The organism is Anoxybacillus sp. ST70 (assembly GCF_019553625.1).
Classification (GTDB): Bacteria; Bacillota; Bacilli; order Bacillales; family Anoxybacillaceae; genus Anoxybacillus; species Anoxybacillus gonensis.
This window is the reverse complement of record NZ_JAHZOF010000001.1, coordinates 287,014-343,777: the sequence shown is the minus strand read 5'-3', so window position 1 is coordinate 343,777 and position 56,764 is coordinate 287,014. Positions and strand designations below refer to the sequence as shown.

The window sequence follows — 56,764 nt, the reverse complement described above, 5'->3', positions numbered from 1 at the left end:
CAGAAGACCGACAAATGATTGAAGGAAAACATGTCGGCGACGGAAAATATGTCGCGCGCTATACGTTTGCAACGAAAGGAACGTATGCGGTTGTGGCGCATGTGACGGCGAAAAATATGCATAATATGCCAAAAATCGATGTAGTGGTAGAATAAACGGCGGAAAATATTCGCCGTTTTTTTTTCATATATATAGAAAAAATGGACGAGTGGGGGAGAGCGTATGTGGATGCGGGCAGTTCAAATTGCGTTTGTGTATGTCGGAACGGTTGTTGGGGCTGGATTTGCGACCGGAAAAGAAATTGTGCAATTTTTTACGCAATACGGTGCAATTGGGTTTGTAACCATTGCGGCAAGCGGGGGGCTATTTATTTTTTTCGGAACGCGTTTAATGATGATGGCCGCTCGGCTTCATGCCCGTTCATATGAACAGTTGAATGCGTATTTGTTTGGGAAATTCGGTTTTCTCGTCAATCTCTTTATGTTTGTTGTGTTATTTAGCGTGACATCGGTCATGTTGTCAGGGGCGGGGGCGGTGTTTGAAGAACAGCTTCATATGCCGGCATATGTTGGGCTTGTGCTCACGATCATTCTCGCCTTTGTGACGATGTTATTTGGTTTAAACGGTATTTTAAGCGTCAATATGATTGTCGTGCCGATGATGGTTATATTTAGCTTATGTATTGCGATGATGAACGGAAGCGACGTCGTATGGACGAAGCCGCCGCTTGCTGCTTTTTTTTCTCCGTTTGCGTATGTGGCGTTTAATTTAGCGATGGCGCAAGTCGTTCTCGTTCCGCTTGCAACGGAAGTAAAAGATGAACAGACGATTCGTTTCGGTGGTTGGCTCGGTGGCATGTTGCTTATGTTTATTTTATTTAGCAGTCATGTTGCTCTTTCGTTGTTGCCGCAATTGTCATCTTACAGCATTCCGATGGCGGAAGTGGTGAAACGTTCGCTTGCTTCGTTTTACTGGCTATACGTCGTGATCATTTATGGAGAAATTTTCACCTCGTTTATTGCAGGGGTGTTCGGTTTGCATCGGAAATTGGCGCTTTTTTTTCAGCAGCCGACATTGATCCTTATTGTGCTTTTGCTAGCGATGTATGCGTTTAGTTTAATTGGGTATCATGCGCTCCTTACTTTTTTATATCCTTTGTTTGGATATATGAGCATCATTTTTATTTTCTTGCTTTTCTATCGAAAAATGCCTAGCTAGAAAAAAAGAAGTGTAGTACATTGAATGTAAAGGGGAGGTGAAGTGATGCGGCAAACGGTCATGGTAATGTTCGTTTTACTTCTTTTCTTTACGCTCGAAACGTTCCATCTCATTCAATGGTACGATGCAAGGGTATGGGCGCTTATTGTTTTTTCTTTTGGACTTATCGTTCATATATATGTGTTTAAGCGCGGTGTACGTGAGCATGACGCATTTCTTTTATTGCCAGCAGCTATTGCGTTATGGATGGGAGTTTTTTCATTCCTTTTGCTTCATGACGGAACGATGTACGTATTGGCGTTTACGATCGGTTTATTTGAGTGGTGGCTGTTTAGCAAGGAACAGTGGCTGGAAACACCGCTTCTCGTTTGTTTCGGATGTAGCGTTGTCGCGAGCTTAGAGGCAGGAGAGATGCTTTTGTTTCTTTTTATTTTAACGATCGGTATCGGGGCATATGCATATCGTACAAAAAGCGAGCGAGCCAATGCACTTTAGGCTCGCTTTTTCACTTTACGCCAAACCGATGTAAAATTTGTTTTAGTTGATACACTTCCTCCGCTAGCACTGCCGCTTCTTTTGCGAGTTGATGGACGCTCATCGCTTGTTGTTCCAGCCCGCTTGCCGTTTCGTGAACGACTTTTGTAAAGTCGTTGGCGATCGTATAAATATCGGTAATCGCTTCGTGTAGTTCGTTTCCTTCTTTTGTCGTTTGTTGCATAAGCGTTCGGTTTCGTTGGCTTAACGCGTTTAGCTCATGTGACATCGTTTGAAAATAAGCAATACTGTCGGTCAGTTTTGTTAAGGAGGCGGTCGTTTCATCGATCGTATTTGCTTGTTTCGTGACCGCATTTGCGACGCTTGATAGTTGATTATACGTATTCGCAAGCGATGATAAAATTTCATGTGCGAAAGCGTTCGTATGTTCCGCAAGTTTTCGCACTTCTGAGGCAACGACGGCAAATCCTTTTCCAGCTTCTCCTGCTCGTGCCGCTTCAATGGAAGCATTTAACGCCAACATGTTCGTTTGTTCCGCAATCGCCGTAATGGCGGACACTTTTTGGATGAGCGCATCGGCTTCTTTCGCGACCGTTTGAATTTGTTTCGCGGTGTCGTTCATTTGTTGTTTTGTGTCGTTCATTTGTTGTTCGACAGCTTGCATATACGTATATCCTGTTTGGGCGGATTGAAATGTCGTTTGCGCCCGTTCGACGACTTGTTCAATATCTGTTTGGACGGTATGCATATAATGAAGCATCGTTTGAATGCGCTGTTTCGCTTCATCGACGAATGTCGTTTGTTTTTGAGCCCCTTCACGAAACGTTTCCATCGTTGCGGACACTTCATCAAACGCCTCCGCTATTCGCTTCGCTTCTTCTTTTTGTTCGTGGCTCACTTGTTCGACGGAGGAGGTTGCCTTTGCGATTTGTTGTAAAATCATGCGCAAACCGAGAATGACTTTGTTTATTTCATAGCCAATTTGATGAAAAGCGTTGCGCTTTCCGACCGTTTTCACTTCGGTATGAAGCTGTCCGGATGAGACGGCACGAGTGACGTGATACCACGCGTGCAGGCGGTTCATGATCGTGCGGTAAAATGAAAAAGAAACGAGAAAGCTGATGAAGCCGGTGACGCTTGTGAGCAACAACGTTTGTTTGACCGATAGCTGCATCATAAACGCAACAATAAAAAGAGCGATAACGGGCAAGAAGACGATCGTGCTAAACCACATTTCTATATACGGCTGATGGATCAGACGTCCCATGCGCAAATTAAAGCGCTTTCCATTTTGTTCGAACAGTGGACATGCGGCATCGACGAGCACTTCACCTGTATTTCGTTTATACAGTTGCAACAGTGGAGCAGTTGTCGTTGCCGCTTTTTTTCCTACTTCGTCGTCAAACACCATCCCTTCGCGCAAACGGTTCGTATGCACAACACCTTTTCCGTCTTCATCGACGATGACGAAATATTCATCGCGTTCAAGATGGCGGTCTAATACGTCGCGCAACGAATCGAGCTGTTGAGCGAGCGGTTGGTCTAATCGCATCGTTCGTTGTACTTCTTTCGCTACTCGTTGTACTTTTTGCAGTGCTTTTTTCGCTTGTTTCGATTGTAACAATGTTCTCTCCCCCTTTTCCCCTTATTTCAAATATACACAATTTTCAAACAACGAAAAAGTCATAAAAAAGAAAAATGAACAAATGATAAAAAGGGAGGTGAGACGAATGACCCAATCGAAAAGACAGAAAGAGCGACAATGGACCGTTCGGAAACAAGCGCAAAACGAACCGCACGGGAAAGTGAAGTCGTTTGAACAACTAGCAAAAGAAGAAAAATAAATGGAAAAGGCTGTCCCAAAGAAGTTTGTGACAGCCTTTTGCCTCGTTATCTTGCTTTTAACGCACGAATTTCGTTTTCATGTACAAGTGACCGAACAGCGAGCGACTGAATAGCAAGCTCGTGTCGCGCTTGGGTCGCGATGACATCATCTAGCTTTTGGGACATTTCAGCGAGGTTTTGCTTGATCGTTGATATTTCATTTACTGCTTCTAATGTTTCTAACACGGCTTGTTTAATGAGAGGAATGTCTGCGACGTCATCTTTTGTGGCCATTGTTTGTTCAATGTGTTCAATACGCTTGTCCATGGCAGCGATATCCTCTTTTGTGGCCATGCGCTGTTCAATGCTTGCGATATCATCTTTTGTCGCCATGCGTTGCTCAATGCTTGCGATATCATCTTTTGTGGCCATGCGCTGTTCAATGCTTGCGATATCGTCTTTTGTGGCCATGCGCTGCTCGATGCTTACGATATCATCTTTTGTCGCCATCGTTTGCTCGATGTGTTCGATACGCTTGTCCATGGCAGCGATATCATCTTTTGTGGCCATGTGTTCGCGCAACAATGCGAGCTCATCGAAAATACGTTTGAGCATATCGTCCATGTTTACTCACCTCCCCCGACAAAATTATATCATCGCATAAAAAAGAAAGCGATAAAAAAAGATGCCTCAAATTATGAGGCACCCGAATATTTAATAGTTTAAATCAATGCGAATTCCTTTGACGCTATATAAAATATTTTCAGCGATATTTGTCACATGGTCGCCAGCGCGCTCTAAGTTGCGCGTGATGAACGACAATTGTGTAATTTGATTTGTAAACTCTGGTTTTTCGCTCATTAAGTCAATTAATTCTTGAATAATTTTTCCTTGCAACTCATCTACTCGATCGTCTTCAAGTGCGATCCGTTTCGCTTCTTCAACGTCATCGTTATGGAACGCATGAAGCGCATGGTCTAACATTTCATTGACGATTGCCGCCATTTCAGGAATGTGGACGATCGGTTTCACATGCGATTCTGTACCGATAAATTTGACCGATTTTGCGATATTGACCGCAATGTCACCAATGCGCTCGACATCAGACGAAATTTTAAGCGCAACGATTAACCGACGTAAATCAGATGCGACCGGTTGTTGTTTTAAAATCGTCATAATCGCAAGCTCGTTAATTTCGCGCTCAAGTTCGTTAATTTTTTTATCGTTTTCGATAATGTCATCTGCTTTCGCGATATTTTGCGTTTGTAACGCTTCAATCGATTCATGTAGCGCTTGTTGGGAAGCAGATACCATCGTCATTAATTTTTCGCGCAGTTGTTGAAGCGCCGCATCAAAAGTTGAACGTTTTGTCATGTTGAATCACCTAACTTTTTTTGTTGTTATTATATCCTGAAAACAGTTCACAAATAAAGCATAATTTTTTTATAGAATGAATATATGTTTTATGGTATATTGTTAGGCGTACAATTGAAGAAGAATTCTACGCGGCTTGCGTAGGAGAGGTTCTAGAACACCCTCTATAAAAAAACTAGGGATCGCTATGTCCTTAGGGGGTATAGCGTTTTTGTTTTAGAACGCTCTTTCTTCTCATTATGTAAGAAAGGGGAGCGAAAGATGAAAAGAGAAAAAGCAGTCGTCGTTTTTAGCGGCGGCCAAGACAGTACAACATGTTTATTTTGGGCGAAAAAACATTTTGCGGAAGTCGAAGCGGTGACGTTTGATTACAACCAACGCCATCGGCTTGAAATTGACGTCGCTGCATCGATTGCGAAAGAGCTTGACGTGCCACATACGGTGCTTGATATGTCGCTATTACATCAGCTCGCACCAAATGCGCTAACAAGAAGCGATATAGCGATCGAACAAAAAGAAGGACAATTGCCGTCCACGTTTGTCGATGGGCGCAATTTATTGTTTTTATCGTTTGCGGCGGTGCTTGCGAAACAAAAAGGGGCGCGTCATCTCGTGACGGGCGTATGTGAAACAGACTTTAGCGGCTATCCGGATTGCCGTGACGTATTTATTAAATCGTTAAATGTGACGCTTAATTTAGCGATGGATTACGACTTTGTCATTCATACGCCGCTCATGTGGTTAAATAAAGCGGAAACGTGGAAGCTTGCTGATGAGTTGGATGCGCTTGAGTTCGTGCGCACGAAAACGCTCACGTGCTACAACGGCATCATCGCTGACGGTTGTGGCGAATGTCCAGCGTGCGTGTTGCGTAAACGTGGTCTTGATCAATATATGAGTGAAAAGAAAGGGGCGCATGTGCAATGATCCAACAAATTTATCCGCAAGTCATTCACCCGTTTCGCTATGAATTAAATAAAGATATGCAAATTGCGGCGGCGCACTTTATTCCGCATGAAGCAGCCGGCCAATGTGCGAATATGCACGGACATACGTATTTTATCAACATTACTGTTGCAGGTGACGAGCTTGATGATTCGGGTTTTTTAATTAACTTTCAACAGTTAAAAAAACTTGTGCACAACCGTTTTGATCATACAGTTATGAACGATCATAAAGACGTATTTAGCGATACAGCGGCTGAACATTTTCCAACGACAGAAGTGGTAGCGCGAAAAATTGCAGAAATCGTTCAGGAACATTTAGACACGTTGCCGAATAAACCGACATGCGTTCAAGTGTTTGTGCGGGAGTCCCCGACAAGCTATGTCGTATATCGTCCGAAAGCAGGGAAACAATAATGGAGCGCATTCCGGTCATTGAAATTTTCGGCCCGACGATTCAAGGCGAAGGCATGGTCATCGGGCAAAAAACGATGTTTGTCCGCACAGCAGGATGCGACTATCGTTGCCGTTGGTGCGATTCGTCGTTTACGTGGGACGGTTCAGCGAAAGATGAAATAAAACAAATGACGCCCGAACATATTTGGCAACAACTGAAACAACTTGGCGGGGATCGGTTTAACCACGTGACCATTTCAGGCGGCAATCCTGCGTTGCTCAAAAGTTTGCATGCGCTCATTTCTTTACTGAAACAACATCGAATGCGCATCGGCTTAGAGACGCAAGGAAGCGTATGGCAAGACTGGTTTTACGATATCGATGATTTAACGATTTCACCAAAGCCGCCGAGTTCAAACATGGAAACAAATTTTGCGATGCTTGATACAATCATGGACCGATTAGCGATGCATCGCGGGCAAGTGAGTTTAAAAGTCGTCGTATTTAACGATGAAGATTTTGCTTATGCTAAACATGTGCATCAACGCTACCCGACCGTTCCGTTTTACGTTCAAGTCGGCAACGATGATATACATGAAGCAGACGACATAACGCTTCGCTTAAAATTATTACAAAAACTTGAATGGCTCGTCGAACAAGTTGTGCAATCAAACGAAATGAATGACGTTCGCGTCTTGCCCCAACTACACACGTTATTATGGGGCAATCGTCGCGGCGTATAACTAAAGGAGGAGAAAGCGATGAGAAAAGATGAAGAACTACAAGGAGTTACGCTTCTTGGAAACCAAGGAACGAAATATGTATTTGAATACAGCCCAGACATTCTTGAAGTGTTTGATAACAAACATCCTGACCGCGACTACTTTGTAAAATTTAACTGTCCGGAGTTTACGAGCTTGTGTCAATGAGGGCACACTTCAGTGGTGACACTGTCGGCTAAACCTTGTGAATTCAGGGGAAGAGAAAACAGGGGAAGATGCAAGAAGAGAATCGTCTTATCCATTTATTAGAACCCTATTTCTCCAACCCTGAGCCAAGCCTTAAAGAAGAAAGTGCGATGTATACAGCCTTTTTCTTTAAGGAAGGTGCAGAGACTATCGAAATCACTTTATCACGAAGCGAGTAAAAGTAGTGATAAAGGAAGAGAGTAGAGTACATCACGATGAAAATATCGTGGTGGAAGCGCAAGGGTTCTTATTCGATATCGCAGTCGAATAAGAATAAGATATAGTCCACCTGCTCTACAAAAAGCAGTTGCCAAAAACCGGACAACCAGATTTTGCCACAATTTACATTAGTTACATTCCTGATAAAAAATGTGTTGAAAGTAAGTCGCTGAAGTTATATTTATTTAGTTTCCGCAATCATGGTGATTTTCATGAAGATTGCGTCAATATTATTATGAACGATTTAATTCGCGTCATGGAGCCGCGCTACATTGAAGTGTGGGGGAAATTTACACCGCGCGGCGGCATTTCGATTGACCCGTATTGCAACTGGGGTCGCCCGGGAACGAAATACGAACAAATGGCGGAATATCGCTTATTAAACCACGATTTATATCCGGAAAAAGTAGATAATCGCTAAGAAGGCTGGCTCATGAAGTCAGCCTTAAAAAATTCATAAAAGAGAACTAGTTTTTTTTCGTAAACGGGTATATAATGACAAATTGTTACGAACCTTTTTTGTTTGGGGGGTCTTCATTTGAGACAGAGAACGGCTCTTGTGATCGGAGCAAGCGGATTAGTCGGAGGCGAGCTTCTCCAGCGGTTGCTTCGTTCGGAGCATTATGAACAAGTGACGGTGTTTGTTCGAAAACAAATGGCGTGCAAGCATGAAAAATTAAAACAAGTTATCGTTGATTTTGACAAAATAGAACAATATGAAGAATATTTTCATGTCGACGATGTATTTAGTTGTTTAGGGACGACGATGAAAAAAGCAAAAACAAGACAACAATTTATTAAAGTCGATTACGAATATACGTTGCGGGCGGCAAAACTGGCGGAAAAATGTCACGTCAAAACGTTTTTATTCGTTTCTGCGATCGGGGCAGATCCGCATTCGATGTTTTTTTACAATCGCGTCAAAGGAGAGACGGAAGAAGCGTTGCAGCGGCTTACGATTCGCTCGTTGCACATTTTTCGCCCATCGTTATTAACAGGTGAGCGACAAGAATTTCGTCTCGGTGAAAAAACAGCGGAATGGCTTTGTCACGGTTTTTCATTTGCGTTCGTCGGCAAATGGGAAAAATATAAACCGATCGCCGCAAAACAAGTGGCAGAAGCGATGTATTATGCCGCACTTTCAGAAAAACAAGGGGTATACATTTACGAATGTAGCGAAATGAAAGGGCAATGTGAACAACAAAGAGGGCTGTCTCATCAACAATAAGCAGCCCTCTTTTCGTTACTCTACAATTTTGTAGTTTTTATGGTTGACCACTGTTCGTTCTTGCAAGTCGAGTTCTTTGTAGTTGTCCATATACGTTAAATCGACAATAACTGAATTTTCGTTTACTTTTTCGACAATTCCCCGCAACCCATTTTTAAATTCAATGATGTCGCCAATTTGCGCTTTTTTCATTGAAAATCCCCTTTACTTTTGAATTTTTAAACCTTTTTTCTATTTTGCATGATTTTTCCTCGTTCGTAAAGGGCATTTTCAACTATTTTTAACGCTGTGGCCCATACGGCATGTACGGCCACATTGGTCCTGGCATCATCTGTGGCATTTGTGGCATTGGCATCGTTTGTGGCATCATTTGCGGCATTCCTGGCCACATCGGTCCCATCGGCATCCCACAGCCACAATCCCCTGGCATCATTTGCGGCATTTGTTGTGGCATTTGTGGCATCATCTGTGGCATTGGCATCGGCTGCATTTGTTGTGGCATCATCTGTGGCATTTGTGGCATCGGCTGCATTTGTTGCGGCATCATTTGTTGATCTAGTCGGAAATCTTCATACATATTCCAGTCATTCATCGTTCATCTTCCTTTCTTTCATTTAGAATCCACCAACATTGTATGTGCATTTTCGATAGACGTGTGTCAATATAACAAAATTAGGCATTCACACATCGTATTGACATGTAGCGTTCAGCACGTTAAAACAAAGAGGGAGGGATGAACGTGACTGAACAAGAAGCAAAGCAACTTCTTCAACAATTGCGCACGCGCGCCATTCCACATGTACTTGTGAAAAAGGAACATTTTTTAACGTTTCGTCATGTGCTCGTCCAACAAGAAGATTTTAAACATTTTCGCGGCGTTGCCCAGCGCGGTGGGGATGTCGTGTACTACTATATGGATGAGCCGCGCAGTTAACGTAACGTTTTAGCTTTTTGACGGCGGACATGCGCCATTGTTTTACGGCATTCACGCTTACGCCTTCTTCATGAGCGATTTGTTTTAATGTTTTTCCTTCGATCACATGACGAACAAGCCATATGCGCTCACGTGGCGTTAAATATTGCATCGCTTCTTCCCACATGATGTCGGCAAAAAAATCGACATTTTCTTTTAACACATATTCATCTGGCAACGGAACGTGTACGTTTCTCGTTTCTTTGCGCAGCTGTGACACGATGCGCCAGCGAATCATTTTAAATGCGAACGTACAAAAGGAACCTTTCGTTTCGTCGTATCGTTCATATGCTTCCCAAAGCGCAATGAAGCCAATTTGCATATATTCATCGACATGACGGCGAATGTGCAACTTGCGAATGATATAAGAAATGAGTGGGCGATATTCGGCAACGATTTTTTCAAATGACATATATATCCCTTCCTTGAAGGCGCGCCTTCAGTTATTCCGCGGTACATTTAGCCTAACAAAAACGCTTGCGCCAAGCGAAAGGGAAAACGGATAAAAATCGTCCGTTTATGTTCTGCATACACACCATTTGCCTAGAGGAAATACAAAAAATCAGACGAAAAACGAAGTGAAAATGAGCGGATTTGCTAAAAAATGTTTTGAACAATGGAAAAATTTTGTGATATGATAATAAAAAATGGAAAGGCATGAGTAAGAGATGAAAATTAGAAAAGCGACGATTGATGAACAATCATTACAACAAAATGTATACATTTATGAAAATAAAAAAGAACAATATATCGTTGTCGCGATTCCGTATTTGGAATGGTCCATTTATGTTAGCTATGATGATTTCGCTCATATCGAATCACGTTTACAACAATCGCTTGCGAAAGTGTTAGAAGAAGAACATGTTTCGTCGCTTGCGATGAAGCTTGCACAATGGATGAGAGAAATGTAAGAAAGGTTTCGTTGCCAGATGAAATACGCCATTGTCATTTATGTGATTATCAGCACCATTTGGATCGTATTGACTGATTTTTACGTAGAAAAGTTTCCGCTTCCACAACACATCATGCCATATGTTCAAACGTTTAAAGGCTTTATTTTTGTCATGTTGTCTGCTGTATTTATGTATATCGCTTTGAAAAAACATCGTGCCTTAAAACAGATGAGCGAAAGCGAACAAGAGCTGTTGACGCTCATTCATGCGATGCCTGATTTCGTCTCGTTTAAAGATGGACAAGGGCGTTGGCTTAGAGTAAACGAATTTGGTTTAAAGCTTTATGGGCTTGAGCATGTCGATTATAAAGGAAAAACAGATGCGGAACTGGCGGAATATACTCCTCATTTTCGCGAGGCGTTACTTTATTGCATCGATTCGGATGAAGAAGCGTGGCGGGCAAAAACGGTGACGCGTGCGGAAGAATCGTTTCCGATGCCAAACGGTGAAATGAAAACGTTTGACGTCATTAAAGTGCCGCTATTTTACGAAAACGGAAAACGAAAAGGGCTTGTCGTCATCGGCCGCGACATTACGCAACAAAAAGTTGCTGAGCAGCTGTTGTTGAAAAAAGAAAAACTATCGGTCATCGGCGAGTTAGCGGCAGGCATCGCCCACGAAATTCGCAATCCGCTCACGTCCATTAAAGGCTTTTTACAAATGATGAAAGAAACGAAAGAAGTAGATGAACGTTTCGTGCAAATTATGTTAGATGAAATTGAGCGCGTCAATCAAATCGTGAGCCAACTTCTCGTGCTAGCGAAACCGCAAATGAAATCGTATAAGCCGCTCGCTTTACACGACGTTGTTGACTACGTTGTCGGATTGTTTACGTACGAAGCGATTTTGCAAAATGTACAAATGAAATACGAACCGCACACATCGGCAACCGTACACGGCGACAAAAACGAGCTCATCCAAGTGTTTGTCAACGTCGTAAAAAACGCCTTAGAAGCGATGCCAAAAGGGGGAACGCTTACAATTTCTACGAAAGAAGAAGATGACCGCGTCCATATTATCATCGAAGATACAGGAAAAGGCATTGAACAAGAGCGTTTAAAACGAATTGGCGAACCGTTTTATACGTTAAAAGAAAAAGGAATGGGACTTGGTTTAACGACGAGCATGAAAATGATTCATGAACATAAAGGCACGATGCAAATCGAAAGCAAAGTCGGCAAAGGAACGCGGGTTCACATCATATTGCCAACATATAAAAATGACCCGTCTTAAAACGGGTCATTTTTATCACTCTACCCATGTCGTGACTTCATCTACTGGTAAACGGAGAGACGGATGGGCTGGCGCGCTCGCTTTACCGATTGTAATAAGCATCACCGGAATGTATCGGTCTGAAATGTGAAATTCTTTCATGAATGCTTGTGGATCAAAGCCGCCGATGGCGCACGTATCAAACCCTTCTGCTTTTGCGGCAAGCATGAGTTGCATCGCTGCTAACGAAGCGTTCGTGAACGCAGCATCGCGCGCATATTGTGCGTTTGTATATGCTTGTTCAATTTGTTTGGCGAGCGTCTCTTTCACTTCTTTTGTCATTTTTCCTTGTGCGACAAGCGGATCATATACGGCATCTGTTTTTTTATTCGCTTGTAAATCGCCAAGCACCGCAACGACCGCGGATGCATCAACAATTTGTTGTTGATTGTAAGCGATCGGAAGAAGCTTTTGTTGCGCTTCTTTTCCATAGATGACGACGAAATGCCAATGTTGCAAGTTCCAAGCGGAAGGCGCTTTTGTCGCTAATTGTAAAATTTTTGTCAGTTGTTCTTTCGAAATCGAAGCATTCGGATCGTATTTCCGAATCGATTGACGTTGTTCCATAATTGAAATCATATATATCCTCCTTGAACATACAAAAATAACATTACTCACTTTTTGTTAGTTACGATAAATATATTAATTTAGTTACAATAAGTTTGTCAAATTTCATGCATAGGGTGATCATCCATGGAACATTCACATGTTTGTCCAAAAATTGAAGCCGCGTTTGAATTAATCGGTAAAAGATGGAACGGATTAATTATTCACGTCTTATTTCGCGGTCCGCTTCGCTTTAAAGATTTAGCAGAAAGTATTCCAGAAATTAGTCAAAAAATGTTAACAGAACGATTAAAAGAGTTAGAAGAAGAACAAATCGTCGTCCGCCATGTATATCCGGAAAAGCCTGTGCGCATTGAATACGAATTAACGGAGAAAGGAAAAGATTTACGCATCGTGATGGAAGCGGTGCAAGCATGGGCAGAAAAATGGTGTAGTCCCTAACCTTTTGCCATTGTCGTTGCGATAGTTATAGGTGAAAGGAGGGGAGGAGGCGTGATTCAACGTTCACAACTTCGTTTAACGTTTGAAGTGGGCGTGACAGAAACGGGTAAACCGGTATATAAAAACAAAACGTATACGATTAAACCGAACGCAACGGAAAGCTCGCTCGTCTCTGTTGCCCAAGCGCTCGCATCTTTGCAAAGCGCTCCGCTCGTTCACGTATATCGCAACGATGTGCACGTATTAGGCGAATAGGAGGGATGAGAAATGAAAACGCTTGAATTGCAGTTTATGAATGAAGAAGGAAAGACGGTTCGTTTCACGATTGATGCACCGCGTGAAGATGTGACAGAAGCGCAAATTAGTCAAGTGATGGATGTCATCATTGCTGCAAACGTCTTTCCATCTAGCGGAGGCGATCTCATCGCCAAAAAAGGAGCGCGCCTCATCGATACGACGATGACACAATGGGCGTTTGCTTAACGAGTGAAGGTGTCCTGACACACAGGACACCTTGTCGCATATAAGCGAAAAAAGAAAGGATGAGAAAGATGGAAGCCTATTTGTCGCTTCTTTCCGATGTCGGTTTTCCTATTGCGGTGACGTTTTATTTACTGCATCGGATTGAAGGAAAATTAGATGCGGTCATCGATTCGATTCGTACGCTAGGTGAACAATGGAAAGCACCCAACTAAATGGGTGTTTTCTTTTTTTCTTCCGTTTGTTAACATACATATGTAAACATGTTGTTTATGTGAGTTAAGGGGGGTTTTATTTTGTTTAAACGAAAACGAGATGAGCGTGATTTACAACTTGAGGCGATTTTACAAATGAAAGAAGAACCGCTTCGTTTGAACGATAAAACGGTCGAACGACAGCTGGCGCTCATCGGGATGACGACGAAAGATATTGCGATTTTACAGCACGTCAAACCTTATATCGAAGCACATATTGCTCGCATCGTTGACGCTTTTTATCGTGCGCTTCAAACAGAAAGTCATTTGCTTTCAATCATTCAACAACATAGCACAATTGAGCGCCTAAAACAAACGTTAACGATCCATGTCAAAGAAATGTTTAACGGACAAATTGATGAAGCATTTATTGAAAAAAGGCGCCGCATTGCCCAAGCACACGTCCGCATCGGTTTAGAACCGAAATGGTACATCGCTTCGTTTCAACATTTGCTTGAAGAAATATTAGCGGTCATGTTAGAACAATTACGTCAGCCATCGTATGTCATTGTCGTTATGAAATCGGTTTCTAAAATGTTAAACGTCGAACAACAACTCGTTTTAGAACAATATGAACAGGAAAATGAAGCGCTTCGTTTACAAATGGAGACGCTCAAACAACAAATGAAAGAACAAGTGAAAGTATCAATTCAACAGTTAAGTCACGTCTCTGATGAAGTAAGCGCTTCCGTTTCTTCGTTAAACGCGCAAACTGCTGGCATTTTGCAAGCAGCGCAAGAAGCTTCTCATGTGGCTGTGGCGAGCGCTGAAAAATCAGAAAAAGGAAAACAACAACTGCAAGCGCAAGTAGAAAACATGCGACAAATGAACGAAAAAATGAAACAAATTGAAACGAATATGGACAAGCTCCAACAAGCGATGAAAGAAATTGAACATATCGCTTCCCTTGTGACGTCCATTGCGGATCAAACGAATATGCTTTCGTTGAACGCATCGATTGAAGCGGCGCGCGCAGGGGAGCACGGAAAAGGGTTTGCTGTTGTTGCTGATGAAGTGCGCAAACTCGCGACACAAACGAAACAATCGGTCGCTGACGTGTCGCGCGTATTAAGCGACATTCATGATCATATTGTTGCGATGTCGCAATCGCTTGAACAAGCATCGCTTTCTGTGACCGAGAGTACAAATGGAATGGAAACGATTTATTCGTTTTTTGATGAATTTGCAGCAGCGCTTGAACGTATTTGCCAATATAGCGTCCGCATTGACGGCGAAATGAAAGCGTGTGTACAAGCAGTAAGCGAAATTCACGAGGCGATGGAACACGTGTCCGCATCTGCGGATGAATTAGAAGGGTTAGCGAGTGAATTGTGATCCGTCCTCTTTTCTCTCTACTTTTCGAATATATTGTCTTGGTTGAAACGGCTCATGATGCCTTTCGTTTACGGTTGCGTAAATGGAAGGCTCTATTTTTTTTCCTTCGGTCTCATAGTCGGCGAAAAACATGGCAAACATAAAAAAAGCAACCATCGCTTTTCTCCTTTCATCGTTTTTACTATGTATTTTGAAAAAAAGTGAAACTTTTTATACATATGTTTCGTATAAAAAAGAGGATTGTTATGTTAGAAGGGGGTTGACTGCTTTGCCGACATTACATATCGCGATGTTCGCGCCGTTTTTGTTGGCGCTATTCGTTCCATTTTTGTACAAATTTGTCCGCTCGCTGCACGTCGGGTGGTTCGTCTTGCCGCTTCCGCTTGCGTTATTTGTTTATTTCCTATCTTATATGGAAGACGTGCGCAACGGTGAAGCGATTCGTGCGACAATGCCTTGGATTCCGTCACTACACATTTCATTTGACGTATATGTCGATGGATTAAGTTTATTGTTTGCATTATTGATTACAGGAATCGGTACGCTCGTTGTGCTATATTCCATTTATTATTTGCAAAAAGGAAAAGAACAGCTCGGCCATTTTTACGTATATTTACTTCTATTTATGGGCGCTATGCTCGGTGTCGTTTTATCAGACCATCTCATTGCGCTATACGTCTTTTGGGAATTGACATCTATTTCATCGTTTTTGTTAATCGCTTATTGGTATACGCGTGACCGGTCGCGCTACGGGGCACAAAAATCGATGCTTATTACGATGTTTGGCGGGCTACTTATGCTCGGTGGATTTGTTGCGCTTGCGATCGCAGGTGGAACGTATCACATTCGTGAACTCGTCAATACACCATTAACGGAACATCCGCTGTTTATCCCCGCTCTTTTCCTTATTTTGTTTGGTGCTTTTACGAAATCAGCGCAATTTCCGTTCTATATTTGGTTACCTGATGCGATGGAAGCACCAACGCCTGTTAGTGCGTATTTGCACTCTGCCACGATGGTGAAAGCAGGAATTTATTTAATTGCACGCTTGACACCGATTTTTGCGGTTTCGTCTTTTTGGGTTTGGACCGTGGCGCTCGTTGGGCTTGTGACGTTATGTTGGGCATCGTTTTTAGCGTCAAAACAGACGGATTTAAAAGCGATTTTAGCGTTTTCAACCGTCAGCCAGCTCGGTTTAATTACGTCGCTGCTAGGAGTCGGGGGACTAGCGTTTCATTACGATTGGATGGAAGAAAACATATTTATGGTTGCGGTGCTAGCTGCGATTTTTCATTTATTTAACCATGCGACATTTAAAGGAAGTTTATTTATGGTCGTCGGCATCGTGGATCATGAAACAGGAACGCGCGACATTCGTCGCCTTGGCGGTTTAATGACGGTGATGCCGATGACGTTTACGATCGCGCTGATCGGCTCGCTTTCGATGGCGGGACTGCCACCCTTTAACGGCTTTTTAAGTAAAGAAATGTTTTTTACTGCGATGTTGCGTGCAACAGAAGTGGCAGGTTGGGCCGCTATTTTACCGATCGTTGCATGGATCGCAAGCATATTTACGTTTTTATATAGCGCGCTTTTCGTTAGCCGTACATTTTTTGGCACGTACAAGCCGCATTTGTTGAAAAAAGAAGCGCATGAAGCGCCAATTGGGATGCTCGTTGCACCAATTGTGCTAGCATTGCTCGTCATTTTCATTGGAATCGTGCCAAACGTATTGTCCGACTCGATATTAGCACCAGCCGTATATGCGGTATTATACGGACTGTTTACGCCAAATGAAGCTGTTGATGTTCATATTTCCCATTGGCACGGGTTTACGCCAGAATTGTTTATGACGATTGGCGTCTTATTGTTCGGTTTGTTGTTGTATCGCACGTTTTCAAAATGGAAAAAGGTGTATACTCGCCTTTCGGAACGGATGTCGCTAAACGTTTTGTACGATCAGTCGTTCGTTTGGATGGAAAGAGGAGCTCGTGCGGTGATGTCGCGCATGATGACTGGTTCGATGCGCACGTACTTGATGTACATGTTTGCCTCGCTTGTTGGTTTGCTTTTGTTTACGATCGGTGTAAGCGAGCAATGGAACATCGATTTAAGTCGTCTAGCGCACGTTCGCGTATATGAAGTTGTGCTCGCTGTAGCCATGATTGCGGCGACGATTACGACGGTGATGGCCAAATCGCGCTTAACAGCTATCGTCTCGTTAGGGGCTGTCGGTTATGCGGTGGCGTTATTTTTCGTGCTATTTCGCGCTCCGGATTTAGCGCTCACGCAACTTGTCATTGAAACGATTTCCGTTGCGCTCTTTTTGCTTTGTTTTTATCATTTGCCGAAATTTAGCCAAAAGCAAGAAAGCGTCGGTTTTAACGTAGGAAATGCGCTCATTTCCATTGCAGTTGGCGTCACGATGAGCGTCATTGCCTTTTTTGCGTATGCAGGAAAACATTTTGATTCCATTTCGCAATATTACGTAGACAATACGTATGAAAAAGCGGCTGGAAAAAATATGGTCAACGTCATTTTAGTCGATTTCCGCGGCTTTGATACGTTGTTTGAAATATGTGTGTTAGCGATTGCCGCCTTAGGCATTTATGCGATGGTAAAATTGCGGCTGGCGAAGGAGGAGGAGCGATGAAGCGAAACGATGTCATTTTACGAACGACAACAGCGGTCGTCACGCCGATCATCGTGCTGTTTTCTGTTCAACTGTTTTTTGCAGGTCATTATTATCCGGGCGGCGGTTTTATCGGCGGATTAATGACAGCTGGTGCGCTCGTTTTATTGCTTTTAGCGTTTGATATTGAAACGGTTCGCAACATGGTTCCGATCAATTATAAATGGCTTGTGGCGATCGGATTGTTGTTTGCGGTCGGAACAGGAATAAGCAGCCTATTTCTCGACCGACCGTTTTTAACGCATGCGTATCAATACGTTCATTTGCCGTTGCTTGACCATACGTCGCTTCATACCGCAGTGTTATTTGACTTAGGCGTTTATTTTGTCGTCGTTGGCGTGACGATGATTATTATTGAAACGATAGGGGAGAGCGACTAATGGAACTGCTTATGATTGTCGTCATCGGTTGTTTATTTACCGCTGCGACATATTTAATACTGAGCAAAAGTTTGCTTCGCATCATTATCGGTACAGGCTTGCTTAGCCATGGCGCTCATTTGTTGTTGTTGACAATGGGCGGGTTAAAAGTAGGCGCCCCGCCGCTTTTAGGAGAAAAAGCAACGCGATACGTCGACCCGCTGCCGCAAGCGCTCATTTTAACAGCAATTGTCATCAGTTTTGGGGTAACAGCATTTTTCTTAGTGTTGGCGTATCGTTCATACCAAGAAATTGGAACAGATCATATGGAAGGGATGAAGGGAGATGAGTAACCTTCTACTTTTGCCGATTGTCATTCCGCTTGTGACGGCAATCATTCTTATTTTTTTCCCGAAGCACGTGTTTTGGCAACGCGTCGTTTCAGCGGTAGCGACAAGTAGTTTAGTCGTTGCAAGTAGCGTGTTGCTTTATCGCGTCCATACAGACGGCATTCAAACGTTAAACATCGGAAATTGGCCAGCACCATTTGGCATTACGCTCGTATCTGATTCGTTATCTGCGCTTCTTGTACTTACCGCAAGCATCATCGCCCTTGCTTGTTTAGTGTACTCGTTTTACGCCATTGGCAAAGAGCGAGAAACATTTTATTACTATTCGTTTTTTCAATTTTTGCTCGTCGGTGTGAACGGATCATTTACGACAGGCGATTTGTTTAACTTGTTCGTCTTTTTTGAAGTGATGCTTATGTCTTCATACGTTTTGCTTGTGCTTGGCGGCACGAAAATGCAATTGCGTGAAACGATTAAATATACGCTTGTCAACGTCATTTCGTCCGCATTATTCGTCGTTGCGGTGGCGTATTTATACGCGGTGACAGGGACGTTAAATATGGCGCATTTAGCTGAGCGCATTCATGACCTTGGTCCTTCTCCTATTTTAACGGTTATTGCCGTATTGTTTCTCGTTGTATTTGGATTAAAAGGAGCGATTTTTCCGTTTTACTTTTGGCTTCCGGGTGCATATTATGCGCCGCCGACACCTGTGCTAGCGCTATTTGGAGGCTTGTTGACAAAAGTAGGGGTATATGCGATCTTGCGCACGTTTACGCTTTTATTTACGCATGATGCTGCCTACACGCATACGTTGCTCGCTTGGCTTGCGCTCGGTACGATTGCGATTGGCGCAATCGGAGCGGTGGCGTATGACGACATGCGTTACATCGTCATTTACAACATTATTGCCGCTGTTGGCGTCATGATTTTTGGCGTTTCCATGATGACGTCAGAAAGTGTAGAAGGAACGATTTTTTACTTGTTGCAAGATATGGTGATGAAAACGACGCTCTTTTTGTTCGTTGGCATCGTCTTTTCGATTACCCGTTCGAACGATATTCGTACGTTTTCTGGATTAATGGCGTCATACCCGCTTCTCGGTTGGGGGTTTTTTATCGCCGCGTTATCGCTTGCAGGCATTCCGCCATTTAGCGGATTTATCGGTAAGTTGCTTATTGTAAAAGCAAGCTTCGATGCGCATCTCTTATTTGAAGCGATCGTCATTTTATTGTCGAGTTTGCTTGTGTTATATTCTGTCATGAAAATATTTATGAACGGCTTTTGGGGAGAGAAAAAAGGGTTTGAACAAAAGCGGCTTGATGGACGAATCGTTCCTGTGCTCGTGTTGCTTGTTTTATCCGTTGCATACGGGGTTGGCGTAGAATTTGTTCGCCCGTTTGTTGTCGATGCCGTTCGTGTATTGACAGAACCGGATTTGTACATTCAAGCGGTGTTAAAGGAGTAGAAAGCGATGGCATTTCAAATTTTATTAAACGTTTGTTTAGCGTTCGTATGGATGTTTTTAACGGTTTCATTTGACGGGGCATCGTTTATCGTTGGCTATATAATCGGGTTGCTTATCCTTTTCATCTTGCGTCGCTTTTTTCACTCTCGTTTTTATCTCGTTCCGGTGTTCGTCATTGTGAAATTGTTGTTTATTTTTTTCAAAGAGCTCATTTTATCGAACATCGCTGTTGCGAAAGTCGTTATGAAACGTCCGTTAACGATTCAGCCCGCCATTTTCGCTTTGCCGACGGAATTAAAAAAAGAGTGGGAAATTACCATTTTAGCGATGCTCATTACGCTCACGCCGGGTACGCTCGTTTTAGACGTGTCAGATGATGGAAGTACGTTGTATATTCATGCGTTAAATAGCCCAGATGTGCATGAAGCCATTGAAAGCATTAAACAATCGTTTGAAAAAACGATTATGGAGGTGAGCAAATGATTGCCAATATCGCCCTCGTCATCTTGTCATTCGCTATGATCGGTTTTTTATATCGCGTCGTAAAAGGGCCAAGTGTCGCTGATCGCATCATTGCGCTCGATGCGATGGGCATTACACTTGCGGGGATGGTTGCGATCGTTTCGATGTTGTTAAATACGAGTGCGTTTTTAGATGTCATTTTGCTCATTGGCATTTTAGCGTTCGTTGGGACGGTCGCGTTTGCGAAGTTTTTAGAGAAAGGGGTTGTCATCGAACGTGGGGATGATTGCTAATGTGATTGTGGCAACGCTCATTTTACTTGGCGCGGTGTTGACCCTTTTATCTGCGATCGGCGCGATTCGTTTGCCGGATGTATATACGCGCAGCCATGCGATTAGTAAAAGTACGACGCTCGGCATCATGTGCATTTTACTCGGCGCGTTTTTACATTTTTTAATTGAGAACAACCACTTTAACTCTCGTTTATTGCTCGGCATCATTTTTATTTTTATGACATCTCCTGTGGCGGCGCATCTCATTAGCCGCGCAGCGTATTATGCAAACGTCGAGCGGTGGGAAGGAACAGTTCGCGATGATTTAAAAGAAAAAGCTGGCGGAAAATGACCGTCAGCTTTTTTATGCAAAATATGAGCGAATGATCAGGTGGAGTTCGGCATCATGTTTTGTCGGAATTTGATGTCGTGCCCCGTCAACATAGACGATGCGGACGTCGGGCGCATGTTGTTGAAATAGACGACCATACGCATGAACGTAATAATCGCAAGCGCCGTATATCAGTAAAAGAGGACAACGAAGCTCGTGCAATCGGTCGGTGGAACGGTAATGAAGACCTGTGACGTACATTTCATACAAACGCTTTCGGTCGCTTAACCGAACGTAGTTTGCAATCATTTGTTGTTCTTCTTTCGTTATGCCGTGGGAACGACCGAGCACGTTTGCTAAAAAAGATAGCCCATGCCATTTGACTGCATAAATGCCCATCAAAAATTCACCGTACAATAGCGGGGTACATACTTCCGAAAAACCGCCAATTAATATAAGCGCTTTCACTTGATGTGGATATTGTAAGGCAAAATGTTGTGCAATCGAGCCTCCGTTTGAATAACCACAAACGATCGCTTCTTTGATTTGTAAATGATGAAACAGCTCATGCAAATCGCTCGCTAACATATCCATCGTTATCGGTTTATTTCCTTTTCCACTTTTTCCATTTCCTCTTAAATCGTATGTGACGACTTGAAATGAAGAAGAAAGTTCGCGCTGCTGGCGATGAAACGTCACACTTCCCATGCCGGGTGGATGAACGAATACGATCGGTGTCCCGCTTCCTACCGTTTCATAGTACAAAGGAACGGAATGTTCGACAAATGTATAAGCCATTTCGCATCTTCCTTTCGTTTTCATACGAATAGTATGCGAAAAAAGAGCGATATTTTATGCAGATTTCAATTTAATGGAAGAAAAGTTTAAAAGTATACAGTTAATAGATTGTTAGTTTCATGTTATCATATGAGCAAGGAAGCGCTTCAAAAAAGGAAAAAGGAGTTTGGGACGATGAAAAAAACGATTGTAGCTGGAGCGGTATTATCGACGTTATTTTTAGGGGAAAAAGCGGTAGATGCCGCACAATATACGGTGAAATCAGGCGATTCGTTATGGAAAATTGCCCAAACGTTCCGCACGTCAGTGACTGAATTAAAAACGTTAAATCAACTAACGACCGATACGATTTTTATTGGACAAGTATTACAAGTGCCTGATACACAAACAACTGTGCAACCAACTGCGCCAACAAACACAACAACAAACACAACAACTACAACAACATATACCATTCAAAGTGGCGATACGTTATCTACCATTGTTAAAAAATGGAATACAACGGTGACACGTCTTCTTGAACTGAATCCGACCATTACAGACGTGAATCGTATTTATGTTGGACAAGTATTAAAAGTGCCGGCGCCAAGCACAACAAATACAACGACAAATCAATTGACGTCACCAACGCCAGCGCCAAGCACAACAAATGCAACGACAAATAGCGCAACAAAACGATATATCGTTCAACCGGGTGATACGTTATCTGGAATTGCGAAAACATTCAATACGACAGTCAACCATTTACTTGCGTTAAATCCAAGTATAACGAGCGTCGATTTCATTCGCGTCGGACAAACGATTTACGTGCCGCTTTCATGGGAAGAACGGGCGAATGCGATCATTGAAACAGGGAAAAAATATATCGGTGCAGCCTATTTGTTCGGTGCACCGACGACGCGCACAGATGTATTTGACTGCTCGTCGTTTACGTATCGCGTATATAGCGAAAACGGCATCACATTGCCGCGCACATCGCGCGAACAAGCGATGGTCGGTACGGAAGTGCCACTAGCAAGCGTTCGAAAAGGTGATTTGATCTTTTTTGATACGACAGGAGACGGCGTCATCAACCACGTATCCATTGTCGTCGATAGCGAAACGTTGCTGCATGCGGCGACAAGCACAGGCGTTGCGTTTGCGAACATGAAACCGTATTGGGCGCCGCGAGCAGTAAAAGCCGTTCGTCTTTTTTAATTGAATTGAAAGGAAGATGCCTCTTACGTTTGAGGCATCTTCTCGTTTATGCGAAACACCGTTTCAATCGCTTCATGTACAGAGGAAACGACGTAACGGGCTTCTTTTTTCACTTGTTCATGCGCGTGCGACATGACGAAACTATGCGGGGTGAGGCGAAACATCGGAATATCATTAAACGAGTCGCCAAAGCAAGCGACTTCTTCCGGTTGAATGTGTAAATGGTTCATTAACAGTTGAAGTGCTTCACCTTTACTAATTCGTTTCGGCATAATGTCTAAACAACGCGGTTCAGAAATGAACGTATCGACATACGGTCCCCACGTTTCATTGACGAAGCGCTCAAAACGGTTGACGACATGCTCTTCCCCAATGACTGTGATTTTTGACGGATGGATGTCACGTCCAATCGCGTGAAGCATCTCTCGCTTTTCAACAATATCGAAAAATAACCGCGCTCTCATTTGTTCGATTTGTTCCGTTTTCGTTTCGACAAAGCTCGTTTGTTCGTTACATACGAGCACAATCGCTTCAAGAGTGCGCGCCCGTTCATAAATGGAACGCGCAAGAGCTGAATCGAATGCGCGCTGATGAAGAAGACGATGATCGCTTGTGTACACAAATGCGCCGTTTTGGCTAATGCGATGCGCGTCATGACCGATTTCTTTTAACACTTCTAAAATTTCATTATCCATTCGCCCAGAAGCGACGGCAAATTGGATGCCGCTTGTTATGGCGCGAACGACCGCCTCACGATCTTCTTTTTTGACGCGTCGGTCGTAACCGAGCAACGTACCGTCTAAATCGGTGACGATGAGTTGAATCATGATGGCAACTCCTTTCCATTTCGTGATGAACAAAAGTTTAATCGAACAAACGCATTTGTGCAATTGAAATGCCTCATTGTAAAAAAACGTTCACAGCTGTCTTGGCAAAAATGATCGCATTTCCATTGACGTTGCTTCGTTCGTTTCGTAACATTGAAAGTAATGTAAACGTTTTTAAAGGGGCGAACTAGACGTGGAACAATCGTTTCGCATTGAAAAAATATTAAACAATAACGTGCTCATTGCCTCGCATCCAACATACGATGAAGTCGTGTTAATCGGGAAAGGCATTGGCTTTGGTAAAAAGAAAGGAGACGTCATTGAACAAAAAGCCGTTGAAAAATGGTTTATTTTAAAAAATGAGCGTGAACAAGAACAATATAAAAAGTTGTTGCCGCATGTCGATGAAGAATTTATCGGCTTAATGAACGACATCATTTATCATATCCGAAAACGAACGAACAGTCCGTTAAACGAACATATTCACGTCGCATTAACGGACCATATTTTGTTCGCAATCAAGCGATTAGAACAAGGAATGGATATTAAAAATCCGTTTTTAGTGGAAACGAAAAGTTTATATCCGCTTGAATATGACGTCGCGACCGAAGTCGTGAATATGTTAAATGACCGATTGCACATCCAACTCCCTGAAGGAGAAATTGGTTTTATCGCGTTACACATTCATAGTGCGTTAACAAATCATCAACTGTCGGAAGTGAATCAACATTCGCAATTGATTTCTCGGCTCGTTTCTGTCGTGGAAGAACAGCTCGACATTCGCATTGATCGCGAAAGCATTCATTATTTACGGTTTGTTCGTCATTTGCGCTATGCGATTGAGCGAGTGAAAAAAGGAGAAAAAATTGAAGAGCCAAAAAAATTATCAAACATATTGAAAGAGACGTACCCACTATGTTATAATCTGTCGTGGAAGCTCATAAAAATTATGCAGCAAACGTTGCAGCTTCCGGTAGATGAAGCAGAAGCAGTATATTTAACGTTGCACTTGCAACGGTTAACTGGAAAAAGTGAATAAATGGGCACTTATCTTTACGTGTTACTGATTCGATCAGGCATGAGTAAAGAAGGCAAAAAAAGTGGTGTAACGAAACGTTCGTTACATAATACCCTTTTTCTGTCGTTCTTTGCTCATGCCTTTTTGTTTTCTCATATTTGCAAATGCTTACATTCGTTAGACGTCTAACGTTTCACTTCATCTACTTTTTATACATGAAAACGCCGTTTGTTGCAAACGTTAACATGATGAAGGAGGGTTTTATATGAAAAAAGCGTTTGGTACGTTACAAAAAGTCGGTAAAGCGCTTATGCTTCCCGTTGCGATTTTACCGGCAGCAGGTATTTTGCTTGCGTTTGGTAACGCATTGCAAAACCCAGCATTAATTGAAAAAATTCCGGCGTTAGAAACAGGCTGGGTTGAAATGGTTGCAAAAGTGATGGAGCAATCTGGTGGAATTGTATTTGCGAACTTGCCACTTTTATTCGCAGTTGGGGTTGCCGTCGGATTAGCTGGCGGTGAAGGAGTTGCTGGTTTAGCAGCGATTATCGGTTACTTAGTTATGAATGTAACAATGAGCGTCATTTTAGGTGTAACGTCCGATCAAATCGGCACAGACCCATCGTTTGCAAACGTATTAGGTATTCCGACGTTGCAAACAGGGGTATTCGGCGGGATTATCGTCGGTATTTTAGCCGCGTACATGTACAACAAATACTTTAACATTGAGTTGCCATCTTATTTAGGTTTCTTTGCAGGGAAGCGTTTCGTTCCGATTGTGACAGCTGCATCTGCGTTAATTCTCGGTATTGTGATGACGTGGTTATGGCCGCCTGTTCAACACGGCTTAAACGCATTTTCGCACAATATGATTGATGCGAACCGTACGTTAGCTGCATTTATCTTCGGTGTCATCGAGCGTGCATTAATTCCGTTCGGTTTACACCACATTTTCTACTCACCGTTCTGGTTTGAGTTCGGTCAATACGTGAACAAAGCAGGCGAAATCGTACGCGGTGACCAACGCATTTTCTTCGAACAAATTAAAGACGGTGCCGAGCTAACGGCGGGTACGTTTATGACAGGAAAATTCCCGTTCATGATGTTCGGTTTACCAGCAGCAGCGCTTGCGATTTATCATGAAGCGCGTCCAGAAAACAAAAAAGTCGTTGCAGGGATTATGGCATCTGCCGCGTTAACATCGTTTTTAACAGGGATTACAGAACCAATTGAATTCTCATTCTTGTTCGTTGCACCAGCATTGTTTGCGATTCATACCATTTTCGCTGGTTTATCATTCATGCTTATGCACATCTTAAACGTAAAAATCGGTATGACGTTCTCTGGTGGTGTCATTGACTACTTACTATTCGGTGTGTTGCCGGGCCGTACAGCATGGTGGCTCGTCATTCCGGTCGGTCTTGTGTTTGCGGTCATTTACTACTTCGGATTCCGTTTTGCGATTCGTAAATGGGATTTAGCAACACCAGGTCGTGAAAAAGAAACGACAGAAACAACTGCTTCAGCAGATGCAGGCGAACTTCCGCACGAAATTTTAGCGGCGCTTGGCGGAAAAGAAAATATCGCACATTTAGATGCGTGCATTACGCGTTTACGTGTATCTGTCAACGACATTCAACATGTCGATAAAGATCGTTTAAAAGCGCTCGGTGCAGCCGGCGTATTAGAAGTCGGCAACAACATTCAAGCGATTTTCGGACCGAAATCAGACATTTTAAAAACACAAATTAAGGATATTATGGAAGGCCGCGTGCCGACAAAAGCAGTAGAAAAAGCAAAACCAGCGGTGCAAGCAACAGGAGAAACAGAACAAGTCGCATCACCGTTAACAGGAAAAGTCGTTCCACTTTCTGAAGTACCAGATCAAGTGTTTTCAACAAAAATGATGGGTGACGGTTTTGCGGTTGAGCCGACAGATGGAACAGTCGTATCGCCAGTAGATGGAACGATTGTGAACGTGTTCCCGACAAAACATGCGATCGGCATTCAATCAAAAACAGGTCGTGAAGTGCTCATCCACTTCGGTATTGATACAGTGAAATTAAACGGTCAAGGATTTGAAGCGCTCGTATCAGAAGGAGCAGAAGTGAAAAAAGGACAACCAATTTTAAAAGTTGACCTTGCATATGTGAAACAACACGCCCCTTCTGTTGTTACGCCAATTATTTTCACGAACTTACAAGCAGGAGAAACGGTGCACATCGCGAAACAAGGAACAGTAACAAAAGGCGAAGACGTTGTCGTCGTTCAAAAATAATTTACTTGCAAAATGCGTCATTTTTCGGTAAAAAAACATAGAGGGTTTTTGCCCTCTATGTTTTCAAAATATAAAGTGAGGAGATGAGCAATATGCAAAAAACGTTTCAAGTAACAGCAGAATCTGGTATTCATGCCCGTCCAGCAACGATGTTAGTTCAAACAGCAAGCAAATTCGATAGCGACATTCAATTAGAGTACAACGGCAAAAAAGTAAACTTAAAATCCATTATGGGTGTCATGTCATTAGGTATTCCACAAGGTGCGCAAATTACGATTTCAGCTGAAGGTAGCGATGCAGCAGAAGCGATGAATGCATTAACAGAAACGTTAGCAAAAGAAGGATTAGCTCAATAAATGAAACGATTGCAAGGGATTGCTGCATCGAATGGCATTGCCATTGCGAAAGCGTACCGTTTAGAACATCCCGATTTAACGGTTGAAAAACAAACGATTGAAAACCCAGCTGAACAAGTGAGCCGCTTGCAACAAGCGCTCGCCAAAGCAAAAGAAGAACTAAAAGTGATTCAAGCGCACGCATTAAAAGAGCTTGGCGAAGATAAAGCGGCTATTTTCTCCGCCCACTTACTCGTACTAAGCGACCCAGAACTCGTCCAAGCTGTTGAACAAAAAATTGAACAAGAACGCGTCAATGCAGAATTTGCTCTTCATGACGTCGCATCGATGTTTATTGCGATGTTTGAAGCGATGGATAACGAATATATGAAAGAGCGTGCCGCAGACATTCGCGATGAAAGAGCGTGCCGCAGACATTCGCGATGTAACGAAACGCGTGCTTGCTCATTTGTTAGGAGTCACGATTTCAAATCCAAGCATGATTACAGAAGAAGTCGTCATTATCGCTGAAGACTTAACACCGTCCGATACGGCACAATTAAACCGAAAATATGTGAAAGGTTTTACAACTGACATCGGCGGTCGTACATCTCACTCGGCGATTATGGCACGCTCAATGGAAATTCCAGCCGTCGTCGGCACGAAAGAAGCGACAGCGACGATTCAAAACGGCGACATCGTCATTATTGACGGACTTGACGGTGAAGTGATCGTCAATCCGACAGAAGAAATCATTGCCCAATACGAACAAAAACGTGCCGCATTTGCTGCGCAAAAAGCAGAATGGGCGAAGCTCGTTCACGAGCAAACGATGACGAAAGACGGTCACCATGTCGAGCTTGCGGCGAACATCGGCACGCCAAACGACGTCGAAGGTGTGCTTGCGAACGGAGCAGAAGGCATCGGACTATATCGTACAGAATTTTTATACATGGGACGTAACGAGTTGCCGACAGAAGAAGAACAGTTTGAAGCATATAAAACAGTATTGGAAAAAATGGAAGGGAAACCCGTTGTCGTTCGTACGCTCGATATTGGCGGCGACAAAGAATTACCATACTTAGACCTTCCAAAAGAAATGAACCCGTTTTTAGGTTTCCGTGCTATCCGTCTTTGCTTAGATATGCAACAAATGTTCCGTACGCAACTTCGCGCGTTGTTGCGCGCAAGCGTATACGGCAACTTAAAAGTGATGTTCCCGATGATTGCGACGTTAGACGAATTCCGTCAAGCGAAAGCAATTCTTTTAGAAGAAAAAGAAAAGCTCGTTGCGGAAGGGGTTCCGGTGTCTGATGAGATTGAAGTCGGCATGATGGTCGAAATCCCAGCTGCTGCTGTATTGGCAGATCAATTCGCAAAAGAAGTCGATTTCTTCAGCATCGGTACAAACGACTTAATTCAATATACGATGGCGTCCGACCGAATGAACGAGCGCGTCTCATATTTATACCAACCATACAACCCAGCGATTTTGCGCCTCATTTATAACGTCATTGAAGCGGCGCATAAAGAAGGAAAATGGGTTGGCATGTGTGGGGAAATGGCAGGAGAGCAACTTGCTGTGCCAATTTTACTAGCGTTTGGTTTAGATGAATTTAGCATGAGTGCGACATCCATTTTACGCGTTCGCTCACAATTAAAGAAACTGTCTAAACAAGAAGCTGAACAAGTGAAAAATCATATTTTATCGCTTGCGACAGCAGAAGAAGTCGTTCGTTTCGTGAAAGAAACGTTTCACTTATAAGAACCGATTGCTTCGGTTCTTTTTTTATGAAAAAATCAGTACAAAACGGTTATAGACAGCGTGGCGTGAACCTTTTATAATAAAACTACAACTTTATTAATTTTCCGACAACATTCGACATAGCTAGGGGGGGACTACTTTGTTTCGTTCATTAACGATGAAACTAACTGGTTTAATGGTCTTATTATTAGTCATTGCACTCGTTGCCTCGCAAACGGTCAACTACGTGCAAATGGCGTCTGTCATGAAAGATGATGCAAAAGTGCGGGCCGAGTCTCTTGTGACAGAGCTTGTTGACGATATCGAACATAGCTTTGATAGCCAAGAAGATGCACTAAAGCAATTTAGTGAAACGAAATCGTTTCAAGCGTTTACAAAAACGGAAGACGCTACGTTATGGAATGATATTAATCAGCAATTTTCGACATTTTTAAACATTCATCAAAAAGTGCAGCTCGCCTATATCGGTACGGCAAACGGCAACATGTACACGACACCATCTGTCGAGCTGCCGCCAGATTTTGATCCGACGACGCGTCCATGGTATAAAGCGGCTGTCGCTTCACCAGACAAAGTCATTTGGACAGAGTCGTACGTCGATGCGGTGACAAACGATTATATCGTCACGATCGCTAAAGCGATTGTCGAAAACGGGCAAGTCATTGGAGTTATCGGCTTAGACGTATCGTTAAATACGCTCGCAGAAACAGTTGAGCAGTTTAAAGTTGGCTACAACGGATATCCGGTATTGTTCGATCAAAATAAATTTGCGATCGTTCATCCACAGTACAAAGGAAAAGATATGTCTGACCATCCGGTCGTCAAAACGATGTTTGCGAAAGAAAATGGTACTTACGAATATGAACAAGACGGCGAAAAACGATTGTTATATTTCCATACGATTCCGAAGTTAAATTGGAAAGTCGGTGCGGTATATAAAGAAAAAGATTTATTAGCGACGTTAACGACTATTGGGAAAACGTCATGGACAGTTGTTGTCATCGCAACGATTCTCGCCTCGCTTCTTATTTATGCCGTATCGCGTTCGATCGTGAGACCAATTATTCAGCTTAATGAGCGCGTGCAACAAGTGGCGACAGGCGATTTAACGGTGCATGTCGAGCCGAAAGGGAACGATGAAATTGCTCAGCTGACAAGCCACTTTAACGACATGGTGGCGCATATGCGCTCATTAATTGGCGAAGTCGATCGTTCCGTTGCAGAACTTGGTAGTGCGGCAGACCATTTAAGCGCCGTCTCCGAAGAAACGATGGCAACGAGCGAACAAGTGACAACGGCGGTCACCGATATCGCAAAAGGAGTATCAGAACAAGCGAGCAATTTAGATGCGATGAACGACCGCATGAACGACTTATCTGAAAAAATGGGTGCGGTGACGCAATCGGCTGAACGTGTGAAACAACTTTCGGATGAAACGAAAGAAGCAAGCTATATGGGCATTGAAAAACTAACCGTACTTCAAACGAAATCGACGGAGTCGCAAAATGAATTGCGTTCAGTAGAAACGGTCATTACGGATTTAGGTGCGAAAATGAAACAAATTGGCGCGATTATTCAAACGATTACCGACATTTCCGCACAAACGAATTTGTTAGCATTAAATGCTTCGATCGAAGCAGCAAGAGCAGGGGAACACGGAAAAGGGTTTGCGGTCGTTGCGGAAGAAGTGCGTAAACTCGCAGAACAATCCGCGCAAGCGACAGAACAAATTCGCCAAACGATTACGTCCATTCAACAACAAGCTACAATGGCGACCGAAGCGGTTGATCATACGAAACAAATGAACGATCAACAACAACAAGCTGTAACGGAAACAGCCGAATCGTTTATGCATATCGCAACGATGATGGAACAATTAACGTCAGCAATTGAGCATATTTTTACGCAAATTCATGACGTCAACGAAAATAAAGAACAAATTGTCGCTGCGCTTCAAAACTTAGCGGCCATTTCAGAACAATCGGCTGCATCGGCTGAAGAAGTATCCGCTTCCTCAGAAGAACAATTAAAAGCGTTAAGCACGGTGACAGAAGCGGCAGAACGGTTAAACGATATGAGCCGCTCATTGCAACAACTCATTCACCGTTTCCGCGTATAAAGCTAGGTATGATGCCTAGCTTTTTTACATGTTAATAATAATTTCTCCCTTTTTATATGCAGCTTTGGCATGTATGAATATGAACAAGAGATGACTAGAGAACAAATGGTGAAGCGAGCGGATGAAACAAAGCACGAAGGAAGGAATCGCGTCGTCGTTAGCGAATAGTATAGCAGGAGAGGAGGCGGATGAAATGAAAACAGCGATTGTTGCTGCGTCGAGCCAAGGGCTCGGTAAAGCGATTGCGACAAAACTCGTTTCGCAAGGCGTCCATGTTATGCTTGCGAGCCGCGATGAGCGAAAATTGCACGAAGTCGCTGAACAGTTAAATGCGCTCGGAAAAGGGAAGGCGGCATATACGGTGACAGACGTGACGAATCGTGCGATGATCGAGCAGTTAGTAGAAAAAACGGTGGAAACGTTCGGCGACATTCATTTGTTAGTCAATAATTCTGGAGGGCCGCCGACAGGGACGTTTGCGACGTTGACAGACGATGATTGGCAACGGGCGTTTGAGTTAAATGTGCTAAGCTACGTGCGTCTGATTCGCGCGGCGTTACCGCATTTGAAAAAGACGAAGGGGAAAATTGTAAATATCGCATCATCGTCCATTAAAGAGCCGATTCCGGGACTGCTTCTTTCCAATACGTTTCGCCTCGGCATCGTCGGCTTGACGAAAACGCTCGCGCAAGAGCTTGCCCCGTATGGCATTTTAATTAATACCGTTGCACCGGGACGCATTGCGACAGAGCGTGTCGCCTATTTAGACGAACAAAATGCGAAAAAGCTCGGCATTCGCAAAGAAGAACTAGAAGCGCGCATGAAAGCAACGATTCCGCTCGGACGTTACGGCACGCCAGAAGAATTTGCGAACGTCGTCGCCTTTTTATTGTCCGATGACAATACGTATATGACAGGACAGTCGCTTTTAGTCGATGGCGGCATGGTGAAAGCGATTTAAAATGGGGTGAAACATATGCAAACGATTGGTTTTATTGGATTTGGTGTCATGGGAAAAAGCATGGCGCGACATTTGCTTCGGGCAGGTTATTCGCTCGTCGTATATACGCGGACAAAACAAAAAGCAGAAGACATATTAGCAGAAGGAGCGGTATGGAAAGAGACGGTGAAAGATGTCGCTAAAGCGGCAGACGTCGTCATGACGATGGTCGGTGAGCCGCAAGATGTCGAGCACGTGTACTTTGGCGATGACGGCATTCTTGCACATGCAAAACGCGGGACGTATGTCATTGACTTTACGACGTCTAAGCCATCGCTTGCGGTACGCATTCACGAAGCGGCGAAAGAAAAAGGGATATTTGCTCTTGATGCACCTGTATCAGGAGGCGATATTGGCGCGCGCGACGGCACGTTGTCGATTATGGTTGGCGGCGATAAAGAAGCGTTTTCCGCATGCATGCCGCTTCTTTCCCATTTAGGAAAAAATATCGTTTGGCAAGGAGAAGCAGGAGCAGGGCAACATACGAAAATGTGCAATCAAATTGCGATTGCGACAAATATGATCGGCGTATGCGAAGCGCTCGTTTATGCGGAAAAAGCGGGATTAGATCCCGAACGGGTGTTGCGAAGCATTTCACAAGGAGCCGCATCGAGCTGGTCGCTTTCCAACTTGGCGCCAAGAATGCTTGCGGGCGATTTTGCTCCCGGTTTTTATGTGAAACATTTTATTAAAGACATGGGCATTGCGCTTGCAGAAGCGGAAACGCTCGGCTTGTCGCTTCCGGGGCTAAAGCTTGCGAAACAGTTGTATGAATCGCTTGCTGAACGGGGAGAAGAACAAAGCGGGACGCAAGCCTTATATAAATGGTATAAAGAATGGTAAAAAGGTGCTTTTAGCGAGCACCTTTTTTTATATATGACTCGATGCGATCAAGACCTTTTTGTAACGCATCCATTGAACAAGCGTATGACAAGCGAATATATCCTTCGCCGTATGTAGAAAACGCACTTCCCGGCACGACCGCTACTTTCGCTTCTTTCGCAAGCTTGAGGGCGAATTCAAATGAGGAGTGATGAAACGGTGCGATCGATGGAAAAATGTAAAACGCTCCGTTCGGCTTTTGTACGTCAAAACCGATCGATTGAAGCCGTTCATACACATAGACCATTCGTTTTTTGTATTGTTGTTTCATCTCCTCGGCATCGTTTATTCCGACCGTTAACGCTTCAAGCGCTGCTTTTTGCGAAATGGACGTCGCGCATGAAACGTTATATTGATGCACTTTTAATATATGTTCAATGACCCATTGTCGCGCAAATAAAAGACCGATGCGAAATCCGGTCATCGCATGCGATTTGCTGACGCCGTTAATGACGATCGTTTGGTCAGGAAGCCATTTCGCAATCGATTCATGCGTCCCTGTAAACACAAGTTCACTATAAATTTCATCTGAAATGACCCAAATCGGTTTGTCTTTCACAAGTTGAGCGATTTGTTGCAATTCGTCGCTCGTTAACGTCATTCCTGTTGGATTGGACGGATACGGAAGCACGATACAGCGCGTTCGCTCAGTTATAAACGGCTCGATTTGTTCAGCTAACAGCTTAAAATTTGTCTGGCGCGTATCGACATATACAGGTGTGGCTCCACATAAACGAATAATCGGCTCATACCCTGGATAAATGGGGGCGGGGAGAATGACTTCTGAGCCTTCTGTTAAAATAGTGCGAAACGCAATATCGAGCGCTTGGCTTGCTCCGACGGTGACGATCACTTCATCGGTTGTATAGCGCAGCCCATATTTTGTTTCAACAAAACGGCAAGCCGCTTCACGTAAAGGCAAGTATCCAGCATTATGCGTATAAGAAGTAAATTGCTCATCAAGCGCTCGCTTTGTTGCTTCTTTAATATGTTCCGGCGTCGGAAAATCAGGCTGCCCAATCGTTAACGAAATGATATCTTTTTCTTGTGCGACAAGATTAAAAAATTGACGAATGCCAGATAACTGAATATGCTGCACACGTTCATTGATCGGAAGCATCATCGTTTTTCACCTTTCTTCATTTTCTTTCTATTAAACAATAAAAGGTGAACGTTTCGCAATGTGTTTTTGCGTCAAACGTTCACCTTATGTGCTGTTCTGTCGTTTCACAGTCGATCATGCGCGCACATCCTCCAAATGACGATAGCGTTCTAGAAGCTCGTTGTATTGTTGTGCGAGGGTTAGAAACAACGCTTCATCCCGTTGCTCAAGCGCCTTGTCAATATCGCGCATGAGCCGATCTCTTTCGTAGCGAAACAACGCCTGTTCGATCACAAATTGTGCTGCTTGTTTGTAATCTGTGAGATCATACGGTTGAGATACGAGTGCCATATCATTGTACTTTTCAAACATGTTTCATTCCCCCTTAGAGAGAAGAATATTCTTCTCCTTTTCTACATTATAAAGAGTTTTTTGTAAATTGTAAATAAAATTTTGAAAAATGAAAACAAAAAAATAAAAGCTGACGAATGCCAGCTTTATATATTAATAACCGTAATCCCAGTCGATTTCTTCATCATGCCAAAGAACCGCTTCTGTTTCTTCGTCTGCGACTTCTTCCAGTTGTTCTTTTTCTACATCTTCTAAAATCGTAACCGTATGATTTTCTTCAAAAAGAATGGCTAACCCTTTCATTTTGACACCTTCTCTTTTCGTGTTTTTCTTCACAAACATTGTAACGCCCTTCGCTTGTCCACGTCTATGATGTTCATAAAGATGTCAATGTTTTTGTTTTTTCTGAAAATACGAACGCATTTATGTCCGTTAGCGAGTGTGCTACAATACAAAAGGAACAATGATCAGGAGGCATCACATGTTTAGCGCTGTTATTAAACCGCTCGTTGTCAATATTACCATTTTATTTTCACTCGTTTTTAATGCAAACTTATTTTTTCCATTTCGCCGAAAAATGATGCTCACTTGGAAACAAAAAATGATGTACGGCGTTGTGGCATCGTTTACTGCCGTTTTATGTATGATGTATCCGATCCAACCGTTAGCGAAAACGAACTTTGACTTTCGCATGCTCGTCATTTTAGTGACGACATTGTATATCGGAAAAACGGCTGGGCTATTATGTACGCTCACCGTTGTGATCGGACGGTTTATGATCGGTGGTCCGTTTGCTTATGCGGGAGTGACCGTTTCCGTATTCGCATACGTTGTCGGCATGTTGTTTCGCTCGTCTTTTTTTAACGTCAAAAGAAAGATATTATATGGGCTTATGATCGTTTTTATTTATCTCATTTTATATATCGCAACGATTATGTATGCCGTTCCGCCGCTTTCTTGGCGATTTTATGTCGTTTACTTCGCTTTTTTTATCGCGATGTTTGTCGCGCTCGTTTCCGTCATCGAACGTCTCATTCAATTTAACGAACAGTTTGACGATATGATTTACGTCGATAAATTAGCGACAGTAAGCGAAATGGCCGCTTCATTCGCTCATGAAGTTCGCAATCCGCTCACGACGGTGCGTGGATTCGTCCAATTTTTAAGCAAAGATACGATCGATGAAAACGTAAAAAAGTTCGCTCCAATCATTTTAGAAGAATTAGACCGAACGAATGAAATTATTACAGAATATTTAGCTCTCGCCAAACCAGCGCCGTTCCAACTGCAAAAAGTGAACATCGATGACATTTTACATACATCTGTCCATTTATTAAGTCCGCTCGGTACGATGACAAACGTATCGCTCCATCTTTATACAGAAGGAAAAAGCGATGTGTATGGCGACGCTCATTATTTAAAACAAGCGCTATTAAACGTCATGAAAAACGGAATTGAAGCAATTGAATATGGCGGGATTGTGACGATTCATAAAACGGTTGATGAAAAAGAAAAGATAGTCATCATTACGATTCGCGATACAGGAAAAGGAATGACGAAGGAGCAGTTGAAAAAAATCGGCTTGCCGTACTATACGACAAAATCGAAAGGAACAGGGCTTGGCAGCATGATTACGTCTCGACTGATTCGCCAAATGGGAGGAACGATTGCGTACGAAAGCCGACTGAATGAAGGAACGACGGTCACGATTACATTACCGCTATATGAAGGGGATTAGTCCCCTTCTTTTTTCATATAGTCGATAAACATCGCGATCGTATCGATCATAAAAGTCGACAACGGTTCAGATAAGTGGGAAAACATCCATAGTTTTAATGCCCCGAAATATAGTTGAAGAGCGATTAACGAAAGCGTTTCGGAAGATCGTTTCGTTCGAATGTCCCCGCATCGTTTCCCTTCCTCAAATATATTCGTCAACATATGAATAAAAGGAGTGAACGGCAGCGTGTCATATTGTTTTGCGGTATAAATATGTACCATGGATTTCGTCACTTCTTTCCCGAGCTTTTCGTGCATCGTTGTTAATTCATAAAACAACTGCTCGATTTCCTTATGCCACGTTCGTTCCTCGCTTTCTTGCAATCTTTTGCATAGGCGTTCTACATGGGGGAGAATACGCTTTGTAACACTTCTTCTTTCGTGCGAAAATAATTAAAAAATGTCCTTTTCGCCACGCCAGCTTCATTCGTAATTTGCAAAACGGTCGTTTGCTCATACCCTTGTTTTTGAAATAATTGAAGGGCGGTTTGTTGGAGTAATATTCTCGTTTGCTTTTTTTGTCGCTCTTTTTTCATTATGAATCCCCCGTCAGCATCTTCTACTTTTATTATAGTGATTTTTACCTAGGGATAGAGTGATATTTTACAAGATGAAAATTTTGTTTAGACATGTATGATTCGCATATATATGGAAAGAAACGTGAAAAGGAGGGAATAGACATGTGGGGCGTCGATTCAGCTGCAAAAGTGACGGAAACGTTGCTTACGTGTGTCAGAACACAATACGGTTTTCCGCAATTTTGGGGAAGATATGTGACGACGGTGCCGAATGTATCGGACGGTTTGACGAAAGAAGAAATTGCATTTATTCGAGGGCGCGGCATAAAAATTGCACCGATTTACAATGCGTTTCGTGAGGCGACACAATACGAAAAAGGAAGAACGGCAGCGCGAAATGCGATTTTTCATGCGCGCAGATTAGGCATTCCGAAAAATAAAGTCATTTTTGCCAATATTGAAGATGAATTTCAAGTAGATGCCGCATGGATTCAAGCATGGGTCGATACGTTTTATCCGAGCGGATATCGTCCGGGCATATACGCGAATCCGACGAAAGGAGCGTTTGGTGCAGCGTATTGTGAAGCGGTAAAAAACGATGAACGAATCGCCCAACAAACGATCATATGGAGCTCATACCCGCGTCCGGGGGCGACGCCAGCGGCCAAAGCACCGACGTATCGCCCGAACGTGCCGAATTGCCGCGCGAACGTTTGGATGTGGCAATATGGGCGCGATGCCGACCGTTGCGCCATTGATACGAACGTGGCAAACCGAAAAATAAGCGACTATTTGTATTAAAAATATTTTTCGTCCGCGATAAGAAGTATGATAAAATAACGGTAAATATTGTTGTAATGGAGGCTGTTTTATGGAAAATAAACATGGAATTTTATTAGAAAGCGGGACGAATGAGCTAGAAATTGTCGAATTTTTAATTGGTGAAAACCGATTTGCGATTAACGTCATTAAAGTAAAAGAAATTATTCATCCGATTGCACCGACAAAAGTGCCGCATGCCCATCCATACATCGAAGGCATTATTGAATTGCGCGGTGAAGTGCTGCCGCTTATTGATTTGGCGAAAGCGCTCGGCTTTGGGCCATCCAACAATCCAGCGCAAGATAAATATATTGTTGCAGAGTTTAATCAACAAAAAGTAGTGTTTCACGTCCATAACGTCACACAAATTCATCGCATATCATGGAAACAAATCGAAAAGCCGTCGCAAATGTATCAAGGATTGGAAAGCCAAATTATCGGCGTTGTGAAATTAAACGGCCATATGATTTTATTGCTTGACTTTGAAAAAATCGTCGTCGATATTAACCCGCAATCAGGCATTCACGTCGAGCGTGTGAAAAAACTTGGCAAACGTGAGCGATCGAATAAAAAGCTAATCGTTGCGGAAGACTCACCATTGTTACGTAAGCTTCTTCACGACACGCTCGCGGAAGCAGGGTATGTATATGTCGAGTTTTTTGAAAACGGCGAAGATGCGTTACATTATTTACAATCGATCGTTCAAAAAGGAAAGCCGGTGGAAAGCGAAGTGCAATTAGTCATTACCGACATTGAAATGCCGCAAATGGACGGCCATCATTTAACGAAGCGCATTCGCGAAGATGAAACATTAAAACATTTACCAGTCATCATTTTCTCTTCGCTCATTACCGACGATCTTCGTCATAAAGGGGAGCGCGTTGGAGCGACAGCACAAGTAAGCAAACCGGAAATTGCCGAACTTGTGCAAATGATTGATCAATATATTTTGTAGTAGGGGATGGCCATGGATCGTTATGAAAAATATCGTCAACATTTTTTAAAAAACATTCGCAAACGGTTAGAAGAATGGGAAACGGTAGATGAAATTGCCCATCAAGACGTGTACCGCCTACTTCATTCCATCGCTGGCACGGCTGCAATGATCGGAATGACCGATATCGGAAATTATGCGCGCCAGTTAATGGAACAATGGGGGGAGGACGAACATAAAAAATGGAAAGCGACAGATGTGAAAGAGCGGCTAACTCCGCTTTTTCAACTTTGTTATGAACAACAAATTGGAGACGTCACACAAGAGGAACAAGGAACGAAAAAAGGAGACGAACCGACCGTTTTACTCATTGATGACGACCCGTCGTTTTTAATGTACGTGAAAGAACAGCTCGAACAAAGCGGCTGGTACGTTGTGGCCATTGCTGATCCGGTCAAAGCGGTCGCTTCGTTTTACGACGTTCGTCCGGATTGTGTCGTCATCGATATTCATATGGGGAAAAAAACAGGATTTGAAGTATTAACGTTTTTAAAAGAAAAATTAAAACAACAATTTATCCCGATGATTATGGTGAGCATTGATGATCGAAAAGAAACGCGCATAAAAAGCTATGACATGGGCGCTGACGATTTTATTCCAAAACCGTTCGAGATCGACGAATTTATTGTGCGCATTCGCCGTCAACTTCAGAGAAAGCAATTAATTGACGAACTGCTTCTTTTAGATGAACTGACGCACGTCTACAACCGAAAATATATAAAACAAGCATATGAACAATTAAAAAGCGATTGGCATCGCACGCACGAACCGTTTTGTTTAGCGGTGCTTGACATTGACCATTTTAAACGAGTCAACGACCAATACGGACATTTAATTGGCGATGTCGTTTTAAAACAATTTGCGCAATTTTTAAAAGCGAACGTCCGCGCACGCGATATTGTCATTCGTTTTGGCGGAGAAGAATTTGTCGTATTATTGCCGGCAACAGAAGCGACAGAGGCGTTTCTTGTGTTTGATCGCCTGCGCGAACAGTTTGAACGGATGACGTTTCAAAGTGGCGATGTGACGTTTTCGTGTACGTTTTCAACGGGCATTGTTGAAGTGAACGATCCAACAAAGCCGATCGGCCATTGGATTGAATTGGCCGACTCTGCACTATATGAAGCGAAAAATACAGGAAGAAACTGCGTCGTGCTTGCAAAACAACAAAAAGCATCACATCGCCGCACGGTGAAAGTCGCGATTGTCGATGATGATGCCATTGTGCGCGCAATTGTGACAGACGTCGTCCAAAAAATGTTTACGAAAGAAAAAGTGACGCTCGATTTGCGTGCGTTTAAAGATGGCGAACAGTTTATGGCGTCCGATTGGCATGATGGAAAAGAACCGTGCCTCGTCATTTTAGATGGGGTGATGCCGAAAATGGATGGACTTGAAGTGTTACAACAACTGCGAAACCGAAAAGACTCCTCGCGGTATAAAGTCATTATGTTAACAGCAAGAAAAAGTGAAAACGATATTGCCCGCGCCCTTGAGCTCGGTGCAGATGATTATATGACAAAGCCGTTTAAGTTGCTTGAGCTTGAAGCAAGAATACGCCATATGTTAAAAAGGATGAATTAGTCGTGCTCAATGAACTCGTTTTGTTTACGATCATCGTCGTCTCTTTATTCACCGTTTTATTTGCGATTTTTCTTTATTTAGTTGTCCGAAAAAGAAAAGATGGCAAATGGAAACGAGAAGTGGAAACGTATAAACAGTTATATGAACCGGTGTTATTTCGCTATTTAGCTTACGGTGACGAACAAGTCCCTGCTCCGTCATCGTCTGCACAACATCTCGCAATGATGGAGCTACTCGATCATTTTATGCGCGTACTTGCCAATGGGGAGATAAAGGAGAGGGCGACAACGTTAGCCGAAATGTATTTTGTCGATTATTTACGAGCACAACTTGTTCACCGTCGGCTCGGAAGAAGAATGAACGCCCTCTTTTTTATTGAAGATTTTCATCTTCGTTCGCTCGTCCATGAGTTAGAAGCGATGTATGAACAAAAACAGTTAACGACGATGGAAAAACGCCAACTGTTAAAAATGTTTGCGCTTTTTCAACATCCACACGTATATGAATATATGAAACAAACGGATGAATCGTTTACGCAATTTGATTATCGCCTCATTTTATCGCGCATGGACGATCATATGTTTGCGAAAATGGTTGACCACTTTTTTGATTGGAATGAGAAAATACAATATGCGTTAATTGATATGATTGGCATTATGCAAAAACTTGCGCACGTTTCATTTTTGCGTACATTGCTTCGGCATGAGCAAAGCGAATATCGCATTCGCGCATTAAAAGCGTTAGCGGAAATCGCTTTTCCGCTTGATTCTGAGCAACTTCGCATTCATTTACATTCACCCGTTTGGCAAGAGCGGCTCATGGGGCTTCGGCTATGTGCGCGCATCCGTCAATATGAGCTCGTTGAGACGATTAAAGAGCTCATCAAAGATCGGGTTTTCGCCGTGCGCTCGCAAGCGGCCGAAGCGTTGTTGCGCATGCCAAACGGCTTGGCGATTCTTGAACAAATTGCCCAAACATCAGATGACCGTTATGCGCGCGATATGGCGCTTGAATGGTTAGAAAGAGGGCGAGAAAATGATTAAACTTGCAGCGATGTTCGTCTTTTTCTTTATGATTGCGGTCATTTTATTTTATACGTTTTTACTCGTTGTTTCGCTTGTTCAATTGCGCCGCATGTACGAATTAGACGAATGGGAGCCGTATGAAGAAATGCTCGATGTGAGTTATACGAAACCTGTTTCGATTTTAGTGCCTGCCTACAATGAAGAAGCCGGTATTTTCGCAACTGTTCGTTCACTACTTAGCATCGAATATCCAGAGTATGAAATTGTCGTCATTAATGACGGCTCAACCGACGATACGCTTGAGCGGCTAAAGAACGATTTCGATCTTATTCCGATCAAGCGCGTCATTCGTGAACAACTCAAAACGAAACGTGTGCGCGCAGTGTATCGCTCACGCAAGTTTTCCCATTTATTTGTCATCGATAAAGAAAACGGCGGAAAAGCAGATGCATTAAATGCGGGCATTAATTTTTCAACGTATCCATACGTTTGTTCTATTGATGGCGACTCGGTCATTGAACGTCGCGCCTTTTTAAAAGTGATGAAGCCGATTGTGGACTCAGACGAAGACGTGATCGCCTCTGGCGGAAGCGTGCGCATCGCTAACGGTTGCGACATTGAAAAAGGGGAAGTGGTGCGCATTGGACTTTCCCGTCAACCGCTCGTCATTATGCAAGTCATTGAATATTTGCGCGCCTTTTTAATGGGACGTATCGGATTAAGCCGTCATAATTTATTATTAATTGTTTCAGGGGCTTTCGGTGTTTTTTCAAAACAATGGGTCATTCGTGCCGGCGGATATGCGCATACAGTCGGTGAAGATATGGAGCTTGTCGTCCGACTTCATCGTCTCATTAAAGAAACGAACACAAATAAAAAAATTGTGTACGTGCCTGATCCGGTTTGTTGGACGGAAGCGCCAGAATCGATGACCGATTTGCGTAAACAGCGGCGGCGCTGGCATCGCGGATTGTTTGAAAGCCTTTGGCTTCATCGGCGCATGTGGTTTAACTCGCGTTACGGCTCCATCGGGCTCGTGTCGATGCCATATTTTTTACTGATTGAATTTTTAGGTCCTGTCGTTGAGTTGCTTGGCTACATCCTCATCATCGTTTCGCTCATCTTAGGAGATGTGTATATTGAATTTGCGATTTTACTATTCCTCGTTTCCGTTTTGTACGGTTCGATTTTTTCCATGGCTGCCGTGTTATTAGAAGAATGGACGGTGCGGAAATTTTCGAGCGTCTCAGATGTTGTACGCCTCTTTTTTTATTCATTGACTGAAACGTTATGGTATCGTCCGTTGACGGTGTTATGGCGCTGTGAAGGAATCGTTGATGCGCTGTTAAAAAGAAAAGGATGGGGAGAAATGAAAAGAAAAGGTGTGTCGAAATGATGAACAAACAACGTTGGCTCGTTTTATATGTCGTCTTTATTTTTCTGATCATTTCTTCACCGTATTGGTTATGGAAAATAAAACCTGCCACGACGTTACACGTGTTGATTGTCAATAAAACGGTTCCAGATGATACGTATCGTGAACATAAAGGGCTCGTTTGGCTATTAAACCAACAAAAGTACGTGAAACCAAACGGGGCGCGCTACGATGTGAAAAAAGATTATGTCGGATTTATCCCGACGACAAAAAAAGAGCGGCCATGGCCGACATCGTTACAATCGTATGATGTCATTTATGTCGCCGATACGTACGGCGTATATGAAAATGATTTGACGATAGAAAAAAAGAAAGGGAAGCGCTCAAAAAAAGTGTACGGTGGCTTGACGGAACAAGAAGTTCATCGATTGCACGAGGCGATGTTTGCCGGAAACAAAACGCTCATCGCCGAGTTTAATTCGTTTGCAAGCCCAACGGATCCGTCTGTTCGCAACAAATTTTATGCTTTATTAAACGTCGAATGGACGGGCTGGATTGGCCGCTATTTCCCGAAACTTGAAGATGACGAAGTGCCTGTTTGGGTAAGAGAAAATTACGAAAAACAATATGAGAAACGATATGCATTTACCGGTCCGGGTTATGTGCTTGTTGATGAACACGATCGGCTCGTCATTTTGGATAAAAAAGAAATAGGAAAAAAAGGGGTGCTTTTTACTCCAACGAAAAAAGGAGAAAAAGAGCTTGCGATAGAAGGTTCCATTCCGTATTCGTATTGGTTTGATATCGTAAAGCCTATACATGACGAGGAAGTGTTGGCAACATATACGCTGTCGTTATCGGAAAGTGGGAAAGAAAAATTACAAGCGCTCGGGCTGCCGACGACGTTTCCTGCCATCGTTCATCATCGCAATGCGCGCTATGAGGCGTATTACTTTTGTGGCGATTATGCAGATGAAGGAGATGTACCGAGCATATATCAAACGGTCGGCATCGACGTATGGCGTAAATGGACGACGCGTCACGACCCGAATAGCACCGCATCGTTTTATTGGAAAGCGTATGTTCCAATGATGAAAACGATTTTCCAATCGATGCATCATGATGAAAAGCGTACGGTCGAACGAACGATTGCGAAAACAGACGACGGGATTCAACTTGCGGGACGCGTCGGAGAGCAATATATACAAATTTATCAAAACGGAAAATGGAAAAACATGTTGTTAAAAGGAGTCAATATGGGAATCGCAAAACCGGGTCATTTCCCGGGTGAAACGGCGATTACGAAAGAAGAATATTTCCGTTGGTTTAAACAAATTGGGGCGATGCATGCCAATGCGATTCGTGTGTACACGATTCACCCGCCTGCGTTTTATGAAGCGTTTTACGAATATAACGAAATCGCCGAGCAGCCTTTATATTTATTTCATGGGGTATGGGTGAATGAAGAAACGTTTTTGCGCACAAACGACGCGTTTGCAAAAGAAAATACGGATGAATTTGTTGCGGAAATGAAACGAACGATCGATATCGTTCACGGGCGCGCAAACATCCCAGCTCGTCCAGGGCATGCGAGCGGCATATATCGATACGATATTTCGCCGTATGTGCTCGGCTGGATTTTTGGGGTCGAATGGGAACCGACGGTCGTTCATGCGACAAATACGAAACATGCGGGATTACTAGATTATAAAGGGACGTATGTGTACACAAAAGATGCGTCACCGTTTGAAATTTGGCTTGCGCGCATGATGGATGAAGCGATCGCATACGAAACGAAAACGTACGGCTGGCAACGTCCGGTCAGTTTCACAAACTGGGTGACGACGGATTTGTTAACACATCCGAGCGAGCCGTTAGAAAAAGAAGATTTCGTATCGGTAAACCCGAACGTCATATATTCGACAAATAAAATGCATAGCGGCTTGTTTGCGTCGTATCACATTTATCCGTACTACCCAGACTTTTTAAACTATGATCCGAAATATGTGAATTACATCGATCATCGCGGCGAGAAAAACAACTATGCTGGCTACTTAAACGATATGAAACGAGTGCATCGCATGCCGATTGTCGTCGCCGAATTTGGCGTGCCGTCATCGCGCGGAATGACGCATCGCAACGTATACGGGATGAACCAAGGGTTTCATTCCGAACAAGAACAAGGAATGATCAACAAAAAATTGTTTGAAGACATCGTTCATGAAAACATGGCAGGCGGTTTTATTTTCACATGGCAAGATGAATGGTTTAAACGAACGTGGAACACGATGGATTACGATAATCCTGACCGTCGTCCGTTTTGGTCTAACGCGCAAACGAACGAACAACAATTCGGTTTACTTAGCTTTGATCCAGCGGAAAATGAAACGATGATGATCAAAGTCGACGGACGAAAAGAAGATTGGGCATTTCAACAAATTGCTCCTGCCTTTCGACAAGACGGGCGCGCGCTCTATATGACGAGCGATGAACGGTACGTTTACATTCGTTACGACACAACGGTTAAGCAAGACAAAGACGTCTATATATTGTTTAATACCGTACCGAATCAAGGGCAAGCGACCATTCTTGATGTGCCGAACGTACGAACAGAAGGCGTCGATTTCGTTCTCCATTTGCGCGGTGAAAAAGAAGGACGATTATGGATTGATAGTTATTACGATTCGTTTTATTATCATTACGGACACATGTTAAAGATGATTGACCGTTTGCCGTATGCGAACAAAAAAAATAACGGTGTATATCATCCGATTCGTTTGACGCTCAATAAAAAATTACAAATTAAAGGAAAAACGTATCCGTTCGATTTTTACGAAACGGGTGTCATGACGTTTGGTACAGCAAATCCGAACGATGAAGCATACAATTCTTTAACAGACGTAAGCGTCAGCAAACAAAAAGACGGGTATGAAATTCGCATCCCATGGGCGCTTTTAAATATGAAAGACCCGAGCATGCACGAAGCGATGGGAGATATGTGGCAAGGCGGGCTAGCAAGCAGCCGAACGATTGACGGCATTCGCGTTGGCGTGTATGAAAAAGGATTTTCGTATCCTGAACATTTAGATGCAAAACATTTTTATACGTACACATGGAACGGTTGGGAACAACCGACATATCACGAACGGTTAAAACGTTCGTACACGATTGTGAAACAAATATATGAAAAAGTAGAAGGAGGGGAGAAATAATGGCGAAAATTTTGTTAGCGGAAGATGAAGAAGTGTTGCGCATGCTCGTTGTCGATACGCTAGAAGATGAAGGGCATGACATCGATGAAGCGTGCGATGGGGAAGAAGCGTTGAAGATGATTAAACAAAACGATTACGATTTAATTTTACTTGATTATATGATGCCAATATATACCGGTTTAGAAGTCATTCAACAAGTGCGTCAAATGCCCGATAAAAAACATGTAAAGATTATGATGCTATCGGCAAAAAGTCAACAAGCGGATCAACAACGTGTACTAGACGCTGGCGCCAACTATTTTATGGCAAAGCCGTATAGCCCGCTTGAATTAGTGCAACGAATCGAGGCGATTTTACATGGAGAAGATGCGTAACTATTTTCGGCAAAGCTTAGCAAGACAATTTGTCGTGCTCGTCACTAGTTTTTTAGTCGTCTTTGTCATCGGGTCGGTCTCTTTGTTTCTATATCAAACGTCGTTAACGTCGACGTTTGAACAGAAAAAAGAACAAATCGAAACGAAGATGAAATATGCCCAAGAAATTGAACGGGCGTTTAACCAAGCGTTTTCTGATGCGCGCGGCTATTTAGCGTTCAACCGAAAAGAATTTAAATTAAGCATTTTTCGCGAACAAGAACATGTGCAAACCGCGCTTGATGCATTAGAGTTGGCAGCGACGACAAAAGACGATACGCAATTTCTTTTAAAAGCGCGCCAGTTTGCTAACTATTATTTCGGCACGCTCGTTCCGCAAGCGATTGAAGCGTTTGAAAACGGCAATATGCAAAAAGTATTAAGCTTATCAGAAAACGGTGGAACGGCATCAATTGAACAATTTCAATTTCAAATGAAAACGTACAAAAATACATTAAATGAACAGCTTGACTGGGAATTTCAACAGTTGCGCAATGATCAAGCGACCGCGCAAACCGCGTTTATTTTATTCATTTTTACGATTTTGACGATTTTAATTACAATCGCGCGCATCATGATGCGAAAAATCGGCAAGCCGCTCAATGAGCTTGCGAAAGTCGCTGAAAAAATTGCGAATGATGAACAAGTCGTCTACGACGTCCGTGAAGCGACAAATCGCGAAGATGAAATTGGAAAATTGGCAAACGCCTTTAAAAAAATGTTAACGAGCATTCAAGAAAAAGAAGAAAGCTTAATGGCGCATAACGAAGAATTGCTTGCGCAGCAAGATGAATTAGAGGTGCAACAAGCCGAACTGGAACAAGCGCTTGAAACGATGCAGGCGCGAGAAAAAGAATTAAAGCGTCATAACGAATTTGTTCACGGGTTATCGAACTCACTAGATAAACAAGACGTGTTGCAAAGCATCGTGTTTCATATGGCGCGCATTATGGAAGCGGATCGCGGCATGATCGTTTTAATGAACGACGAAAAAACGCATGCGGCATTCGGATTGTCGGCGCATGGGGTGGAACAGTTTTTAACATATATTTATAACGGTCTACATCAACGATTGTTTGAGCAAAAAAAGCCGTTTATGTTAAAACGGGAAGTTTCAGCTTCTGAAAAAGGGTATCATGAAGAAACGATGTTTGTACATGACATCTTTTTGCCTGTTCTTTCGAATGAAAATGAAGTGGAAGCGATTTTAGTATTTAGTCGCTTCGGCGGACCGTTTTCTGATGAAGAGATGCAAGAATATATCGGTTTAACGAAACAAATATCGATTTCACTGCAAAAAATTGCGCTATACGAACAGTCAGAACAAGCGCGCGAAACGGTACAACATATTTTAAATACGGTGCAAGAAGGCATTCATTTTGTCGACAAGAACGGCAACAGCAAGATCGTCAATAAACAGATGGTTGCATTGCTGCAAAAACAATCGATTGTTGAACTCGAAGGTGCCAGTTACGAACAATGGGCGCGCGGCTTAGTTGAGCAATCTGATGCAGGAAAAACATTGTGCGACTATTTACAGTCGATTATTTTTAACGGCGATGAAGAACGTGAACCGTTTGTGTACCATTTACCGCAAAAACGAAAAGTCATTCAAGTGTACGCCAAGCCGTTATATCGCAATGGGGAGCGACAAGGAACGGTATTTGTTCATCGCGATATTACGAAAGAGTTTGAAGTCGACCAAATGAAATCGGAGTTTGTGAGCACCGTCAGCCACGAATTGCGCACGCCGTTATCAAGCGTACTCGGCTTTACGGAACTGATGTTAACGAAAGAGTTAAAGCCAGAACGGCAGAAAAAATATTTAACGACAATTTACCAAGAAGCGAAACGGTTAACGGCGCTAATTAACGACTTTTTAGATGTACAGCGAATGGAGTCTGGAAAACAAACGTACGACAAAAAATACGAAGATCTCGTTTCGATTATTGAAAACGTCATTGATACGCAAAAAGTAAATACGACGATTCACCAGTTTCATGTCCGAAAAGAAACAGACAAAACGACGGTGCTCGGCGACCGCGACAAACTCGCTCAAGTGTTTACAAACTTAATTAGCAACGCGATCAAATATTCGCCAGAAGGCGGCAACATTACAGTACGCATATACGAACGAGGCAATCGACTATGTGTCGATGTGCAAGACGAAGGGCTAGGCATTCCAGAAGAAGCGATCCCGAACTTATTTACGAAATTTTATCGCGTCGACAATTCCGACCGTCGCCGCATCGGTGGAACAGGATTGGGACTGGCGATTGTAAAAGAAATTGTCAAAGCGCATGAAGGAGAAGTCACTGTCACATCCGAATTGAAAAAAGGAAGCACGTTTACCGTTTCTTTGCCGCTTGTCACGTTGGCGCGTAGCGGAGATGATGAACGCGAAACGGATGAAAAACAAGCGCATGCGCACGTCATTATTGTTGAAGATGACGAAAATTTAGCTGCGTTATTAGAAGCGGAATTAAAAGATAGCGGGTTTCGCGTCAAACTCGTCAAAGAAGGAAAAGAGGCGATTGCGCTCATTCAAAAAGAAAAGCCGGATGCGGTTGTGTTGGACATTATGTTAGAAGAACATGACACATCTGGTTGGGATGTGTTAAAAGCATTAAAACAAAATGAAGAGCTCGCCCATATTCCAATTATTATTTCTTCGGCGTTAGAAGAACGGGAAAAAGGAATGGCGCTCGGCGCAAATAGTTATTTCGTAAAACCGTATCAACCGAGCCAACTATCGAAAACGATTTTGCAAATGTTGTTGAATAAAGAGCGACAAGGAGAAATTTTTGTCCCACTGAACGAGGAAGCCAATTAAGGTTTCCTCTTTTTTTTAAAATATAAAATTTGGGGTCAAAAAACTGTCTAGCTTCAAGCGCCATCGGCTCGGTTCGCTCCGCCCCTTCTTTCGGCGACGACACATTGAAACACTTCAGTGATGTTACCCACGCAGAACCAAGCGTTCGCTTGGTTCGAGCTCTCCTCGGTGGGGCTTGTGCGCCCTTCGCGGAGCCAAGGATGGCGACATTTCGCCGTTGCCCGCAGGATGCGGGCTGCCTTTAGGCGAAATTGGGGCGCTTTGCGCTTTTCTTATGCATAAAAAACGTTTGTCATTGCAAACTAGTAAAAAACGAAGCGGAAGAAAAAGGGGACAAGATGATGTGGTTTACGAAAAAAAATCGAATAGATGATGTGGCGAAACAGCTTGCCCATTCGCCGGATTTTATGTGCCGCCGCATTGCATGTAAAGGAAAAAACGTATACGTTCTTTTTTTAAGTAATTTAATTAATCACGCTCATCTTCAACAAAACGTCCTTGCCTTTATTCAAGCACAACAACACGTATCGATTGAGCAGCTGGCGCGCTGTTTGCCGATTGGCGCAGTGAGCATATGTGAAACGGAAAAAGAAATGGCGTCATATATACGCGACGGTTGGGCGGGCATTTACATCGAAAAAGAAAAGCATGGTCTTGTCGTCAACATCGCAGAAAAAGTCGAACGTTCGCTTGAAAAAGCGGAAACGGAATCACTTGTCCTCGGTCCGAAAATGTCGTTTACCGAGTCCATCGATACGAACATTCGTATTTTGCGCCAAAATATTACCGATCAAAAATTAGTGACTGAAAAAATGACGATCGGGGTGCGCAACCCGCTCGATGTGCGCGTCGTATACATTGAGGACATCGCCGATCAAACAAACGTTCAAACGGTGAAGCAACGGTTAACGGAATTGCAAATTGACGAAGTGATCGACAGCTCCATTTTAGCGCAACTATTAGACGATCATGCATATACGATTTTTCCGCAATATTTATTAACGGAACTGCCTGACCGCTTAGCGTATAGTTTATTAAAAGGGCGCATCGGCATTTTTGTTGATCGTAGCCCGACGGTCATCATTTGTCCGACGACGTTTTTTAGCTTTTTTGAGACGACGGAAGACATTTATTTACGCTGGACGATGAGCACCGTCTTGCGCGCGGTACGCATGCTTGGCATTTTCGCTTCCATTTTTTTATCACCGTTATATGTCGCCGTCATTACATATCATTACGAAGTCATTCCGTCCGCTTTATTGTTAACGATTGGCGAATCCCGTTCGCGCGTGCCCTTTCCTCCTGTCATTGAAGCGTTATTTTTAGAATTTATGATTGAACTATTGCGTGAAGCAGGGGCGCGCTTGCCGACAAAAGTCGGTCAAACGATGGGTATCGTTGGCGGTATCGTTCTCGGACAGGCTGCAGTGGATGCCGGATTTACGAGCAACGTGCTCATCATTATTGTTGCATTAAGCGCGCTCGGTTCGTTTACGGCGCCAAGTTATGAAATGGGGGCAACGATTCGCATTTTACGCTTCCCAATCATTTTACTTGCGGCGCTTTGGGGGCTCATCGGCATATTTATTGGCGTCAGCCTGTTGCTTATTCATTTATTAAAGCTTACATCGCTTGGACGTCCATATTTATCGCCGATGTATCCGTTTCGTTTTGCAGATATGAAATATGCGCTCATTCGCTTGCCGGTGAAGTTTTATAACGAACGTCCGAAAACGAACCGTCCGCAAAACTCTCGCCGTTTTTCATGGCGTGAAGCGATGAAACGAAAGGATTTGGATGAATGATGAAAACGCCAAACGAACGGCTATCCGTGAATGCGTATCTCATTTTTTTTCTCGTTCATACCGCGCAAATTGGCCTCGGCATCGTCGGCGTGCAGCGCGTCATTTTCGTTGAAGCGCGCCAAGATGCATGGATTGCCGTCCTTATTAGCGGGTTATGGATTCATCTTATCGTTTTCGTCATTTGCCAAACGTTAAAATCGTCGGAATATGACAACCTTTTTTCGCTTCATACGTTCGTGTATGGACGTGTGCTCGGTTGGATCATAAACGCAGCGGTTGTCGTTTATTTTTTAATGGCGTATACGTCTATTTTGCTCGGTTATGTGGAGATGGCATTAACGTGGATGTACCCCGATTTTCCGCTTTGGGGCGGTGCGCTCATTTTAGTGCTTTTAACGGTATATGCCCTATATGGCGGCGGGTTTCGGCTCGTGGCAGGCGTTAGTTTTTTAACGTTTTTTATGACCATTTGGATCGTTATTGTCGTTTTTCAACCGTTGAAATATGCGGAGTGGATTCATTTACTCCCTATATTAGAAGCGACGCCGAAACAAATGATGAACGGCGTATTAAAAACGTCTTACACGATGCTCGGATTTGAAGTGTTATATATCATTTATCCGTTTGTAAAAGAAAAAGAGCGCGTTCATCGCTATGCGCAACTTGGTGTGTTATTGACGACATTGCTCGTTGCTGCGGTGACGGTCATTGCGATTGCTTTTTTTAGTCCGAAACAACTCGATGTCACCATTTGGGCATCGTTATCGATGTTTACGATCATCAAATTTCCGTTTATTGAGCGGTTTGAATATATCGTCATCCCGCTTTGGCTGCTCGTCATTTTGCCGAATTTACTCATGTTTATGTGGGCGATGACGCGCGGTGGAAAAGCGCTTTTTCATATCAAACAAAAATACGGGTTATTTCTTTTTGCGGGTTTATCTTTTGCGGTTGCACTTATTTTTGAAAAGCGAGCGACAATTAACAAATTTATTGATCAAGTCGGATGGTATGGGTTTTGGTTGAGCTTCGTCTATCCGTTTTTCTTATATGTTTTTGTGCGCATCAAAACATGGGCAAAGGGGAGCGCAAAATGAAATGGTTGATCATCGTCATGTTGTTGCTTAGCGGTTGTGTATCCCCGCGCGTATTAGAGCGACAAGGCATTATTACAGCAACAGGATTTGATAAAAAAGGAAAGATGTATGAAGGTGGATCGGTTATGCTTTCGTTCCAAACGACAGGTTCATCGATGTCCGAAGTGATTGAAGCGACAAATAAAACGAGCAAAGGGCTTCGCCAAGATTTAGAGGCGCAAACGAGCCACGATTTGGGTTCGGGACAAATTCGCGTCGTTGTATACGGAAAAGAGCTAGCTGAGAAAGATGGGATTTTTTCACTCACCGACACGCTACAACGCGATGCGAACATCGGCTCGCTCGTTTATTTAGCTATTGCGGAGCCGAGCGCAAAAAAAGTCATAAAAAGTAAAAAACATGAAGATACGCCCGATATTGGCACATATTTATATCGATTAATTGAAAAAAATTTGCGCAGTGAATCGCTATTAGCCGCCACGTTGCACGAGTTCATTCATAGTTATTACGACGTTGGCAAAGATCCGGTTTTACCTTGTTTATCATTGCGTGACGACAAACCGATTATTGAAAAAGTAGCGCTCTTTCGCGGAGACAAATTTGTCGGAACGGTGCGACTCGACGAAAGTTTTTACATTAAAATGTTAGCCTCAGAGTACAACACCGGACTAAAAAATGTGACGGTGTCGCGCGAAGATGTCGCTCCGTTATTAATAAAGAAAAAGGGAAAAAAAGTGAATCTTGTGTTTAACGAAATTCGGACGAAACGGAAAATTAAGCTCGTTCGCCAAAAACCATTTCCGCATTTTCGTGTTACGGTCAAGATGCAAACGGAAATTTTAGAGATGTCTGAAAAAATGAAGCCAATTATGCAAGCGAATATACACGTGCTTGAGCGGGCAATTGAAAAACAAATGAAAAAAGAAATCAATCAGCTATTGGTGAAATTAAAAGCATATGAAACGGACCCGATCGGATTTGGACAAATATATGACCATTCGGTGCGCAAATTACAGTTGACAAATAAACAATGGTTGCCATTGTACAAAGATGCACGGATCGACGTCGATGTGAACGTATCGATTTTACGCACAGGAACAATTGACTAAATTTCGTTTCTTTCTGAAAAATTATTTTCAATTATCGTCACGTATGGTTTAATAAAAAAGGAGGGAAGAAAACAAAAAGCGAGGATTACAACATGAATGAACAGCAGTTTCTGTTCCAACACCCTCCATTGATAAAATGGGAGGCCGTTGGGCAACAGTTTGATCAATGTGCGATTTTTTTTGTTACGAACGAAGACGGAACGATTGTGTATATGAGCGATTCGTTTATGAAACAATTATCGCGCCGCTATGGCGTCGTGCAACAACTCATTGACCGTGCCCATGAAGCTATTTCTACATTACATACAAACGATACGTGGCGCGGAAAAATGATTGTCGATCAACGCCATGCGTATATGCACGTGTATTCGTTTCATTCGCATCTCATTTGGACAGGGTTCTTTTTGTTAGACGATAATGATTCGGATACATTAACCGGCGTCTTGTCGTACGATTCGTTTCAACATATGCTTTCCGAACGAATGAATCAAAATGAACCGTTTACGTTATTGTCGCTTAATTTAGACCGTTTTAAATTCATTAACGATTTAATTGGCTATGAACGTGGAAACGAATTGTTAAAACAAGTAGCGGAGCGATTGCGGCGCTATGAAGGTGGCATCGTCGCTAGACAACATCGCGATCAATTTTTTCTCGCTTTTTATACCGTTGACCGCAATGAATTGCATCGTTTACTTGACGAAATGTTGCAATTATTTTCGGCTCCGTTTCAACTGACAGATCAAGAGCTGACGGTGACGCCAAGCATTGGAGTAAGCGTCTTTCCTCACGATGCAACCGATTGGACGACGCTCATGTCGTTTGCGGATTTAGCGCTTGAAATTGCGAAAGAAAATGGAGGAAATACGTACTGTTTTTATACGAACGAATTAAAAAAGACGAACGAAGAAAAATTATACATTCAACATAGCATTCGAAAAGCGTTAAAACAAAATGAATTTACGCTTCATTATCAACCGATTGTCGATATGGAAACAGGTGATATTGTGGCGGCGGAAGCGTTATTGCGTTGGTATCATCCGAAGCGCGGATGGATTTCACCAGCAACGTTTATTCCGATTGCCGAGGAAACGAATTTAATTCAGCCAATCGGTGAATGGGTGTTGCGAAACGTATGTGAGCAAAGTAAAGTGTGGAGGAAAAAAGGGCTTCCACACGTGCAAATGGGCATTAACGTTTCTATTAAACAATTTTTGCAAGCGGATTTAGTGAAACATATTGAACAAGTGCTGCGCACGTACGATTTAGATCCGTTTTGCTTAAAACTAGAAATTACAGAAAGTATGGCGATGCATCATATTGACTATGTGCTTGCTCAACTTCAAGCGTTAAAAAATTTAGGGCTTCAATTGGCCATTGACGATTTTGGGACAGGCTATTCTTCATTAAACTATTTAAAAAAACTGCCGGTCGACATCATTAAAATAGACCGTTCGTTTGTGCAAGATATGGTAAAACATTCATACGATTTATCGATCGTTCGCGCCGTCATTGAAGTGGCGCACAGCTTACAAATGAAAGTCGTTGCCGAAGGGGTGGAAACGGAAGAGCAACTTGCCATTTTAAAACGAGAAGGTTGCGACCGTGCCCAAGGCTACTATTTCAGCAAGCCGCTTTCAGCTGAACAGTTTGAACAATTAGTCCAAAGTAAAAAAGGGCGATCTCATTAAGAGGCCGCCCTTTTGTGTAATATAATAAAGTATGCTTGTTGAAGCTCGAAGCTTGTCCTTAACGAAATGTTTTCCCGAACCGATGCGGACGTGACCAATCGTATCGTTTCGGCTTCGGTTGAACATCTTCAGGTGTGACGCCTGTGTATGCTTGAAGTAAACGTTTCGCTTGAGACAACGGCATTTTAGCAACAGGGTTGCGATAAGAATCGTCCAACGTACCGAGATGAGGCAAATGCTTGAAGTCTTCTTTTGTTGGAGGTATGTGGAAGTAATATTGACCGATCGCCACAAGCACATCCGACTTTTGTTGGCTGTACTTCGGATTTCGGGAAAAATGAAGTCCAACTTTTTTCGCTTTCCCTTCTTCGAGCATTTTTTCAATCGTTTTTTTCTTGAGCAAATACAAGTAAGAAGGATTTAACGCAGTTTTCGCATGACGGTTGACAGTAAACAAAGCGACCGATAAGTTTTCAACGGTGCATTCGACTGTTTCCATTGGCATTCCACTCCTTTTTGAAAGATAATATAAAACTTTAGATTTAGGGAGCTGTCTAGCTCCAAGCGCCATCGGCTCGAGTCGCTCCGCCCCACACTGCGGCGGCGACAGCCTCCTCGGTGGGGCTTGTGCGCTCTTCGCCGATAAGCGGGCGCTTTTCGCTTTTCTTTTATACACTTTTATTATACACGATCGTCTATGTTTTTGGAAAATTTTCAATTTATTTTTTTAACGGAGGAGGGTAAACGGTGAAATATGGCATTATTGATATCGGCTCGAATACGATGCGGCTTGTTATTTACGAACGAAGCAAAAGCGGTCGGTTGCGCGAGCGAGAAAATGTAAAAATTGCAGCTCGGTTGCGCAACTATTTAACAGAAGACGGCTTTTTTACAGAGGAAGGATTGCGCGTTCTTTTAGATGGACTACTCACATTTCAAGATGTGACGCGTTTTCATCGCCTGCACGATGTGAAATGTGTGGCGACGGCAACGATTCGTCAAGCGCGCAATCGCGATGAGATCGTTCGCTTTATTGCAGAAAAAACCGATTTTCGTATTCGTATTTTATCCGAATATGAAGAAGCATACTACGGTTTTTTAGCTGTCATTCAATCGACGTCATTTCATGAAGGGATTACGGTCGATATTGGCGGAGGAAGTACGGAAGTGACGTATTTTCACAATCGCGAACTTGTCGACTATCATAGCTTCCCGTTTGGTGCATTATCGTTAAAACGTCAGTTTGTCGCTGGCAACGTGCCGACAGATGAAGAACTGCAAACGTTACGTGCATACGTCGACAAGCAATTTCAATCACTTCCGTGGCTAAAACAACGCCGTTTGCCAATCATTGCGATCGGGGGAAGCGCCCGCAACGTCGTGCAAGTACATCAAATGTTACAAAACTACCCGATTGCCGGCATTCATCAATACGAAATGAATCGCGACGACATTGTACAAGTGAAAAAATATTTGCGCTCATTGACGTTTGAACAGCTGCAAAAAGTCGAAGCGTTGTCGAAAGATCGAGCGGATTTAATTATTCCAGCGGTCGAAGTGTTTCAAACGTTATACGAAACAGTTGATGCGACGACGTTTATTTTAAGCCGCAAAGGATTGCGCGACGGCATTTTTTACGAACAGTTTGGGCCGATCGTCTTTCCCAGCGTACTAGATGAAAGTTTTTTTGAACTAGCCCAAGATTACGAAGTGAATACAAACCACGTACAACACGTATTAAAACTTGTCATTCAACTGTTTGACCAAATGCGTGCGCTTTCGCTTTTTCCGCTGACCGGAGAAGATCTCGTCTTATTAAAGCGCGCCGCTCACGTGTTTTATTTAGGGCAATATGTCGACGAAGAAGCGAGCAGTCAACATACGTTTTACCTTTTAGCGAATCGAACGATTGACGGATTAAGCCATCGTGATCGTGTGCAACTTGCGCTTGTTGCTTCGT

62 protein-coding genes, 2 pseudogenes and 1 riboswitch (2 of these 65 running past the window's edge) are annotated in these 56,764 nt (G+C 43.1%); of the genes and pseudogenes, 48 read left to right on the top strand and 16 right to left on the bottom strand.

Features of this window, described 5'->3' with window-relative positions:
* From K1I43_RS01820 to K1I43_RS01810, 3 genes are all read left to right on the top strand, one after another.
* Positions 1-155, top strand: the final stretch of a protein-coding gene (locus tag K1I43_RS01820) for a FixH family protein (protein ID WP_009362729.1). The gene continues 220 nt to the left of window position 1, outside the view; only the last 155 of its 375 coding nucleotides appear in the window; the start codon falls outside the window, past its left edge; it ends in the stop codon at positions 153-155.
* A 67-nt stretch (positions 156-222) separates the two neighbouring features.
* Positions 223-1,218, top strand: coding sequence for a YkvI family membrane protein (locus K1I43_RS01815; RefSeq protein ID WP_019417279.1), 996 nt, complete (start codon positions 223-225; stop codon positions 1,216-1,218).
* 45 nt (positions 1,219-1,263) lie between these two features.
* Positions 1,264-1,713 (top strand): hypothetical protein, encoded by a 450-nt coding sequence (locus K1I43_RS01810; protein ID WP_019417280.1) that lies wholly within the window; start codon positions 1,264-1,266, stop codon positions 1,711-1,713.
* Between the two features lie 10 nt (positions 1,714-1,723).
* Here K1I43_RS01810 and K1I43_RS01805 read toward each other — a convergent pair whose 3' ends face one another.
* Positions 1,724-3,337, bottom strand: coding sequence for a methyl-accepting chemotaxis protein (locus K1I43_RS01805; RefSeq protein ID WP_019417281.1), 1,614 nt, complete (start codon positions 3,335-3,337; stop codon positions 1,724-1,726).
* A 106-nt stretch (positions 3,338-3,443) separates the two neighbouring features.
* Between K1I43_RS01805 and K1I43_RS01800 the strand changes: the two genes are divergently transcribed.
* Positions 3,444-3,557 (top strand): DUF6254 family protein, encoded by a 114-nt coding sequence (locus tag K1I43_RS01800; protein ID WP_003396753.1) that lies wholly within the window; start codon positions 3,444-3,446, stop codon positions 3,555-3,557.
* 46 nt (positions 3,558-3,603) lie between these two features.
* Here the strand turns inward: K1I43_RS01800 and K1I43_RS01795 are convergent, their stop codons facing one another.
* Together K1I43_RS01795 and phoU are read right to left on the bottom strand one after the other, a co-directional pair.
* A complete protein-coding gene (locus K1I43_RS01795) occupies positions 3,604-4,161 on the bottom strand; it encodes a hypothetical protein (protein ID WP_220382598.1) in 558 nt (185 codons plus the stop codon).
* 90 nt (positions 4,162-4,251) lie between these two features.
* Complete coding sequence (gene phoU / locus K1I43_RS01790; protein ID WP_019418029.1) at positions 4,252-4,911, bottom strand: phosphate signaling complex protein PhoU; 660 nt, start codon at positions 4,909-4,911, stop codon at positions 4,252-4,254.
* 140 nt (positions 4,912-5,051) lie between these two features.
* Positions 5,052-5,096: riboswitch (PreQ1 riboswitch) on the top strand.
* A 76-nt stretch (positions 5,097-5,172) separates the two neighbouring features.
* Here phoU and queC point away from each other — a divergent pair.
* The 7 genes and pseudogenes from queC to K1I43_RS01755 all read left to right on the top strand — a co-directional run bounded on the left by queC (position 5,173) and on the right by K1I43_RS01755 (position 8,666).
* Positions 5,173-5,838, top strand: a complete 666-nt coding sequence (gene queC / locus K1I43_RS01785; protein ID WP_019418028.1) for a 7-cyano-7-deazaguanine synthase QueC — start codon at positions 5,173-5,175, stop codon at positions 5,836-5,838.
* Positions 5,835-6,272, top strand: a complete 438-nt coding sequence (queD, locus tag K1I43_RS01780) for a 6-carboxytetrahydropterin synthase QueD (RefSeq protein WP_009362722.1) — start codon at positions 5,835-5,837, stop codon at positions 6,270-6,272. The genes queC and queD overlap by 4 nt, the downstream gene beginning before the upstream one ends.
* A complete protein-coding gene (gene queE, locus K1I43_RS01775; RefSeq protein ID WP_019418027.1) occupies positions 6,272-6,994 on the top strand; it encodes a 7-carboxy-7-deazaguanine synthase QueE in 723 nt (240 codons plus the stop codon). Before queD ends, queE begins: the two co-directional genes overlap by 1 nt.
* Positions 6,995-7,012: 18 nt before the next feature.
* A complete protein-coding gene (locus K1I43_RS01770) occupies positions 7,013-7,180 on the top strand; it encodes a tunnelling fold family protein (protein WP_003396742.1) in 168 nt (55 codons plus the stop codon).
* A gap of 68 nt (positions 7,181-7,248) precedes the next feature.
* Entirely contained in the window at positions 7,249-7,398 is a 150-nt protein-coding gene (locus K1I43_RS01765) for a hypothetical protein (protein ID WP_162299400.1), read from the top strand.
* A gap of 131 nt (positions 7,399-7,529) precedes the next feature.
* Positions 7,530-7,859, top strand: a pseudogene (queF, locus tag K1I43_RS01760) (preQ(1) synthase); the annotation flags it as partial.
* Between the two features lie 117 nt (positions 7,860-7,976).
* A complete protein-coding gene (locus K1I43_RS01755; protein ID WP_033383507.1) occupies positions 7,977-8,666 on the top strand; it encodes an oxidoreductase in 690 nt (229 codons plus the stop codon).
* 15 nt (positions 8,667-8,681) lie between these two features.
* On the opposite strand, the gene K1I43_RS01750 is transcribed toward K1I43_RS01755, so the two are convergent.
* Positions 8,682-8,858 (bottom strand): YkvS family protein, encoded by a 177-nt coding sequence (locus K1I43_RS01750; RefSeq protein WP_009362719.1) that lies wholly within the window; start codon positions 8,856-8,858, stop codon positions 8,682-8,684.
* 88 nt (positions 8,859-8,946) lie between these two features.
* Positions 8,947-9,258, bottom strand: coding sequence for a hypothetical protein (locus K1I43_RS01745; RefSeq protein WP_019418025.1), 312 nt, complete (start codon positions 9,256-9,258; stop codon positions 8,947-8,949).
* Positions 9,259-9,399: 141 nt separating this feature from the next.
* On the opposite strand from K1I43_RS01745, the gene K1I43_RS01740 reads away from it, so the two are divergent.
* Positions 9,400-9,600 carry a hypothetical protein gene (locus K1I43_RS01740; RefSeq protein WP_009361123.1) on the top strand — a complete coding sequence of 67 codons (201 nt, stop codon included), beginning with the start codon at positions 9,400-9,402 and terminating at the stop codon, positions 9,598-9,600.
* On the opposite strand, the gene K1I43_RS01735 is transcribed toward K1I43_RS01740, so the two are convergent.
* Positions 9,527-10,051 carry a sigma-70 family RNA polymerase sigma factor gene (locus tag K1I43_RS01735; RefSeq protein ID WP_019418024.1) on the bottom strand — a complete coding sequence of 175 codons (525 nt, stop codon included), beginning with the start codon at positions 10,049-10,051 and terminating at the stop codon, positions 9,527-9,529. The genes K1I43_RS01740 and K1I43_RS01735 overlap by 74 nt on opposite strands.
* A gap of 256 nt (positions 10,052-10,307) precedes the next feature.
* Between K1I43_RS01735 and K1I43_RS01730 the strand changes: the two genes are divergently transcribed.
* Positions 10,308-10,550 (top strand): YueH family protein, encoded by a 243-nt coding sequence (locus K1I43_RS01730; RefSeq protein WP_019418023.1) that lies wholly within the window; start codon positions 10,308-10,310, stop codon positions 10,548-10,550.
* 18 nt (positions 10,551-10,568) lie between these two features.
* Complete coding sequence (locus K1I43_RS01725; protein WP_019418022.1) at positions 10,569-11,825, top strand: ATP-binding protein; 1,257 nt, start codon at positions 10,569-10,571, stop codon at positions 11,823-11,825.
* A 15-nt stretch (positions 11,826-11,840) separates the two neighbouring features.
* On the opposite strand, the gene K1I43_RS01720 is transcribed toward K1I43_RS01725, so the two are convergent.
* A complete protein-coding gene (locus K1I43_RS01720) occupies positions 11,841-12,443 on the bottom strand; it encodes a nitroreductase family protein (RefSeq protein ID WP_026011749.1) in 603 nt (200 codons plus the stop codon).
* 114 nt (positions 12,444-12,557) lie between these two features.
* Between K1I43_RS01720 and K1I43_RS01715 the strand changes: the two genes are divergently transcribed.
* The 5 genes from K1I43_RS01715 to K1I43_RS01695 all read left to right on the top strand — a co-directional run bounded on the left by K1I43_RS01715 (position 12,558) and on the right by K1I43_RS01695 (position 14,941).
* Positions 12,558-12,872 (top strand): winged helix-turn-helix transcriptional regulator, encoded by a 315-nt coding sequence (locus tag K1I43_RS01715; protein ID WP_019418020.1) that lies wholly within the window; start codon positions 12,558-12,560, stop codon positions 12,870-12,872.
* A gap of 51 nt (positions 12,873-12,923) precedes the next feature.
* Positions 12,924-13,127, top strand: a complete 204-nt coding sequence (locus tag K1I43_RS01710) for a DUF1659 domain-containing protein (protein ID WP_009361117.1) — start codon at positions 12,924-12,926, stop codon at positions 13,125-13,127.
* A 12-nt stretch (positions 13,128-13,139) separates the two neighbouring features.
* Positions 13,140-13,355 (top strand): DUF2922 domain-containing protein, encoded by a 216-nt coding sequence (locus K1I43_RS01705; protein WP_009361116.1) that lies wholly within the window; start codon positions 13,140-13,142, stop codon positions 13,353-13,355.
* 68 nt (positions 13,356-13,423) lie between these two features.
* Complete coding sequence (locus tag K1I43_RS01700) at positions 13,424-13,567, top strand: YvrJ family protein (protein WP_009361115.1); 144 nt, start codon at positions 13,424-13,426, stop codon at positions 13,565-13,567.
* Positions 13,568-13,648: 81 nt separating this feature from the next.
* Positions 13,649-14,941 carry a globin-coupled sensor protein gene (locus K1I43_RS01695; RefSeq protein WP_019418019.1) on the top strand — a complete coding sequence of 431 codons (1,293 nt, stop codon included), beginning with the start codon at positions 13,649-13,651 and terminating at the stop codon, positions 14,939-14,941.
* Here the strand turns inward: K1I43_RS01695 and K1I43_RS01690 are convergent.
* Positions 14,924-15,097: a hypothetical protein gene (locus tag K1I43_RS01690; protein ID WP_193551713.1), complete on the bottom strand. Its 174-nt coding sequence runs from the start codon at positions 15,095-15,097 to the stop codon at positions 14,924-14,926. The two genes, K1I43_RS01695 and K1I43_RS01690, sit on opposite strands and share 18 nt — an antisense overlap.
* Positions 15,098-15,209: 112 nt before the next feature.
* On the opposite strand from K1I43_RS01690, the gene K1I43_RS01685 reads away from it, so the two are divergent.
* Genes K1I43_RS01685 through mnhG form a run of 7 tightly spaced genes read left to right on the top strand, consistent with a single transcriptional unit; the run spans position 15,210 to position 20,896 of the window.
* Entirely contained in the window at positions 15,210-17,594 is a 2,385-nt protein-coding gene (locus K1I43_RS01685; protein WP_026011748.1) for a Na+/H+ antiporter subunit A, read from the top strand.
* Complete coding sequence (locus K1I43_RS01680) at positions 17,591-18,013, top strand: Na(+)/H(+) antiporter subunit B (RefSeq protein WP_009361111.1); 423 nt, start codon at positions 17,591-17,593, stop codon at positions 18,011-18,013. The genes K1I43_RS01685 and K1I43_RS01680 overlap by 4 nt, the downstream gene beginning before the upstream one ends.
* Positions 18,013-18,345, top strand: a complete 333-nt coding sequence (locus K1I43_RS01675) for a Na(+)/H(+) antiporter subunit C (RefSeq protein ID WP_009361110.1) — start codon at positions 18,013-18,015, stop codon at positions 18,343-18,345. The genes K1I43_RS01680 and K1I43_RS01675 overlap by 1 nt, the downstream gene beginning before the upstream one ends.
* Positions 18,338-19,810, top strand: a complete 1,473-nt coding sequence (locus tag K1I43_RS01670) for a Na+/H+ antiporter subunit D (protein ID WP_019418016.1) — start codon at positions 18,338-18,340, stop codon at positions 19,808-19,810. The genes K1I43_RS01675 and K1I43_RS01670 overlap by 8 nt, the downstream gene beginning before the upstream one ends.
* 6 nt (positions 19,811-19,816) lie before the next feature.
* Positions 19,817-20,293 (top strand): Na+/H+ antiporter subunit E, encoded by a 477-nt coding sequence (locus K1I43_RS01665; protein WP_009361108.1) that lies wholly within the window; start codon positions 19,817-19,819, stop codon positions 20,291-20,293.
* Positions 20,290-20,565, top strand: a complete 276-nt coding sequence (locus K1I43_RS01660) for a Na(+)/H(+) antiporter subunit F1 (protein ID WP_009361107.1) — start codon at positions 20,290-20,292, stop codon at positions 20,563-20,565. The genes K1I43_RS01665 and K1I43_RS01660 overlap by 4 nt, the downstream gene beginning before the upstream one ends.
* Positions 20,555-20,896 (top strand): monovalent cation/H(+) antiporter subunit G, encoded by a 342-nt coding sequence (mnhG, locus tag K1I43_RS01655; protein ID WP_033383505.1) that lies wholly within the window; start codon positions 20,555-20,557, stop codon positions 20,894-20,896. The genes K1I43_RS01660 and mnhG overlap by 11 nt, the downstream gene beginning before the upstream one ends.
* 12 nt (positions 20,897-20,908) lie before the next feature.
* On the opposite strand, the gene K1I43_RS01650 is transcribed toward mnhG, so the two are convergent.
* Complete coding sequence (locus K1I43_RS01650; protein WP_009361105.1) at positions 20,909-21,673, bottom strand: alpha/beta fold hydrolase; 765 nt, start codon at positions 21,671-21,673, stop codon at positions 20,909-20,911.
* 174 nt (positions 21,674-21,847) lie between these two features.
* On the opposite strand from K1I43_RS01650, the gene K1I43_RS01645 reads away from it, so the two are divergent.
* A complete protein-coding gene (locus tag K1I43_RS01645; protein ID WP_255571755.1) occupies positions 21,848-22,870 on the top strand; it encodes a C40 family peptidase in 1,023 nt (340 codons plus the stop codon).
* Positions 22,871-22,893: 23 nt separating this feature from the next.
* Here K1I43_RS01645 and K1I43_RS01640 read toward each other — a convergent pair whose 3' ends face one another.
* The gene (locus K1I43_RS01640; RefSeq protein ID WP_035064091.1) at positions 22,894-23,697 is read right to left on the bottom strand and encodes a Cof-type HAD-IIB family hydrolase; all 804 of its coding nucleotides are present in this window, start codon (positions 23,695-23,697) and stop codon (positions 22,894-22,896) included.
* A 193-nt stretch (positions 23,698-23,890) separates the two neighbouring features.
* Between K1I43_RS01640 and glcT the strand changes: the two genes are divergently transcribed.
* The 7 genes and pseudogenes from glcT to K1I43_RS01605 all read left to right on the top strand — a co-directional run bounded on the left by glcT (position 23,891) and on the right by K1I43_RS01605 (position 33,055).
* Positions 23,891-24,736, top strand: coding sequence for a glucose PTS transporter transcription antiterminator GlcT (gene glcT / locus K1I43_RS01635; protein WP_019418011.1), 846 nt, complete (start codon positions 23,891-23,893; stop codon positions 24,734-24,736).
* 244 nt (positions 24,737-24,980) lie between these two features.
* Entirely contained in the window at positions 24,981-26,993 is a 2,013-nt protein-coding gene (gene ptsG / locus K1I43_RS01630) for a glucose-specific PTS transporter subunit IIBC (RefSeq protein ID WP_019418010.1), read from the top strand.
* A gap of 83 nt (positions 26,994-27,076) precedes the next feature.
* Positions 27,077-27,349 (top strand): phosphocarrier protein HPr, encoded by a 273-nt coding sequence (locus K1I43_RS01625; RefSeq protein ID WP_019418009.1) that lies wholly within the window; start codon positions 27,077-27,079, stop codon positions 27,347-27,349.
* A pseudogene (gene ptsP / locus K1I43_RS01620) lies at positions 27,350-29,093 on the top strand (phosphoenolpyruvate--protein phosphotransferase).
* A 139-nt stretch (positions 29,094-29,232) separates the two neighbouring features.
* Positions 29,233-31,212: a methyl-accepting chemotaxis protein gene (locus K1I43_RS01615; protein WP_019418007.1), complete on the top strand. Its 1,980-nt coding sequence runs from the start codon at positions 29,233-29,235 to the stop codon at positions 31,210-31,212.
* Between the two features lie 193 nt (positions 31,213-31,405).
* Positions 31,406-32,173: an SDR family oxidoreductase gene (locus K1I43_RS01610; protein ID WP_026011745.1), complete on the top strand. Its 768-nt coding sequence runs from the start codon at positions 31,406-31,408 to the stop codon at positions 32,171-32,173.
* A gap of 15 nt (positions 32,174-32,188) precedes the next feature.
* Positions 32,189-33,055, top strand: coding sequence for an NAD(P)-dependent oxidoreductase (locus tag K1I43_RS01605; protein WP_019418005.1), 867 nt, complete (start codon positions 32,189-32,191; stop codon positions 33,053-33,055).
* 10 nt (positions 33,056-33,065) lie between these two features.
* On the opposite strand, the gene K1I43_RS01600 is transcribed toward K1I43_RS01605, so the two are convergent.
* From K1I43_RS01600 to K1I43_RS01590, 3 genes are all read right to left on the bottom strand, one after another.
* The gene (locus tag K1I43_RS01600) at positions 33,066-34,217 is read right to left on the bottom strand and encodes an aminotransferase A (protein ID WP_019418004.1); all 1,152 of its coding nucleotides are present in this window, start codon (positions 34,215-34,217) and stop codon (positions 33,066-33,068) included.
* A 114-nt stretch (positions 34,218-34,331) separates the two neighbouring features.
* Positions 34,332-34,568, bottom strand: a complete 237-nt coding sequence (locus K1I43_RS01595) for an IDEAL domain-containing protein (RefSeq protein WP_009362569.1) — start codon at positions 34,566-34,568, stop codon at positions 34,332-34,334.
* 132 nt (positions 34,569-34,700) lie between these two features.
* Complete coding sequence (locus K1I43_RS01590; protein WP_019418003.1) at positions 34,701-34,889, bottom strand: hypothetical protein; 189 nt, start codon at positions 34,887-34,889, stop codon at positions 34,701-34,703.
* 139 nt (positions 34,890-35,028) lie between these two features.
* Here K1I43_RS01590 and K1I43_RS01585 point away from each other — a divergent pair, with 139 nt between their 5' ends.
* Entirely contained in the window at positions 35,029-36,285 is a 1,257-nt protein-coding gene (locus K1I43_RS01585; RefSeq protein WP_026011744.1) for an ATP-binding protein, read from the top strand.
* Here the strand turns inward: K1I43_RS01585 and K1I43_RS15615 are convergent.
* Complete coding sequence (locus tag K1I43_RS15615; RefSeq protein WP_019418002.1) at positions 36,282-36,650, bottom strand: hypothetical protein; 369 nt, start codon at positions 36,648-36,650, stop codon at positions 36,282-36,284. The genes K1I43_RS01585 and K1I43_RS15615 overlap by 4 nt on opposite strands.
* 17 nt (positions 36,651-36,667) lie before the next feature.
* Positions 36,668-36,862, bottom strand: a complete 195-nt coding sequence (locus K1I43_RS15610) for a TetR/AcrR family transcriptional regulator (RefSeq protein ID WP_019418001.1) — start codon at positions 36,860-36,862, stop codon at positions 36,668-36,670.
* 144 nt (positions 36,863-37,006) lie between these two features.
* Here K1I43_RS15610 and K1I43_RS01575 point away from each other — a divergent pair, with 144 nt between their 5' ends.
* The 12 genes from K1I43_RS01575 (at position 37,007) to K1I43_RS01520 (ending at position 54,804) form a co-directional block, all read left to right on the top strand.
* On the top strand, positions 37,007-37,645 hold the full coding sequence (locus K1I43_RS01575) for a glycoside hydrolase domain-containing protein (protein WP_019418000.1): 639 nt from the start codon (positions 37,007-37,009) through the stop codon (positions 37,643-37,645).
* Between the two features lie 70 nt (positions 37,646-37,715).
* Positions 37,716-38,621, top strand: coding sequence for a chemotaxis protein (locus K1I43_RS01570; RefSeq protein ID WP_019417999.1), 906 nt, complete (start codon positions 37,716-37,718; stop codon positions 38,619-38,621).
* 12 nt (positions 38,622-38,633) lie between these two features.
* Positions 38,634-40,244 carry a diguanylate cyclase gene (locus K1I43_RS01565; protein WP_019417998.1) on the top strand — a complete coding sequence of 537 codons (1,611 nt, stop codon included), beginning with the start codon at positions 38,634-38,636 and terminating at the stop codon, positions 40,242-40,244.
* A 2-nt stretch (positions 40,245-40,246) separates the two neighbouring features.
* The gene (locus tag K1I43_RS01560) at positions 40,247-41,287 is read left to right on the top strand and encodes a HEAT repeat domain-containing protein (RefSeq protein ID WP_019417997.1); all 1,041 of its coding nucleotides are present in this window, start codon (positions 40,247-40,249) and stop codon (positions 41,285-41,287) included.
* Positions 41,280-42,665 carry a glycosyltransferase family 2 protein gene (locus K1I43_RS01555; RefSeq protein WP_019417996.1) on the top strand — a complete coding sequence of 462 codons (1,386 nt, stop codon included), beginning with the start codon at positions 41,280-41,282 and terminating at the stop codon, positions 42,663-42,665. Before K1I43_RS01560 ends, K1I43_RS01555 begins: the two co-directional genes overlap by 8 nt.
* Complete coding sequence (locus K1I43_RS01550; RefSeq protein ID WP_026011743.1) at positions 42,662-45,856, top strand: hypothetical protein; 3,195 nt, start codon at positions 42,662-42,664, stop codon at positions 45,854-45,856. Before K1I43_RS01555 ends, K1I43_RS01550 begins: the two co-directional genes overlap by 4 nt.
* Positions 45,856-46,230, top strand: a complete 375-nt coding sequence (locus K1I43_RS01545; RefSeq protein WP_019417994.1) for a response regulator transcription factor — start codon at positions 45,856-45,858, stop codon at positions 46,228-46,230. The genes K1I43_RS01550 and K1I43_RS01545 overlap by 1 nt, the downstream gene beginning before the upstream one ends.
* The gene (locus K1I43_RS01540; RefSeq protein ID WP_019417993.1) at positions 46,214-49,102 is read left to right on the top strand and encodes an ATP-binding protein; all 2,889 of its coding nucleotides are present in this window, start codon (positions 46,214-46,216) and stop codon (positions 49,100-49,102) included. The genes K1I43_RS01545 and K1I43_RS01540 overlap by 17 nt, the downstream gene beginning before the upstream one ends.
* A gap of 338 nt (positions 49,103-49,440) precedes the next feature.
* Entirely contained in the window at positions 49,441-50,907 is a 1,467-nt protein-coding gene (locus tag K1I43_RS01535; protein ID WP_020424574.1) for a spore germination protein, read from the top strand.
* Positions 50,904-52,004, top strand: coding sequence for a GerAB/ArcD/ProY family transporter (locus K1I43_RS01530; protein ID WP_019417990.1), 1,101 nt, complete (start codon positions 50,904-50,906; stop codon positions 52,002-52,004). The genes K1I43_RS01535 and K1I43_RS01530 overlap by 4 nt, the downstream gene beginning before the upstream one ends.
* Positions 52,001-53,113: a Ger(x)C family spore germination protein gene (locus K1I43_RS01525; RefSeq protein ID WP_019417989.1), complete on the top strand. Its 1,113-nt coding sequence runs from the start codon at positions 52,001-52,003 to the stop codon at positions 53,111-53,113. The genes K1I43_RS01530 and K1I43_RS01525 overlap by 4 nt, the downstream gene beginning before the upstream one ends.
* A gap of 92 nt (positions 53,114-53,205) precedes the next feature.
* Positions 53,206-54,804, top strand: coding sequence for a putative bifunctional diguanylate cyclase/phosphodiesterase (locus K1I43_RS01520; RefSeq protein WP_019417988.1), 1,599 nt, complete (start codon positions 53,206-53,208; stop codon positions 54,802-54,804).
* 58 nt (positions 54,805-54,862) lie between these two features.
* On the opposite strand, the gene K1I43_RS01515 is transcribed toward K1I43_RS01520, so the two are convergent.
* Positions 54,863-55,303, bottom strand: a complete 441-nt coding sequence (locus K1I43_RS01515) for a YkyB family protein (RefSeq protein WP_009362585.1) — start codon at positions 55,301-55,303, stop codon at positions 54,863-54,865.
* Between the two features lie 248 nt (positions 55,304-55,551).
* On the opposite strand from K1I43_RS01515, the gene K1I43_RS01510 reads away from it, so the two are divergent.
* Positions 55,552-56,764 carry the 5' portion of a Ppx/GppA family phosphatase gene (locus tag K1I43_RS01510; RefSeq protein ID WP_019417987.1) on the top strand. The gene runs 299 nt beyond the window's last position, so 1,213 of the gene's 1,512 nt are visible here — the first part of the coding sequence; its start codon is at positions 55,552-55,554; the stop codon falls past the right edge of the window.

Bases quoted from the DNA above. Each gene is read 5' to 3' on its own strand.
- K1I43_RS01815 (WP_019417279.1), top strand. From the start codon at position 223: ATGTGGATGCGGGCAGTTCAAATTGCGTTTGTGTATGTCGGAACGGTT.
- K1I43_RS01810 (WP_019417280.1), top strand. From the start codon at position 1,264: ATGCGGCAAACGGTCATGGTAATGTTCGTTTTACTTCTTTTCTTTACG.
- K1I43_RS01800 (WP_003396753.1), top strand. From the start codon at position 3,444: ATGACCCAATCGAAAAGACAGAAAGAGCGACAATGGACCGTTCGGAAA.
- K1I43_RS01795 (WP_220382598.1), bottom strand. From the start codon at position 4,161: ATGGACGATATGCTCAAACGTATTTTCGATGAGCTCGCATTGTTGCGC.
- phoU (WP_019418029.1), bottom strand. From the start codon at position 4,911: ATGACAAAACGTTCAACTTTTGATGCGGCGCTTCAACAACTGCGCGAA.
- queC (WP_019418028.1), top strand. From the start codon at position 5,173: ATGAAAAGAGAAAAAGCAGTCGTCGTTTTTAGCGGCGGCCAAGACAGT.
- queD (WP_009362722.1), top strand. From the start codon at position 5,835: ATGATCCAACAAATTTATCCGCAAGTCATTCACCCGTTTCGCTATGAA.
- queE (WP_019418027.1), top strand. From the start codon at position 6,272: ATGGAGCGCATTCCGGTCATTGAAATTTTCGGCCCGACGATTCAAGGC.
- K1I43_RS01770 (WP_003396742.1), top strand. From the start codon at position 7,013: ATGAGAAAAGATGAAGAACTACAAGGAGTTACGCTTCTTGGAAACCAA.
- K1I43_RS01765 (WP_162299400.1), top strand. From the start codon at position 7,249: ATGCAAGAAGAGAATCGTCTTATCCATTTATTAGAACCCTATTTCTCC.
- K1I43_RS01750 (WP_009362719.1), bottom strand. From the start codon at position 8,858: ATGAAAAAAGCGCAAATTGGCGACATCATTGAATTTAAAAATGGGTTG.
- K1I43_RS01745 (WP_019418025.1), bottom strand. From the start codon at position 9,258: ATGAATGACTGGAATATGTATGAAGATTTCCGACTAGATCAACAAATG.
- K1I43_RS01740 (WP_009361123.1), top strand. From the start codon at position 9,400: ATGAACGTGACTGAACAAGAAGCAAAGCAACTTCTTCAACAATTGCGC.
- K1I43_RS01735 (WP_019418024.1), bottom strand. From the start codon at position 10,051: ATGTCATTTGAAAAAATCGTTGCCGAATATCGCCCACTCATTTCTTAT.
- K1I43_RS01730 (WP_019418023.1), top strand. From the start codon at position 10,308: ATGAAAATTAGAAAAGCGACGATTGATGAACAATCATTACAACAAAAT.
- K1I43_RS01725 (WP_019418022.1), top strand. From the start codon at position 10,569: ATGAAATACGCCATTGTCATTTATGTGATTATCAGCACCATTTGGATC.
- K1I43_RS01720 (WP_026011749.1), bottom strand. From the start codon at position 12,443: ATGATTTCAATTATGGAACAACGTCAATCGATTCGGAAATACGATCCG.
- K1I43_RS01715 (WP_019418020.1), top strand. From the start codon at position 12,558: ATGGAACATTCACATGTTTGTCCAAAAATTGAAGCCGCGTTTGAATTA.
- K1I43_RS01705 (WP_009361116.1), top strand. From the start codon at position 13,140: ATGAAAACGCTTGAATTGCAGTTTATGAATGAAGAAGGAAAGACGGTT.
- K1I43_RS01700 (WP_009361115.1), top strand. From the start codon at position 13,424: ATGGAAGCCTATTTGTCGCTTCTTTCCGATGTCGGTTTTCCTATTGCG.
- K1I43_RS01690 (WP_193551713.1), bottom strand. From the start codon at position 15,097: ATGGTTGCTTTTTTTATGTTTGCCATGTTTTTCGCCGACTATGAGACC.
- K1I43_RS01680 (WP_009361111.1), top strand. From the start codon at position 17,591: ATGAAGCGAAACGATGTCATTTTACGAACGACAACAGCGGTCGTCACG.
- K1I43_RS01675 (WP_009361110.1), top strand. From the start codon at position 18,013: ATGGAACTGCTTATGATTGTCGTCATCGGTTGTTTATTTACCGCTGCG.
- K1I43_RS01670 (WP_019418016.1), top strand. From the start codon at position 18,338: ATGAGTAACCTTCTACTTTTGCCGATTGTCATTCCGCTTGTGACGGCA.
- K1I43_RS01665 (WP_009361108.1), top strand. From the start codon at position 19,817: ATGGCATTTCAAATTTTATTAAACGTTTGTTTAGCGTTCGTATGGATG.
- K1I43_RS01660 (WP_009361107.1), top strand. From the start codon at position 20,290: ATGATTGCCAATATCGCCCTCGTCATCTTGTCATTCGCTATGATCGGT.
- mnhG (WP_033383505.1), top strand. From the start codon at position 20,555: ATGATTGCTAATGTGATTGTGGCAACGCTCATTTTACTTGGCGCGGTG.
- K1I43_RS01650 (WP_009361105.1), bottom strand. From the start codon at position 21,673: ATGGCTTATACATTTGTCGAACATTCCGTTCCTTTGTACTATGAAACG.
- K1I43_RS01645 (WP_255571755.1), top strand. From the start codon at position 21,848: ATGAAAAAAACGATTGTAGCTGGAGCGGTATTATCGACGTTATTTTTA.
- K1I43_RS01640 (WP_035064091.1), bottom strand. From the start codon at position 23,697: ATGATTCAACTCATCGTCACCGATTTAGACGGTACGTTGCTCGGTTAC.
- ptsG (WP_019418010.1), top strand. From the start codon at position 24,981: ATGAAAAAAGCGTTTGGTACGTTACAAAAAGTCGGTAAAGCGCTTATG.
- K1I43_RS01625 (WP_019418009.1), top strand. From the start codon at position 27,077: ATGAGCAATATGCAAAAAACGTTTCAAGTAACAGCAGAATCTGGTATT.
- K1I43_RS01610 (WP_026011745.1), top strand. From the start codon at position 31,406: ATGAAAACAGCGATTGTTGCTGCGTCGAGCCAAGGGCTCGGTAAAGCG.
- K1I43_RS01605 (WP_019418005.1), top strand. From the start codon at position 32,189: ATGCAAACGATTGGTTTTATTGGATTTGGTGTCATGGGAAAAAGCATG.
- K1I43_RS01600 (WP_019418004.1), bottom strand. From the start codon at position 34,217: ATGATGCTTCCGATCAATGAACGTGTGCAGCATATTCAGTTATCTGGC.
- K1I43_RS01595 (WP_009362569.1), bottom strand. From the start codon at position 34,568: ATGTTTGAAAAGTACAATGATATGGCACTCGTATCTCAACCGTATGAT.
- K1I43_RS01590 (WP_019418003.1), bottom strand. From the start codon at position 34,889: ATGTTTGTGAAGAAAAACACGAAAAGAGAAGGTGTCAAAATGAAAGGG.
- K1I43_RS01585 (WP_026011744.1), top strand. From the start codon at position 35,029: ATGTTTAGCGCTGTTATTAAACCGCTCGTTGTCAATATTACCATTTTA.
- K1I43_RS15610 (WP_019418001.1), bottom strand. From the start codon at position 36,862: ATGAAAAAAGAGCGACAAAAAAAGCAAACGAGAATATTACTCCAACAA.
- K1I43_RS01575 (WP_019418000.1), top strand. From the start codon at position 37,007: ATGTGGGGCGTCGATTCAGCTGCAAAAGTGACGGAAACGTTGCTTACG.
- K1I43_RS01570 (WP_019417999.1), top strand. From the start codon at position 37,716: ATGGAAAATAAACATGGAATTTTATTAGAAAGCGGGACGAATGAGCTA.
- K1I43_RS01565 (WP_019417998.1), top strand. From the start codon at position 38,634: ATGGATCGTTATGAAAAATATCGTCAACATTTTTTAAAAAACATTCGC.
- K1I43_RS01555 (WP_019417996.1), top strand. From the start codon at position 41,280: ATGATTAAACTTGCAGCGATGTTCGTCTTTTTCTTTATGATTGCGGTC.
- K1I43_RS01550 (WP_026011743.1), top strand. From the start codon at position 42,662: ATGATGAACAAACAACGTTGGCTCGTTTTATATGTCGTCTTTATTTTT.
- K1I43_RS01545 (WP_019417994.1), top strand. From the start codon at position 45,856: ATGGCGAAAATTTTGTTAGCGGAAGATGAAGAAGTGTTGCGCATGCTC.
- K1I43_RS01540 (WP_019417993.1), top strand. From the start codon at position 46,214: ATGGAGAAGATGCGTAACTATTTTCGGCAAAGCTTAGCAAGACAATTT.
- K1I43_RS01535 (WP_020424574.1), top strand. From the start codon at position 49,441: ATGATGTGGTTTACGAAAAAAAATCGAATAGATGATGTGGCGAAACAG.
- K1I43_RS01530 (WP_019417990.1), top strand. From the start codon at position 50,904: ATGATGAAAACGCCAAACGAACGGCTATCCGTGAATGCGTATCTCATT.
- K1I43_RS01525 (WP_019417989.1), top strand. From the start codon at position 52,001: ATGAAATGGTTGATCATCGTCATGTTGTTGCTTAGCGGTTGTGTATCC.
- K1I43_RS01520 (WP_019417988.1), top strand. From the start codon at position 53,206: ATGAATGAACAGCAGTTTCTGTTCCAACACCCTCCATTGATAAAATGG.
- K1I43_RS01515 (WP_009362585.1), bottom strand. From the start codon at position 55,303: ATGGAAACAGTCGAATGCACCGTTGAAAACTTATCGGTCGCTTTGTTT.